Below are 56,367 nucleotides of genomic sequence, written 5' to 3'. Positions count from 1 at the left end.
CGCCCGCACTGATGAGGACGAGCTCGAGAGCATGCGCGTGCCTTCGGGCGAGGGTGTTATCATGAGGCCCGCCGTCGACGCGCGCTACGTTGCCAAGGTGCCCGCCAACGAGGTCAGCGAGGGTCTTCGCTACCTGCTCGATCATCTTGAGGACGAGGACGATGGCGAGGACGACGAGGAGTAAGTAGCCCCGTTCGTCGAAAGATTGTAAATACCTAAGTGAGCGCGGCCTTGCACATGCGGGGCCGCGCTCTTGCGTTAGCATGGGACTACTTGTTTGGCTGTCAGCGGAGGCGATTGGCAATGGATAACTATTTGGATTTGATGCGCGCTCGCCGCGAGCAGATTCTGGAACGTTTTTATGCGGCGCTCGATCGCGCGGGCCGCCCCCACGACGCCGCGCGCCTCATTGCCGTGTCCAAGACCGTTGGTGTCGATGAGACTGTTGCTGCCATCCAGGCGGGGTATCGCCATTTTGCCGAGAACCGCCCGCAGGAGCTGGTTCGCAAGCTCACGGGTCTGGCGGAGCATCCGGAGCTGCCCGAGGTGCGCTTCGATATGATCGGCAACCTGCAGACCAATAAGATCAATGCGGTGCTGGGCTCAGCCGAGCTGATTCACTCGGTGGGTTCGCTGCATCTGGCACAGGCGATCTCGAGCCGTGCTGTCCGCAAGATTGAGGCAGGCGAGCTCGCCGGCCCCCAGCGTGTGCTCATCGAGGTCAATGTGAGTGGTGAGGAGTCGAAGGGAGGCTTTTCGCCCGATGAGATTCGCGCCGCCGCGGGTGAGCTTGCGGAACTTGAGGGAATTTGCGTACAGGGGCTTATGACTATGGCGCCCCGGGGGAATAAGGATGTGGCACGCCGCACCTTTGCGGGGCTTCGTGAGCTGAGGGATGAGCTGGAGGCTGCGCATCCCGATTTGAACCTGCCTGAGCTTTCCTGCGGCATGAGCGAGGACTTTGAGCCTGCCCTTGAGGAGGGCTCTACGCTCGTTCGCCTGGGCAGGGTAGTATTTAGCCCGGAGTTTGCAGTAAAATAAGGCTCTGAAGTGCGCACTGATTATCGGGGCGCCTGCACTAAACCGCGAGAGGACACAACCATGGGCTTCCTTGACGAGATTAAAAATAAGATGCACCTGGGCGGCCAGCAGGGTTACGACCAGGGTTATGGCCAGGACGACGACTACGGCTACGATGACGGCTATGACGATAGTTATCAGGGCAACGGCTACGGCGGTGCTTCGGGCGAGGGCTTCTACACCCAAGACGAGCCGAGCAACGGCCTGCTTGGTCAGACGCGCCGCGGTGAAGCTGAGTCGGTTGCCGTGTATACGCGCTCCGGTCAGCTGGTCGGCGATGACTCCCGCCATGCCACGACGTATAACCCGCCTTCGCGCTCGCAGGACAGTGTTGCGAGCGGTTATCGTCCTGGTGCCTATGACACGCCGTCGAGCTACGCCGAGAACACCCGCGCCCGTGCCGCCGCTGCGCCCGCGCCTGCACCGAGTGATGCCTCGGCCTATGCGAGCAATATCATCAACGCCACGCCGCAGCTGCCGGCCTATGTCCTGCGCCCCGAGAGCTATGACGACGTGGAGACCGTGGTGCGCCGCGTTCGCACCAAGCAGCCTGTCGCACTGATTTTTGTGGGCGTACGCACCGAAGTTGCTAAGCGCGTCTTGGACTTCTCTTACGGCTTTGCCTGCGGTCTGGGTGCCACGGTCAAGGAGGTGGGCGACCGCGTGTTCATGGTGCTGCCCGCCGGCTGCGAGGTCAAAGATTCCGATCTCAAGAAGCTTCGTGCCGACGGCTACCTTAAGTAAAGACAAGACGAGGAGATTCCCATCAACATCTACACTATCGTCCAGCTGGTCAACACGCTGTTCAACTTCTATTCCACGCTCATTGTCGTCTACTGCTTTATGACGTGGATTCCCATGAAGCAGGGTGGTTTGCTTCAGGATATTGCTGCGGTGCTCGATAGCGTGTGCGGTCCGTGGCTCAACCTGTTCCGTCGTTTCATCCCGCCGATGGGCGGTATCGATTTTTCGCCGGTCGTTGCGATTATTGCGTTGCAGTTGGTGCAGAGGCTGGTTCTGCAGCTTCTTATAGGTATACTCGTATAGAACTGACTTAGTAACTTACGTCGGGCGTGTAGCGCCGAGGCGATGAAAAAGGAGACTTGTTATGGCTATTACCCCTGCAGACATCCAGGCTCAGACTTTCTCTGAGGCCAAGCGTGGCTACGATCCCGCCGAGGTCGACGTCTTCTTGGAGACGCTGTCCTCCGAGGTTGACGCTATGCTCGCTAAGATCGTCGACCTTAAGGGTCGCCTGACTGCTACCGAGCAGCAGCTTGCCGATGCGCAGGCTCAGCTTGCCCAGGCTCAGGATGCCACCGCCCAAGCCGTTCCTGCCGCCCCCGTGGCTGCTCCCGCCCCTGACTTCTCCGCTCAGGAGCGCCAGATTTCCGCTGCCCTGATCGCTGCCCAGCAGACCGCTGAGACCATCGTCAACGATGCCAACGAGAACGCTGAGCGTATCCGCAACGAGGCTGACGCTAAGGCACGCGAGGTTATCCGCCAGGCTCTGACCGAGAAGCAGGCCGAGCTCGAGGAAATCGATCGTCTCAAGGCTTCCCGCGAGGAGTTCAAGGCCGAGTACCTCAAGCTCATCCAGCACTTCATGGACGATGCCCAGAACTCCTTCCCGGCCGACCTCATGGCCTCCACGCCGGTCGGTTCTGCCGCTTCTCCTGCGGTGACTGTTCCCGCCGAGCCGCTGCCCGTCGCTGACCCGGTTGTCCCCGTGGCCGATCCCTTCGCCCCGATCGACAACTTTGCCGCCGACGACCTGGACTAGCATCAGAGCTACAATCTAGTGTCCTTAAGAGGAACTCGCACCTGCGGGCTCCTTTTTTGTGGCTGTATACGGGTTGGGAAACAAAACGCCGAGCTCTGCATGCGATAGGACAGAACTCGGCGAAGGGCGCGTGGTAAAAGGTAGTTTTTAAGGTATGTCTAAAAACTACTTGAGGAGGAAGTTGGAGAGGGGAATAGTGCGGGCCTCGCGATGCTCGGGATCGGCGATGTGGTCGGCGGGATAGCCACAGACGAGCATGTGATAGGGATAGACGCCCTTGGGCAGATTGAACTGCTCCTGTGCCACCTCAGGCTTAAAATGGCATACCCAGCACGTTCCCAGGCCCTGCTCGGTGGCCTCCATCATCATCTGGTCGCACACGATGGACGTATCGATTTCACTGGAATTCATCTGGTCATACGGGCGCACCCAAGCATCATCGGTAACGCTGCAAATAAGGAAGACAAGCGGAGCTCCAAAGATAGACCCATCACGAGCAAACCGAGGCTGACAAGCAGCAGCCTTCTCCAACAGCTCAGGCGTATCCAGCACCATCACACGGGCTGGATGATTATTACAAGCAGAAGGAGCAATCCGCCCCGCCTCAACAATGGCATCCACTACCGACTGCTCAACAGAACGATCCTCAAACTCGCGACAAGAATACCGACCCCGAGCCAGATCCAAATAAGACATACAAGCCCTCCTAAAATTAAAAATCAAACAAACCAAAAGTAACCCAAAGAGTACCCAAAGCAGCAATCAGCCAAACGCTCATCAAGGGCCAAAGTGTCCGAACGAGTACCAAAGGTCCCTTCAGCCAAACCACCATTGCACCATAACTATCAGTCAAGGTTCCCAATGGTGGTACCTAAGGCGAAGGCCCGACACCTATTTACTTTCGAACGACTCTGCCATGCAGCCGGAGTGAGAAAGCAAATAGGTGCCGGGCCTTCGCCGGTGGGACGGGTGCCCCCAATTAACTGTTCTTCATGACAATCGAATCCACGACATCGGCCACATTCTCGCAGCAGTCGGCGCAGTACTCCAGGAAGGCGTACACGTCACGCCAAGCGATGACCTCGAGCGGGTCCTTGCCGTTAACGTGCAGGTTACGCATGGCGTTGATATAGAGCTCGTCGGCCTCGGACTCGATGGTGTTGATCTGGATGACGAGCTCGCGCAGCGTTTTGGACTTGCGGTAGTTAGGCAGCTCGACCATCAGGTCTTTCATGGCGCGGCAGGCGTCGGTCACCTTGTGGGCGATCACGATGGCATCGGGATGGATGCTCTGGATGTTGGTGAAGTAGACGCGCTGCACGACGCCCTCGATGCGGTCGAGCACGGTGTCGAGCGAGCAGCTCATCAGGTCCAGATCCTCGCGCTCAAGCGGGGTGATAAAGGCGGTGAGCAGGGCGTCCTCAAGCTCATGGTGCTTCTTGTCGGCCGCATGCTCGATCGCATGCATCTTGTCGAGCATATCGTGAATCTTTGCGGGATCGAAGTTCTCGAAAATCTTGGTAAGCAGCTCGGCGGCCTGGACGGCGAGGTCGGCGCAGGCGACGTAGTTGTCAAAGTAGAACGAATCGGGTTTCTTTGCCATGAGTGGGTCCTTTCGAGGCGAAGACGGGTGGGCGAGGTGTTACGGTCCGGATGGACGTTCGGTTTGACTAGATGAACATCATGAACAGCTTGGCCATGACAAAGCTGATGAGTCCGCAGGCGGGGAAGGTGAAGAACCAGGTGAACATCATGTCCTTGACGACGCCGAAGTTGATGGCCGAGAGGCGTTTGACGGCACCGACGCCCATGATGGCGCAGGTCTTGATGTGCGTGGAGGACACGGGGATGCCGGTAAGGGTGGCAAGCAGCAGGTTCGCGGCGCCCGCCAGGTCGGCGGAGAAGCCCTGGTACTTTTCGAGCTTGACCATGCTCTGGCCAACGGACTTGATGATGCGCTCGCCGCCCACGCTGGTGCCGATGCCCATGGTGGCCGAGCATAGCAGCATAATCCAGATGGGGATGCCGGCATCGCCGACGCTCGTCTGGCCGCTGGCAAAGGCCACGCCTAAAAAGAGCACGCCGATGAACTTCTGTCCATCCTGCGCGCCGTGCATAAAGCTCATGGCCGCAGCGCTCGCGATCTGAGCGTATTTAAAGAAGACATTGGCACGTCGCCTGTTGGCGGCGGCGAAAAGAATCGAGACGAGCTTGCACAGGACCCAGCCCATGACAAAGCCCAGACCGATGGAGAGCGCCAGGCCGTAGATGACCTTCATCCACTCGTGGACGTTGACGCTGCTCGCACCGCCGAGGGCGATGGCGGCACCGGTCAGGCCGGCGATAAGGCTGTGGCTTTGCGAGGTGGGGATGCCAAAACGCGACGCTGTGGCGCCGTAGACGACGATGGAGAACAGCGCCGCGCACAGACAGGCGAGCGCCATGGTGCTGTTTCCGCCAAAGTCGACAATATGGGAGATGGTGTTGGCGACGCTCGCGTTAAAGTGCGTCATGATGAGCACGCCAAGGAAGTTGAATGCGGCACTCATGAGAATAGCGGCGCGGGCGGGCATGCAACGCGTAGTGACGCAGGTCGCGATGGCGTTGGGTGCGTCGGTCCATCCATTGACGAAGATGGCGCCGAGCGCGAGGATCACGGTGACGGCAAGGACTGGGTTCGACACAAGTTGGCCGAGGAAGGTTGAGAACGTTACGTCCATATATGGGCTTTCTCGAAGTTTGCAGGCACGTTACAGAAACATGATAAATCGTATCACCTCCTGCGGGTTTCTTTACCGAGTTCTGATGGGAGCAGTGAATTTTTTGGCACTAAAAATGAATATTAGCCCTGTTGACCGTGGGTGTTCTTTTTGCTAACACACCATGAGGACACGTGCGCGCGCCCCAACACCCCAAAACCACAGCCTGTTCGCTTTACAACATGCAAACATGCGTTCGATAATAGGAGGCATGGAATATCGACAGACAGATGGCAAAACTCGGCGCGTGCACAAGCAGTATGTGGACGTCGTGGCTCGCATCCTCGCGGGCGGACAGGTCGTGCCGGTCACCGTCTGCTGGGTCGACGGTCGTTGCTTTACGATTGACGAGATTGTCTCGACCACTGGGTTTGGCCTGACGGTTCACGGCATTCGTACGGCAACCTATAAGGTGCGTTTTGGCGGGCACGCGACCGAGTTGTATCTGGAGGACCAGACGCGCGAGCGGGCGGACGGCTCGCAGGCACACGTGATGCGTTGGTGGGTGTGGGCGTTCGACCGAACACTCGAGAGCGAGCGCCGCAGGTAAGAACGCGTGGCGTTCGGGTACAATGGCAGGAAACTTGTCAGCTACGGCGCCGTCGCGGTGCTTTTTGAAAGGACGAAATTATGAACGATATCCAGGGCTATCAGAATGGCCCCATCGAGACCGGCGCAAGCCGTGCCAAGGAGATGTCGCCGCGCGCGTACAACCTTGTCATGTCTGCTCTGATCTTTTTGGGCTTTTGCGCCATGGGCGCCGGTGTTTACTTTACGAGCACCATGTCGTTTGCGCGCATGATGATGAGCGGCGCCGCTTTGCCGCTGGTCTTTGGCTCATTTATTTTGACCATCGTCGGCATGGTCATGATGTCGGCTGCTGCCAGCAAACAGTCCGTGGGCCTGTCACTCGTGGGCTACGTGGTCTTTGCGAGCACCTTTGGCCTGACGGCGTCGTTTGGTCTTGCCAACTACGACCTGCCTACCATTAACACCGCCTTTATCGCCACGGCCGCCATCACCTTTGTCTTTGGTGCGCTGGGCGTGACCTTCCCCAAGTTCTTCCAGCGTGTGTATGGCATTGGTTTTGGCATCCTGCTTGCCACGATTCTGGTCGAGATCGTGCTGATGTTCATGGGCGTTTCGCAGTCCATCACCGACCTGATCGTGATCGTGGTGTTCGCCGGCTTCATCGGCTACGACACCTATGTGGCAACGACGGTGCCGCCCACGCTGCCCAACGCCGTGCTCATGGCGTCCAATCTGTTCGTGGACATTATCAACGTGTTCCTGCGCATCCTGAACATCCTCGGTCGTCGCGACTAGCGCGGGGGATTGCAGCGTTTCTTGTCGGACGCGGTAAAACGATGTGAAAGGCGATCCTTCGGGGCCGTCTTTTTTGTACGCGGCGGGGTATCATGGATGGGAAAAGCCGATAGCGGCAGCGACAGGAAAGGTGGCCACGTATGGCAGACGTCGACAACAGGAACCGTAACCGCAGGTCCAACCGAGCGGGTCAGCCCAATCCCAAGCGCGAGGCCCGTGCCAAGGCCGCCGAGCGTCACGTGGCAACTGTGTCCGAAGCGTGCGCCAAGGATATCGAGCGTTCGCTTGCCGGTGTTCGCGAGTTTGACGGTATGCCTGCCGGCTTTGTCGCGGCGATGAAGGCCAAGGTTCAGAGTGCTGTGGCCGCCGAAGAGCAGGTCGCCGAGGACGTCGAGAACGCGGAGACTGCCGAGGTCGAGGCGGCGCCCGAGACCGAGGCGGCGCCCGAGCCCGTCGAGGAGCCTGCCGAGGAAATCGCCGAAGCTGAGTCCGCGCCTGCTGAGGAGCCCGCTCCGGTCCTGCCCGAGGTCACTGTGCTTGATGCCTCCGCCACGCAGGCAATCCTCGATAACGGTCGCGGCTATGCGCAGTTCTGCGACATGGCCGTGCTCGCCTTTGCCTCGTTTACCAATCCGGGCGGTGGATATATTCAGGGTTATCTGGGCCAGGAGGCCACGCTGTGCGCCGATTCGTATCTGTACAACGTTCTCGATAAGCAGCGTAAGTGGTACGGCGAGAACCGTTGCCGCAACATCAACTGCGAGCTCTATCGTAACCGCGCCCTGGTGGTGCCTGCGGTGCGCTTCGACCGCAACCACGTGCATGCATACGCCGACGTGATCGTGGCCGCCGCGCCCAACGTTAGGCGCGCCCGCCAGGAGTATCGCGTGAGCGACGATGCTCTGCTGGATGCCCTGCGCGACCGCATTCGCTTTGTGCTCGCCATCTGCGATGAGCTTGGTCGCGAGAAGCTCGTGCTGGGTGCTTGGGGCTGCGACAACAACGGCTTTGATGCCGAGGCCGTGGCCGAGCTCTTCCGCAGGGAGCTCGCGTCGGGCGACTTCAAGGTCAAGCAGGTCTTCTTTGCCGTGCCCTCTACGCGCTGGGACGAGGACTTCGCCAAGTTCGAGCACGTGCTGGCAAACTTCCCCGAGCGCAACGAGGAGTCCTATGCTCAGGTTGCCGCCCGCACCGCAGCCGCCCGTGCCGCCGAGCAGGCTCAGGCCGCTGCCGAGGATGACGAGGATGACGACGACTGGCGCAAGTACCTGTAAACGGTGCGCGTGATGCGATATACCGAGCCGACGGGGGCTGCTCCCGTCGGCTTTTTATTGAGTGGGGAGCTTACGATGAAAAACGTTCTATGCTTTGGTGACAGCAACACCTATGGTTACGATCCGGCGGGCATGCGCGACGGCACCGCGGTGCGCTATGCGCAGGATGTGCGCTGGTGTGGCGTGGTCCAACGTGACTTAGGCGAGGGCTGGCATGTAATTGAAGAAGGCCTCAACGGCCGCACGACGGTACGCGACGACATGTGCCATCTGGACACTAACCTCAACGGCATTCGCGCGCTTCCGATGCTGCTCGAGGCTCATAAGCCGCTGGACGTCATTGTGATCATGCTGGGCACCAACGACTGTAAGACGGTCTTTAACGTGACAGCTTCCGATATCGCCCGTGGCGCCATGGCGCTGATTCGCGCCGTCCGCGCGTTTCCGTGGACCGACGCTGCGCCTTGCCCGCGCATCCTGCTGATGGCTCCTATCAAGATCAAGCCGCAGATCGCCGATGTATATATGACCGATTTTGACGAGCGTTCCGTCGAGGCATCTGAACATTTTGGCGAGTACTATGCGCACGTGGCCGAGCAGTTTGGCTGCGACTTTTTGAATGCCGCCGAGTTTGCCGAGCCGGGCGATATCGACTATCTGCATATGATGCCCGAAAGCCACGAGAGCTTGGGACATGCCGTGGCAGCCAAGCTCCAAGAGATGCTCGGTGAGTAGCGCGACCCCAAGCCACCGCAAAGGGGACAGGCACCTTTGCGGTGGTTTTGCCCGGGTAAACGAACGGATTGGCTGCCATATGGGCATGGACGAGCTCATCGACCTCTTTGCCGAGGGCGATGAGCTCGTCTCCAATACCGCTTTTGAGGATTTGGATCTTGCCTACGACGTGGCGAACGGCGCGACCTTCGATGGCGTTGTGTTCCGATCTTGCGAGTTCGATAGCGTTGACTGGAGCGGCTCGACGTTTCGCGACGTGGTGTTTCGCGGTTGCCGCTTTATCCGCTGCAACATGGAAGGCTGCTGGCTCAGCCGCTGCGACTTCGTTGACTGCTCGGCACCGGGACTCAACTTGCTCAAGGCGCGCCTGTCGAGCGTGTCGTTTGGATCGTGCGATTTGAGCTATGCGAACCTTTCGGAGGGACGCATTGGCCCTATGACAGCATGCGATACACGTCTGAGAGAGGCTGCGTTTCAGGGTGCCAAGCTGGGTCAGATACGCCTGGATGGCTGTGACCTGACGCGTGTTGATGTGTTCAAGACGTCGCTTTCCGGCGTTGATGTGTCGCGCTGTACATTTGCAGCGCCCGTTGTTTCGGGCGATTACCATGAGTTGCGTGGCTTGACGGTCAATGCCGAGCAGGCGCTGGCACTCTCGGGTTTGTTGGGAATTCAACTCGCCGACGAATAGGCGCTCTGGTCCTTTGCTCGACCGCTATCTAAAATCAAACCGTCGCAACATTTAATGATTTTTCGCGTTTGCACGATTTTCATCGAATGTTGCGACGGTTTTTGGTGCAAAGTAGCCTGTCTCTTTTTGGCAGGTTACTGGCTATTTAGTACTGCCACATGTGGTTGACAGGGCCGGAGCCTTTGCCCATGTTCAGGCCGGCGGCCAGAGCGCCTGTCAGGTATGCCTTGCCGGCGTTGACGGCATCGGCAAGATCCATGCCCTGGGCCAGCGCGCAGGCGATGGCGGACGAAAGCGTGCAGCCGGTGCCGTGTGTGTTGTCGGTCTCGATGCGCTTGTGGCGGAACCACGTGGTGAGCGGATCGCCCAGATGGTTGCCCTCGTCATCGAGTGGCGCGGGTTCGGCCAATACATCGTTGGCCTCGTTGACAAGATGCCCACCCTTAACGAGGGATGCGCAACCAAAGCGGCGGGTGAGGAGCATGGCAGCATTTTGCTGTGTGCGCTCGGAGTCGACCTCGTAGTCAAGCAGGGCCATGGCCTCGGGAATATTGGGCGTGATGACGGTTGCTAGTGGGAACAGGCGGCGGGTGAGCGCCTCGGCGGCATCTTCGGCAATCAGCCGTGCGCCCGAGGTGGCTACCATGACGGGGTCGACGACCACGTTTGTCGCGTTCCAGGCGCTCAGGCGGTCGGCGATAACCTCGATAATCTCGGCAGAGGAAACCATGCCGATCTTGACGGCGCTGGGGCGGATATCGTCAAATACGGCGTCGATCTGCGCAGCGACGATATCAGGGGAGATATTCTGCACGGCGGTGACACCGAGCGTGTTTTGTGCGGTGATGGCGGTGATGGCCGTCTCGGCATACAGGCGGTGCGCCGTGATGGTCTTGATGTCGGCCTGAATGCCGGCGCCACCGCTGGAATCGGATCCTGCGATGGACAGGACGGCAGGTACCTTACTGCGATCCATGTTTGCTCCCTTGTTCGGTCGGAATCAAATGGGTCTTTAAGCCAGCATTATAAAGATGCCCGGGCCGACTCTATGTCGAACCCGGGCGGGCGATGCAATCTTTACGCAAATGTAAGCAAATGTTCACACGTCAACAATTGACGAACACCATGTTACCGATTGTGGCTCCGGTGACGAGTTAGTCCTCCATGCCGAGATCGATCGTCGTACCCTCGAACACCTTGTTGACGGTGCGGACGGCGCACATCTTGCCACACATGGTGCAGGTGCCCTCGGTGGCGGCGGGGGACTCCTCGTAGCGCTTCTTGCCGGTGACCGGGTCGAGCGCGCACTTCCACATGGCATCCCAGTCGAGCTTGCGGCGTGCCTGGCCCATCTTGTCGTCCATGTCGCGGGCGTGCGGCACCTTCTTGGCGATATCGGCGGCGTGCGCGGCAATCTTAGTGGCCATGAGGCCATCGAGCACGTCCTGGGCGTTGGGCAGGCACAGGTGCTCGGCCGGCGTCACGTAGCACAGGAAGTCGGCACCGGAGCTGGCGGAGATGGCGCCGCCGATGGCAGCGGTGATGTGGTCGTAACCCACGCCGATATCGGTCACCAGCGGCCCGAGCACATAGAACGGGGCATTGTGGCACAGGCGCTTCTGCAGTTTCATGTTGGCGGCGATCTCGTCGAGCGCCATGTGACCCGGGCCCTCGACCATGACCTGGACGCCGGCGGCCCAAGCGCGCTTGCACAGCTTGCCCAGCTCGATCATCTCAGCGGTCTCGGTGGCATCGTTGGAGTCGTAGAGGCAGCCCGGACGGCAGGAGTCGCCGAGCGAAATCGTCACGTCGTACTCGTGGCAGATCTCGAGCAGCTCGTCAAAGTACTCGTAGAAGGGGTTTTCGTTGCCGGTGACCTCCATCCAGCCAAACAGCAGCGAGCCGCCGCGACTGACGATGTTCATCAGGCGGCCGGTCTCCTTAAAGGTCTTGGTGACCGACTTGTTGATGCCGCAGTGGATGGTCATAAAGTCCACACCGTCCTCGGCGTGCGCGCGCACGACCTCGAACAGGTCGTCCTTGGTCAGCTTGACCAGCGGCTTTTCCATGTAGCCGATGGCGTCGTACATGGGGACGGTGCCCACCATGAGCGGCGTCTCGTCGATGAGCTGCTGGCGGAACTGGCGCGTCTTGCCCGAGTTGGAAAGGTCCATGATGGCGTCGGCGCCAAAGTCCTCGGCGATCTTGACCTTCTTCCATTCCTCGGCGGCATCGGCTTTATCGCCCGAGATGCCCAGGTTGACGTTGACCTTAGTAGACAGGCCCTCGCCGACACCAAAGGCGCGCATGCCTTTTTTGATGTGCACGATGTTGGCGGGAATGGCGATGCGGCCGTCGGCCACGCGCTCGCGGATGTACTCGGGGTCGCGATGCTCGCGCTCGGCGACTTCCTTCATCTGCGGCGTGATCTGCCCGGCGCGGGCGAAGTCGATTTGCGTGACGAGCTTGGGCTCGGTCTGTGTGCTCATTGGCACGGCTCCCTTCGTTGGCATTACCCATATCAGGTTTGCGGGTCAGGGCGGGCGCGCCCAGTCTCAGCCTGCCGTCTTGTCCTGCAAGCTCCCCGTTTATGTAATGGGCTCAAGTATAGCTCGAATGGGTACGATTGGCCTAACGAGCGTGCCTGTGGGGAGGCGAACATGGAAGACAAGCATCTATATCGAGAGACGCAATGGGATGTATCGGCCGAGGAAAGCCGTGCGCACCATGGCCTTGTCGCGATTGGTTTTGCGGTGCTTGCCGTGCTGGTGATTGCCTTTTGTATCTGGACGTTTGGCGGTCACGGCGGCGCTGCATGGGAGTTCGAGGCCGACGATGCCCTGCCGATCATGACAGTGAAGGTTACGGGCGGCAATACCGTTGCCGCGCCGGGCGACTATTGGTATCCGCGCGACGAGTTTGTGCAGCTGCAGTTGAGCGGCGGGTCTATTCCGGGCGAAGAAATCGAACGCGTGACGTATGATGCGGCGCTCAAAACGCTGACGGTGAAGCTCAAGAATCAGGGCGACGTGCCTACGACTATGGATATCGCGCTGACGGAATGGCGCTTGGAGCCCCCATCGGGTGTTGCGGTGTCCGAGGTAGAGCACGTTAAGATTACCTACCAAGATGGCTCGACAAACGAAGTTGCCAAAGCCGACGGCTTGGCGGAATAGACGCCGTGCCTAGGCAGCACATTCAAAAGTAGCGGTGGTTCTACAAGGTCTGTTCGTTCAGGAAGACCAAAGTGTTCTTATTTGAAAGCTCGGGAAAGTGACGATAACCAACGTCAAACGCGGTGAGCCCGCTTACATCCTCGAGCTTGTTTTCTGCCATCCAGCGCACCATGGAACCACGTGCCTTTTTGCTGGCGGTCGAGCGCTGGATGGGCTTGCCGTTGCGGATGCCTTCGCCAAAGAGGCACGTGACGACCGTGGCGCCGCCCGCGAGATGGGGCAGAACGGCTTTGGCGTACTCTACGCTGGCGAGGTTGACGATCGTGGTGTTTGAGCCTGCCGGGGCGATAGCCCGCGCGAGCTTGTCGCTCCAAAACGCATAGAGGTCTCGGGCATCGTCAACGGCGAGCTTCGCGCCCATCTCCAGCCGATACGGTTCGACGGCATGAAAGGGGCGAACGCACCCGTAGAGGCCAGAGAGGATCCACAGGTGGCTTTGCAGCCATGCGAGCTGCGCGGAATCCATCACCTCGGGCGCCATGCTCTGGTATTGAATGCCGTGGTAGGACATGACGGCAGGGGAGAGGTGACAGGCGAGTGCGGGATTGTCGAGATCGCCGTTTTTCAGGATGGGCCCGAACTCATGCAGGGTGTTGAGGCAAGGCCCCAGCAGTTTGTCACTCACGTTCCATAGCGCCTGCAGGCTGTCGCTGCCTTCATTCCGCTCGATATCTAGCAGTGCGCGGTGGAGGCGAGCCGTCTCGCGCGCAAAGGGTGGAATGCCCAGGACTTCAAAAGCATCTTGGGCCGCGCGCATCTGCTTGGCGGGCGAAATGACGACCTGCAGCATGGACTCTCCTCTGCCAAAAAGGAAGTTGCGGTGGAATACGGTCTGTTTTGGCCGTTTATGGGCCAGTTTAGTCTGTATTTCACCGCAACTGATGAAGGGTTGGTTACGCGCGCTCGATGAAGGCCTTGTAGCCGCGATAGGCCTCGTAGATATCGGCCTTGTTAGCGACCTCCCACAGGGCGTGCATGGACAGGACGGCAACGCCAGAGTCGATGACGTTCATGCCGTACTTAGCCATGATGTATGCGATGGTGCCGCCGCCGCCCGCGTTGACGCGACCGAGCTCGCAGGTCTGGAAGTCCACGCCGGCCTCGTCCATGATGTCGCGGATGAGGGCCACATACTCGGCGTCGGCGTCGTTAGAGCCGCCCTTGCCGCGGCTGCCCGTGTACTTGTTAAAGCACAGGCCGCGACCCATAAAGGCTGCGTTCTTGGTTTCGAACTTGCCGGCGTAGCCCGGGTCGAAGCCGGCGGACACGTCGGAGGAGAGCATGCGGCTGCGGGCGAGCGCGCGGCGCAGGGCCAGCGGGCTATCCTCGCCGGCGAGTGTCATGATCTCGGCGACGGTGTTCTCGAAGAAGCGGCTCGTCATGCCGGTGGCACCTACGGAACCGATCTCCTCCTTGTCGACGATGAGTGTGATGCTCGTGCGCTCCACGTTGGCGACGTTGATCTGGGCGAGCATGGACGGATAGGCGCAGACACGGTCGTCTTGGCCATAGCCCAGAATCATGGAGCGGTCGAGGCCCATGTCACGGGCGGGGCCGGCGGGCACGACCTCGATCTCGGCGGAGAGGAAGTCCTCCTCCTCGACGTCGTACTGCTCCTTGAGGATATCCAGGAACATCTGCTTGACGGGCTCCTTGGGAGCGTCCTTGTCGTCCTCGTCAAACTTGACGGGGCGGCCGCCCACGATCACGTCGAGGATCTCGGCGTCGACGGCGTCCTTGGCGGGCTTGGCCATCTGCTCGCTCGAGAGGTGGATCAGCAGGTCGGAGATGGTAAAGACCGGGTCGTCGGCCTTGTCACCGATGTTGATGTCGACGGTGGTGCCGTCCTTTTTGCAGATGACGCCCACGAGTGCGAGCGGGGAAGCGACCCAGTGGTAGCTCTTGACGCCGCCATAGTAGTGCGTGTCGAGATAAGCCATGTCGCCGGCCTCGAAGGCGGGGTTCTGCTTGAGGTCCAGGCGCGGCGAGTCCACGTGGGCGCCCAGGATGTTAAAGCCCTGCTCGAGCGGGGCGGTGCCCAGGTTGACGAGCATGAGGTCCTTGCCGTGGTTGGCGGCGTACACCTTGTCGCCGGCCTTGAGCGCGCGGCCCTCGGCGATCACGGTCTCCAGATTGACGTAGCCCGCCTCCTCGGCCATCTTGATGCCGGTTTTGACGCATAAGCGTTCGGTCTTGTTCTCGCTCAAAAACTGCTTATAGCCGCGGCAAAGCTCCTCGAGCTCCTCGATCTGCTGTGGCGTGTACTTTTTCCATGCGCAGGGACGCTCCATGACGCAGGCTCCTTTCGGATCGATTGTGCTGGTTGATGTACCGTGAGCCATCGTATCACGCGCGGGCCCGCGGCGGCAGGGAAGCCTGATGTGCGGTGGCCGTGGGGCGGGGAGCGTGTAAACTGGTGTGAGCAAACTGTGCCCAGCCCAAAGCGAGGTATTCAATATGTCTGACAAGCGCCGCACCTTTGCCGTTATCGACGGCAACTCGCTCATGCATCGCGCCTTCCACGCCGTGCCGCCGACCATGAACGCGCCGGACGGTCGCCCCACCAACGCGATCTTTGGTTTTCTGAACATGTTCCTCAAGATGATCGACGCCTTTAACCCCGACGGTGTGGTCGTGGCGTTTGATAAAGGCAAGCCGCGCGTGCGCATGGAGATGTTGCCGCAGTATAAGGCGCAGCGCCCGCCCATGGACCCCGATTTGCACGCGCAGTTTCCGATGATCAAGGAGCTGCTCGGTGCGCTCAATGTGCCGATTCTGCAGTCTGAGGGCTGGGAAGGCGACGATATCCTGGGAACCATGGCGCGCTTGGGTGAGGAGGCCGGCTGCGACATGCTGCTGGTGACCGGCGACCGCGACATGTATCAGCTTGTGACCGAGCACGTCAACGTGGTCTCGACTCGTAAGGGCCTGTCCGACGTGGCGATCATGACGCCCGAGAGCGTGGACGACCTGTATCACGGCATCACGCCGGCGCTCGTGCCCGATTTTTACGGTCTGAAGGGCGATACGTCGGACAATATTCCCGGTGTACCGGGCATCGGCCCCAAAAAGGCGAGCGCGCTCATCGCGCAGTACGGCAGCCTGGACGAGGTCATCGCGCATGCTGACGAGGTCAAGGGCAAGATGGGCGAAAACCTGCGCGCACACATCGACGACGCGCTGCTGAGCCGTAAGGTCGCGACCATTCGCACCGATGCGCCTGTTGAGCTTGACTTTGACGAAACATCCTTCCCGGCGTTTTCTGCCGATGAGGTTTCCGCGGCGCTGGGTACGCTTGGTATCACCGCCATGCAGAACCGTTTCTTGGCACTGATCGGTGACGAGGGTGGCGCTGCTGCCGCTGCTAGCACGTTCGAGATGCCCACGATTGAGCGCACCGCTGCCGGCGATGCCGAGGCGCTTGCTGCCGTGGCGTCCGAGGTTGCCCGCGCGATTGATGCCGGCGAGTGGGTCGCCGCCGTGGTGGACGATGACAAGGAAGAGGGCGCGCTCTTTGGACTGACGCGCACGCTGTGGTTGGCGACGTCCAAGGGCCTGTTCGCGCTCGAGGAGGACGACAGCTGCGCGGCGGCTGAGGTTGAGGGCTTCAACTTCGTCCACGGCGTGATTGCTGGCGTGCTCGCGCGTCTGTTTATGGAGGGTCGCATGGCGAGCCCGGATATGAAGGCGCTTCTGCATGAGCTTTCGCCCATCGATTCTTCTGAGCTCGAGCTCATGGATCCGCTGGCAGTCGATTCCACGCGCATCTTCGATACCGTTGTTGCCGCCTACCTGTTGGATTCCGACCGCTCCGAGTTTGACGAGGTGTATCTGGCCGATACGTATCTGCAGATGGCGCTGCCTGCGGCGCGCGGCGCAGAGGGTGCTGGCGAGGACGCTCCTGCGCCCGCCGCTCGCACGGCGGCCTTGACGCTGGCGCTGGTTGCACCGCTGCGTGACCGCATGGCCCGCGAGAACGCCGCCAACGTGTTCGATGGGATCGAGATGCCGCTCGTGCCGGTGCTTGCCAAGATGGAGCGCGCGGGCATGCTCGTGGACCCCGACCGCCTGCACAGTCTGTCCGAGGGCCTGGCGACCCAGATTGCCGATGTCGAGCGCAGCATTCGCGACCTGGCCGGCGACGAGACCTTTAACATCGGCAGCCCCATGCAACTCTCGCACGTGCTGTTTGATGTTATGGGACTTCCGACCAAGGGCCTCAAAAAGACCAAGCGCGGCTACTATTCGACCAACGCCAAGGTGCTGAGCGACCTTGCCCGCGACCACGAGATCGTGCGCCTGATTTTGGACTGGCGTGAGAAGTCCAAGATTAAGTCGACCTATCTGGACACGCTGGGCCCGCTGCGCCGTGGTGACGGGCGTGTGCACACCACGTACAACCAGACCATCACCGCGACGGGGCGTTTGTCTTCGAGCGACCCCAATCTGCAAAACATTCCGACGCGCTCGGAGCTGGGGCGTACCGTCAAGACGGCGTTCTCGGCGGGCGAGGGCAGCGTCTTTTTGGCGGTGGACTACTCGCAGATCGAGCTGCGCCTGCTCGCGCATCTTTCGGGTGACGAGCACCTGGTGCGCGCCTTCAACGAGGGCGAGGACTTCCATGCCGAGACGGCCGCGCGCGTATTTGGCGTGCCGGTGTCCGAGGTGACACCCGACCTGCGTAGCCGCGCCAAGGCCGTGAACTTTGGCATCGTGTACGGTCAGCAGGCCTATGGTCTGTCGCAGTCGCTGCACATCTCGATGGCCGAGGCGCGCGATATGATCGATCGCTACTACGAGGCCTACCCGGGCGTGCGCACGTTCCTCGACAATGTGGTGGCGCGAGCCAAGCAGACGGGCTATGCCGAGACCATGTATGGCCGCAGACGCCATATTCCCGAGCTCAAGGCCAAAAACCCACAGCTCCGCGGCTTTGGTGAGCGCACGGCCATGAACCACCCCATGCAGGGCACCGCCGCCGACATCATCAAGATCGCCATGGCCCGCGTAAGCCGCCGCCTGGAAGAAGAGGGTTTTGCCGCCCACATGATCTTGCAGGTACACGACGAACTGGACTTTGAGTGCCCCGTCAACGAAGTCGAGCGCCTAACCACCATGGTCCGCGACGTCATGGAACACGTCGTAGACCTCCGCGTACCGTTGATCGCCGAAGCCAGCACCGGCATAACCTGGGCCGACGCGAAATAGGGAAGCACTCCGTAAGGCAAGCTCGCCCAAGACGCAAGCCCCCACATACTTAAGATTTGGGACAAACACTACTGATTAATTTGTCCCACAGTAACCAAAACAGAGGGGAGCCCCTCCCAACAAGGAGCTCCCCTCTGCTCAAATCATTTCAGCTAAGTATCTAGACACTCAAGACGCCATCTTGGCGCCCGGCCGGGTCCGACGAGCCCCGTTAACGAGCCGCCAAGATGGCGTCGATGAGCGTCAGTACGCCCCCGTCGTTGTTGCTCGGAATGCGCCATTTGGCATGCGCGTTCATGTGCTCCTCGGCATTGTCCACGATAAAGCTATGCCCGACGCGCTCCAGCATGGGGATGTCGTTGTACGTATCGCCCACGGCAGCGGCGTCGGCGATATCGATGCCCAGGCGCTCGCAGAGATGTGCTACGCCCGACCCCTTGTCGACGCCCAGGTTCATAAAGTCGATCCACTCGCGGCCAGCATTGGTGACATAGAGTCGGTCCGAGAATGCCGGGCTGTAGTCCTCGCGAAACGCTGGCTCGGCATCGTAGGCGGGGAAGAAGATCGAAATCTTGTTAGACTCGATGTCAATGCCCTCAAAGCTATCGACGTAGTTGATCGTGTTGTAGTAGACGCTGATCTCGTCGTGGTACTGATGGTCGCGGGCGAGCACATAGAACTCGTCGAAGCAGCACAGGACGGGGACAGCGCGCGAATCCTCCGAGGCGCGGCTCAAGACCTGCTGATACAGCGCCACGTCGATAGTGCTCTTATAGATATAGTTGCCGCGGTAGATAACGCACGCGCCGTTATCGGGGCAAAAAGCGATGCGGCTCTTGATGTCCTCAAACATCTCCTCGAGTTTGGGGGCGGGGCGTCCGCTGGCGGGGCAGAACACGATGCCAGCCTCGGCGAGCTTGTCCAGGCGCTCGTCGAGGCCCTGAGGCAGCACGCGCTCGTCGGTCAGTAACGTCTTGTCCATATCGACAGCGAGAATCTTAATGTTGCCGATGTTGGCGTCTGATTCGTAAGTCTGCATAAAACGCGCCTTTCGGTTTCCAGAATGTTTCGGGTGATTGACCCTCTACTTGATAGTCGGGCGTATTTTCGCAGGATTGGCGCATATTTGCATCATCATTCACAAAGTAATGAAAAAACTTTTCAGAAATTTGAATTTGTCGCTTGTACAGCAGGCACTTTAGCGTAATATAGCGACCATCGAAAACGGAGACGGAAGAACAACCGCTTACCGAGGAAAAGGTACCGTTTACGATATTAGAATTGCGCCCGGCGATAGGTGAAAGGAGAGGCAGATGCAGTTCGTAAAGATTATCACTACTGCAGACAATGCCATCCGACGCCAGCGCGCAATTTCCCGACGACGATAACAATCGTCTCTGTCCGCATGGGGCTAAATGCCCCAACAGAGTCATTTTGAGGTCGTTGGGTTTTAGCACGACATTGCTGCATGTTTCTAGGGCATGCTGTGCTGCTTTTTGCTATTTAACCTGATATTGCACGGTTTTTTGACCTCGAAATGACTTGCAACTGACCGATGTTCTAACTAGCTACCAAGGGCGAAAGGAAACAGCCATGAGCAAGGAAAAAGTCGTTCTCGCATATTCCGGTGGTCTTGATACATCCGTATGTGTCAAGTGGCTCCAGGACGAGAAGAATCTCGATGTCGTTTGCGTCTGCGGCAACGTGGGCCAGGAGGAGACCGGCTTGGATGCCAAGAAGCAGAAGGCGCTTGACCTGGGCGTTCTCGATTGCCAGGTGCTCGACCTGCGCGACGAGTTCTCCGATGAGTTCCTGACTAAGGCCATCGCCGCAAACTCCATGTACGAGAACAAGTACCCGCTGCTCTCCGCGCTGTCTCGCCCGCTGCTCGCCAAGAAGCTTGTCGAGGTCGCTCACGAGTTTGGCGCGACCTACGTCGCCCACGGCTGCACCGGCAAGGGTAACGACCAGGTTCGTTTTGAGGCTGCCGTCAAGGCCCTCGACCCCGAGCTTAAGGTTATCGCCCCGGTTCGCGAGTGGGATCTGAAGTGCCGTCCCGATGAGGTTGCCTATGCTCACGCCCACAACGTGCCGGTTCCCGAGGGCGCCAACGACAACCCCTATTCCATCGACGACAACCTGTGGGGTCGCGCCATCGAGTGCGGTCACCTGGAGGATCCCTGGAACGAGCCGCTCGACGACGCCTGGGTTATGACCAAGAACCCCGAGGACACGCCGGACACCCCGACCTACACCGAGATTGAGTTTGAGGCGGGCAAGCCCGTCGCCGTCGATGGCAAGAAGATGAAACTCTCCGAGATCGTCATCGCCCTCAACAAGATTTCGGGTGACAACGGCTTTGGCCGTCTCGACCTGGTCGAGGATCGTCTGGTGGGCCTCAAGAGTCGCGAGTGCTACGAGGTTCCTGGCGCCCTGACGCTCATCACCGCCCACAAGGCGCTCGAGGACATCTGCGTCGAGGGCGACCTGCTCAAGACCAAGATTAAGCTCGAGCAGGATTGGGCCACCGCCGTGTACAACGGCCAGTGGTACAGCCCGCTCAAAAACGCGCTCGATGCCTTTATGGCCGACACCCAGAAGTTCGTGACCGGCACCGTCCGTCTGAAGTTCTTTAAGGGCAACTGCCATGTCGTCGGCCGCAAGAGCCCGTTTAGCCTGTATGACTACGGTCTGGCTACCTACGACCGCGACACTACGTTTGACGAGAAGGCCAGCGCCGGCTTTATCGAGATCGATACGCTGTCGCTCAAGACGTGGGCTAAGGTCCAGGGCCCCAGCTCTGCTGCCGCCCAGGCCTAGCGCCTCCTTCCTTTGGTATCCGCGCGGCCCATCCGCGTGATACATAACGGGCGCATGGGGTCCCTACCTTTCGTTATGCTTGCTGACACTTCTTAACATCGGTGGCCCCTACGTTCCGCCCGCATATATGATGCCGCGTCTGCGGCTGAGTCCGAGCCCCGCCGGGGTTGTCCGGCGGGGCTCCTCCTATCAATTTGACGGCCCTGCGCCTATATATATGGGGAGTATCCATTATGTTCAATGCTATCGCGCATGCTTTACTTGCCCTCGCGCCCGGGTTCGATGCTGCAAAGGTCGAGGACGTTCCTATGAGCCTAAAGGCCTGGATCGATGGTTCGCAGGGCAACATTCGGAGGGAGACGTTGGGCGCCAAGTGCATGGCGCGTCACTTCTTTGCAAATTAGCTATATGGCCTCGCACATGGTGGGGAATATGCAAAACTAGCGGTTGAGAAATCGCTTTAGCGACAGGGCGCATTGCTTTGGGCGCTTGTTTTGGGATTTGATGAAAGGGGACGGTTCCATGGCTCTTTGGGGCGGTCGTTTTGAGGCAGGCGTGGCCGAGGTCACGCAGGAGTTTGGCGCATCGTTGCCTGTCGACAAACATCTCTATAAGCAGGATATCGCCGGATCTAAGGCACATGCCAAGATGCTGGCGGCCCAGGGCATTATCAGCGCCGAGGACGAGCAGGCGATTGCCGAGGGCCTGACCGGAATCGAACAGGATATCGATGCCGGCAACTTCACCTTTGATATCAACGACGAGGACATTCATATGTCCATCGAAAGCGAGCTGACGCGTCGTATCGGCGAGGCTGGCAAGCGCTTGCATACTGGGCGTTCGCGCAACGACCAGGTGGCGACCGATACGCGCCTGGGCGTCAAGGCGCTGGCCAAGGAGCTCATGGAGGCCAATCTTGAGCTGCGCCATGTGCTGGTGGATGCGGCCAAGAAGTACGACAAGGTGATTCTTCCGGGCTACACGCATATGCAGCACGCTCAGCCCGTGCTGCTCTCGCATCATCTGCTGGCGTATTCCTGGATGTTCGCGCGCGACTTTACGCGCCTGAAGGCCGCCTTTGATGCCGCCGACAACTGCCCGCTGGGTGCTGCCGCGCTTGCCGGTACGAGCTATCCGCTCGATCGCCAGATGACGGCTGCCGAACTTGGCTTTGCGGGCGTGATTCCCAACTCGCTCGATGCGGTTTCCGACCGTGATTTCTTGCTCGATCTGCATTACGCCGGATCCGTCATGGCGATGCACCTGTCGCGTCTTTCCGAGGAGATCGTGCTGTGGTCGAGCTCCGAATTTGGCTTTATCACGCTTTCAGACTCCTACTCCACCGGCTCGTCCATCATGCCGCAGAAGAAGAATCCCGACTTTGCCGAGCTTATCCGCGGTAAGAGCGGTCGCGTGTACGGCAACCTGGTGCAGCTGCTGGTAACCATGAAGGGCCTGCCGCTCGCTTATAACAAGGACTTGCAGGAGGACAAGGAGGGCGCGCTCGATACCGCTCACACGCTCATGCAGTGCCTGTCCGTTATGGCGGGCATGATCTCGACCTGGACTGTCAACGAGGTCGCCATGGCGCGCGAGTGTGGCGTGGGCCACTTGGCAGCCACTGATGTTGCCGATTACCTGGCAAAGCGCGGCCTGCCGTTCCGTGAGGCGCATGCCGTGGTGGGCCATCTGGTCCTGATGTGTGAGAAGCGCGGCTGCAATCTTGAGGACCTGCCGTTTGAGGTGTTTCAGGAGGCAAGCCCGCTCTTTGAGCGCGATATTACCGAGGCGCTCGACATCCCGTCGATCGTTGCCGCGCGCACGACCGAGGGCGGCACCGCTCCTGCCGCCGTTGCCGTGCAGTTGGGGCGCGCCGAGACGCAGCTTGCGGCCGATGAGGGCGTGTTTGGCTCGTTGACCAAGGTCGTCGAGATGGGCCACGGAGCTAATTAGCTTATTGGATGCGTCTGTCTGGTGCGTTCATCATATCTTGCCTTTACGGGTGCCTGCTACGGTGGGCGCCCGTTTTGTTATAGAGAAGGAAGGAGCTTGTCGAAAACTTTTGTAGGACATTTGCGCAGGTTGTGAAGGGGGTACGTTCGCGGGTGGCAACCGACCGCCCGCTCTGTTCGATGTGGTTGATGAGCGGTCGGATGGTACTCTAATCGGGCTTCGAAACAGAAGTGACACATATGGAGCGCTTTAATAAATTGCAGCGTTTCAATAAACAGCTTTTTGTTTAACTGCAGCTAAAACTCTGTTACGATGCAGTCCAGGCGGGTGCCGGAATGGGACTTGGGCACGCGCGAACCTACTTGAAAGGCTACCTTATGGCTATCGAGAAGACCTTCATCATGATTAAGCCCGACGCCGTGCGCGACCGCAAGATCGGCGAGATCGTTGCTCGTATTGAGCGCAGCGGCCTTGTCATCGAGCGCATGGAGATGACCACGCTCGAGCGCGCTACCGTCGAGGAGCACTACGCCCATCTGGCCGACAAGCCCTTCTTTGGCGGTCTCTGCGACTTTATGACGACCGGTCCGGTCGTCAAGATGGTCGTTTCCGGCCTCTCCGCTGTCTCCAAGATGCGCACCCTTATGGGCGCCACCAACCCGCTTGATGCTGCCCCCGGCACCATTCGCGGCGACTTTGCTGTCGATGTCAACGCCAACGTGATCCACGGCTCCGACTGCCTGGAGAACGCCGAGATCGAGATCAAGCGCTTTTTTGGCTAAACCAGCTTTGACTCCTTAAAGCTGTTAGCGTGTGGCTTGGGCGCCGCGGAACTTCATCCGCGGCGCCCTTTTTATTCCAGTAGACTTTTGGTAAACCCCCACAAATCTACTAAAGAGCCCCCGTCCGGATGTTTCTTCCGGGCGGGGGCTGGCGGTAGCGTCGTATGGCTTTGTGAATCTTTAGGCCTCGTCGACGATCTTAAGGCCGCGCGTGTGGTCGATCTCGTTGAGGAGGTTAACGCGACGCTCGTGACGGCCGCCCTCAAACTCGGCGTCGAGCCACTCGTCGACGATCATCTTGGCGAGCTCGGAGCCAACGACGCGGGCGCCAAAGGCGAGCACGTTGGTGTTGTTGTGCATGCGCGAGAGCTTGGCGCTGAAGGGCTCGGAGCACACGACGGCGCGTACGCCCTCGACCTTGTTGGCAGCCAGGCTGATCCCGACGCCGGTGCCGCAGATCAGGATACCCAGGTCAACGTCGCCGTTGGCAACGGCCTTGCCCACTTTGTAACCGGCGATGGGGTAGTCGAAGCTCTCGGAGGTGTCGGTGCCAAAGTTCACGACCTCGCAGCCGCGCTCCTTCAGGTGCTCGGAAATGATGTTCTTGAGCTCGACGGCGGCGTGGTCGTTACCGATACCGATCTTCATGGATGGTTCCTCTCTGGTCTGTGCGGCGCAAATGCTAAAGGTGTTTACCGCGTTCGACTGCATGATAGCGCGACTTTTGCGTAAACGCTCGGGCGTTTTTTGGTCAAACGCTTTAGCAGGCAACAAGACCGGCCTCTCATGAATAATGCCGCCAATTTGTGCTTGAGCGCCGTCCGCCGGAACCGTGGTTGCGGTTTTTGATGCATTGTTATCAAATAAAGGAGCCAACTTTTTTGAGAGTCCAGCCCGTTATGCAAGCAGGAGATACCTATGCCTACCGATTCCATCCGTGATGCCGCGTTTTGCGATGTTTTGAACCGCGAGCTTGTCTGTGCACTCGGCTGCACCGAGCCCATTGCCGTTGCCTATGCAGCGGCGCTGGCGAGCCAGACGCTTGGTTGCGAACCCGATCATATGGATGTTGCCTGCTCGGGCAACATTATCAAGAACGTTAAGAGCGTGACCGTGCCCAACTCGGGCGGTATGCACGGTATTGAAGCCGCGGCCGTGCTGGGTGCCGTGGGCGGCGACGCTAAGAGCGCGCTCGAGGTGCTCGAGAGCGTTAACGATGAAGACCGCGCTCGCGTGGCCGAGCTCCTCGCCGACGCTGGCTACTGCGATGTGTCGCTTGTCGAGGGTGTGCCCAACCTCTACATCAAGGTGACTGCGACGGCCGGGGGCCATACCGCGGTCGTCGAGATTACCGATCACCACACTAATGTCACGTGCCATACGCTCGATGGTATTCCGGTATGCGGCAAGTCGGCGGGGGAGTGCGCCGCCTGCGCCGAGCGCGTGGTGGCCGAGCGTGCGGCAGATAACGCCGATACGCCCATGTCCATTGATTCCATCATCGACTTTATCGAGGACGGTGACATTGAGGGCGCCCGCGCTGCCGTTGAGCGTCAGATTGAGCTGAATGGCGCAATCAGTGCCGAGGGCCTTGCGCACGCTTGGGGCGCCGAGGTGGGTCGTACGCTGCTGGGTGCTCGTGCCGATGACGTCGCCTGCCGTGCCCGTGCCCGTGCGGCCGCCGGGTCCGACGCCCGCATGAACGGTTGCGCGCTGCCGGTCGCCATTGTGTGCGGCTCGGGCAATCAAGGCATTACCTGCGCATTGCCCGTCATGGAGTATGCCGAGTACCTGCGTTGCGACCACGAGCGTCTGGTGCGCGCCGTGATGCTGTCCGATCTTATCGCCGTGCATATCAAGAGCTATATTGGTGCGCTTTCGGCGTTTTGCGGTGCTATTTGCGCCGCGTGCGGCGCCGGCGCTGCGATTACCTGGCTGTGCGGTGGCACGCGCGAGCAGATTGGCGCGACGGTCTCGAATACGCTCGGTAACGTGGGCGGCATCGTGTGCGACGGCGCCAAGGCGAGTTGTGCCGCCAAGATTTCGGCTGCCGTCGATGCGGCGATTCTGGGACATGACATGGCCATGCAGGGGCGTGGCTTCCGTGCCGGCGAGGGTTTGATCCAGGATACCGTCGAGCAGACGATTGCCAGCATGGGCTACGTGGGCCGTGTGGGTATGAAGGACACCGACGTCGAGATCCTCAACATCATGATCGGCAAAACCCAAGTGTGCTAGGACAGTTCGTCGGCTACTTGGTGTTCGTAGAAGGCTTCTACTACGGCGTTAAAGTCGCGGGCGAAGCCTTCCATGGTTCCGCGCCAGGTGACTCGGTTGGGCTTGCCCTGGCCTACATAGGCAGTCTGAATGCCGCAGGCGGGTTTAGGGAAGTCGCGTTTGGGATCGTTGCCCACCATAAGGACCTCGTGCGGTTCGAGCCCCATCACCTGAAGCTGCTCTAGATAGTAGGTGGCATCAGGCTTGCAGCGGGTGGCGTTTCCCATGTGCGTGACGAGCTCAAAGGGGGCGTCGGCCAGGTCGCCCCAACCCATGCGGCACTCGATGGCCCCCTGCGGAAAGCTGGGGTTGGTAAAGAGCGCGCAGCGCAGCCCTGCGTCCTGTACGGCCTGAAGCGCGGCGTGTGCGCCCGGCATGGCATGGGCGTTGATGAGTTCGTCATTCTTGTACGGAAGAACTTCGCGGTCGTAGTAGGTAAACGCCTCGTAGATAAGTGGGTCCGAGAGGCAAATGCCGCATCGGCGCTCGACCTCTTCTTGGTAAAACTCAAGATTGGTGCGATTGTCCGTGCTGCTGCGGCGATTGGCGTTGAGGTCGACCAGGATGGTGCCGAGGCGTGCCATCGTGCCACCGCGGCTGCGGCGCCCGATATCCGCGAGCATCGAAGAGACATCCTTAAAATAGCGAAGGATGAACGCGTTGAGGTTGATGCTAAGAAGCGTTTCGTCCATATCGAAAACGACTGCTTTGAGCACGCGGGCACCTTTCTCGAAAAATCGATCTAGAATCGTTGGCTCCGGATACTTTACCCCAAAGCCGAATGCCTGGCTGGTTATCGTCAAGTTGCGGAGACGTGTGTTCATAAGATTACGAAAAAGTCTCCACACGAGTAAAAAATCGCAGTTCACGCTTGAAATCGAACTCATTTCCCCGTAACCTATACGAACGTGATTGCATAAGCGTCACATTAGTATCTGTCGGCTCCCGAGTGTTCCTAAACGTTGTGTGCTTGTCGCACCCTTCTGTAGGTCCTAGCAATCGGGGCCCCGTAGTTCGAAAGGGGTCCACCTTTGAGTGAGATTCAGAACTCGTCCATTTTCTCTCTTGACGATGTCAACGAGGAGGAGATGAACAACCTCATCGACGGTACGATTACCGACTTTGATGAGGGCGATCTCGTTAACGGCACTGTCGTTAAGATCGAGCATGACGAGGTGCTCGTTGACATCGGATTCAAGTCCGAGGGCGTTATCCCGGTCCGCGAGCTGTCCATCCGCAAGGACGCTAACCCTGCAGACATCGTTGCACTCGGTGATCCCATCGAGGCTCTGGTTCTCCAGAAGGAGGACAAGGACGGTCGTCTGGTCCTGTCCAAGAAGCGTGCCGAGTACGAGCGTGCTTGGAACCGCATCGAGGAGAAGTTCAACTCCGGCGAGAACGTCGAGGGCGAGGTTATCGAGGTTGTCAAGGGCGGCCTGATCCTCGACATCGGCCTGCGTGGCTTCCTGCCCGCTTCCCTCGTCGACCTCCGTCGCGTCAAGGACCTCACCTCCTACATGGGCACCCGCATCGAGGCTCGCGTCATCGAGATGGACCGCAACCGCAACAACGTCGTCCTCTCCCGTCGCGTCGTGCTCGAGGAGTCCCGTAAGGCCGAGCGTTCCGAGATCCTGTCCAAGCTCAAGTCTGGCATGCGTCTCCAGGGCACCGTTTCCTCCATCGTCGACTTCGGCGCCTTCGTCGACCTCGGCGGTATCGACGGCCTCATCCACATCTCCGAGCTCTCTTGGAACCACGTCAACCATCCTTCCGAGGTTGTCAAGGTCGGCCAGGAGGTCGAGGTCGAGGTTCTCGACGTCGATCTCAACCGCGAGCGCATCTCCCTGGGTCTCAAGCAGACCACCGAGGATCCGTGGCGCGCACTGGTCAAGAAGTACCCCGTCGGCGCTATCGTCGAGGGCACTGTGACCAAGCTTGTCCCGTTCGGCGCTTTCGTCGATCTGGGCGAGGGCATCGAGGGCCTGGTGCACATCTCCGAGATGGCCAACAAGCACGTCGATCAGCCTTCTCAGGTCACCCATGTGGGCGACAAGGTTCAGGTCAAGGTCATGGAAATCGACCTCGACCGTCGTCGTATCTCCCTGTCCATGAAGTCTGCTGCTGAGACTCTGGGCGTCGAGATCGAGGTTACCCCGCTGCCTTCCGAGAAGAAGGACGAGGAGACCGACGCCGAGTAAATCGGTTTGACGATCACTTGTTTTAAGGGGTCCGTCCGTAATGGACGGGTCCCTTTTTGCATTTGGCACCGAGATGCGCAATGCTGCCGGGCTGTCCACAGGCTATTGGATTGTCGGTGCATGAAAAAAGCCGACATCCCGCCTCGGGGAGGAGGCGGGAACGCACCGAGTAGACGGAGGGGTGCGGAGCGCGGTCGCGTCTCGACTGACGACGTTGCCCATCGACGGAACTATTGTAGCGCATGGGTGGTTCTTGGTTTATCGTGCAAGCGCTTGGGTTGTGCCATTGCGTGTGCTGGCGGTGTGCTACACTCTTTCACTGCTGAGTGGGCCAGACGGTCGCGCGATGTGCTGCTTGCGGCACGCGTGAGGAAAGTCCGGGCTCCAGAGGGCGGGATGCCGGCTAACGGCCGGGCGGAGTGATCCGACGGAAAGCGCCGCAGAAAAGAAGACTCCCACCTGCGCCGCAAGGCGTAAAGGGAAAAGCTGAAACGGTGGTGTAAGAGACCACCAGCGTCGTGGCAACACGGCGGCTTGGCAAGCCCCATCCGGAGCAAGCGCGAATAGGAACGCTATGGGCCGGCCCGGTCCGCGTTCGGGTAGCGTGCGTGGAGCTGCACGGTAACGTGCAGACAAGATAAATGACCGTTCACGACAGAACCCGGCTTATCGGCCCACTCGGCACTTTGTTGACGCTGCGAACCCGTCAGCGCGGCAATCTGCCTTTCAAACCTTCGGGCATGACCATAAGGTCAATGCCCTCGGCTTTCAAGGCACCTTGCTCGCGCTGACGGGTTCTCGCTTTCGTTGACGGAATCATCGGCGTTGCCATTCTTTTTACTAGGGTTATCGTATTATTGAGGCTGTTTGTTGCTGCGCTTTATTTTGTTGAGGGGCTTTGTTGGACAGCTATTTTACTCTGCAATCGAATATTGAGGTTTCGGGCGAGTTTGTGGACCGCAAGAGCCGGTTTATTGCCCAGCTGGTCCATATTGAGTCCGAGGACGAGGCGAATGCCTTTATCGAGATGGTTCGCAAGCGTCATTATGACGCTCGACACAATGTTCCCGCGTGGATTTTGGTCGATGGACGCGAGCGCCAGAGCGATGATGGTGAACCGAGCCGCACGAGTGGTATGCCGACGCTCGAGGTGCTGCGCGGTGCGGGGCTCAAAAATGTTTGCTGCGTAGTAACGCGCTATTTTGGTGGCACGCTGTTGGGGCCTGGTGGTTTGGTGCGCGCCTATACCGCGGCGACGCAGGCGGCGGTGGCCGCGGCTCAGGAGGCCGGGCAGATCGTCGAGATGACGAGCGTCGTGCCGGTTGATGTGCATGTGGCCTATCCACAGTATGAGCAGGTGCTTCGCTTGGCGCAGGATTCGGGTGCCAAGGTTTCGGATACCGATTACGCGGATGCTGTGACACTTCACTTGGTGTTTAAAGCGGGGGAGCAAGAGCCGTTTTGCGCTAAGATGCGCGAGCTTATGGCGGGGCGCGAGGAGATTGAGGTCAGCGCTCCCGAGTTTGCTGAGTTCTAACGACGACGGCCGGCGTGCATTTGGATGAATCCCAAGCGCGCCGGCTGTCGTTTTATGTCGCTGCCGTTTACTCGGCGAGCTGCTTTAGCACATCACAGGCGATTTCGACGGCATCGTCGATGCAGCCGGGGCAGCTGCGGAGCGGACCCTTATCCGATCCGATGCCCTTGAGCGTGCCGCAGACGGTTGTTGTGTTCTTCTCGCCAAAACGCTTGGCGATTTCGCGCGACAGCTTGTAGGTCTGGCCCTTGGTCTTGGGGTTTTCCATGCCGTCGCTCATTACAAAGCCCATGATGGCCACGGCGCCCGAGATGGCGCCGCAGGTTTCGGTCATGCCGCCCATGCCGGCGCCAAAGCCCTCGGTGAGGGTAAAGGCGACCTGGGGGTCGAGCCCGACGACGGGCGCGAGCGTGCAGGCGACGGCCTGGGCGCAGTTAAAGCCACGGGCGTGATATTCGGCAGCTTGAGCCTGACAGGTGGCAGTGTTGAGCTGAGTGGTATCAATCTGCTTCATCGGTGTCTCCTTGATTGCGGTGTACCCGCCTATGGTACCCTTGCTGGCGCATTCGCTTATCGAGACCGCAGTGCATATCTCATTGTTTTTCGCCATCGAACACTTTCTTAAGATTTGGGACAAATAAACCTGATTAATTTGTCCCATAACCTATCGGCGGGATGGGTTGAGAGGGGTGCGGGGTAGCGGTATTGTGAACCGAATAAAACAAAACCCAGGCAAGGGAGCTAGATATGAGCGAGCAGACCATCGGAACTACATGTGTTCAGGGCGGCTATCACCCGGGAGATGCCGAGCCGCGCCAGGTGCCCATCTACCAGTCCACCACATGGAAGTACGACACGTCCGAGCACATGGGCAAGCTGTTTGACCTAGAGGAGTCGGGCTACTTCTACAGCCGTTTGCAGAACCCCACGTGCGATCTCGTTGCCGCCAAGATCTGCGAGATGGAGGGCGGCACCGCTGCGATGCTCACGAGCTCGGGCATGGCTGCGAATTTCCTCGCGATCTTTAACGTGGTCGGTGCCGGCGATCATGTGGTCGCGAGCTCTGCCATTTACGGCGGTACGTATAACCTGCTCGCCCACACCATGGGCCGCATGGGCGTGACCTGCACGTTCGTCGCCCCCGACTGCACCGATGAGGAGCTGGAGGCAGCCTTCCGGCCCAACACCAAGCTCGTCTTTGGCGAGACGATCGCAAACCCCGCCCTTGCCGTGCTCGATATTGAGCGCTTTGCCAAGGCCGCACATGACCACGGCGTGCCGCTGATGGTCGACAACACCTTCCCGACGCCCGTGATGTGCCGTCCCTTTGAGTGGGGCGCCGACATCGTTACGCACTCCACCACCAAGTACATGGATGGACATGCTGCCTACCTGGGCGGCGTGATCGTCGACCACGGCCAGTTCGACTGGATGGCCCATGCAGACAAGTTCCCGGGTCTCACCACGCCCGACGAGAGCTACCACGGCGTGACGTATGCCGAGAAGTTCGGTCGCGAGGGTGCCTTCATTACCAAGGCAACCGCTCAGCTCATGCGCGACCTCGGCCCCATGCAGAACCCGCAGGCGGCGTTCTTCTTGAACAGCTCGCTCGAGAGCCTGCATGTGCGCATGCCGCGTCATTGCGAGAACGGCCTGGCCGTTGCCAAGTTCTTGCAGAGCCATCCCAAGGTGCGCTTCGTGAGCTATCCAGGCCTGGAGGGCGATAAGTACTATGACCTGGCTCAGAAGTACATGCCTAACGGTACCTGCGGCGTCGTGAGCTTTGGCTTTAACGGTGGTCGCGCGGCGGCCGAGACCTTTATGAAGAGCCTTAAACTTGCCCAGATCGCCACGCATGTGGCTGACGCCCGCACCTGCTGCCTGCATCCTGCTAACGCTACGCATCGCCAGATGAACGATGAGGAGCTCATCGCCTGTGGCATCTCTGCCGACATGGTGCGCCTGTCGTGCGGCCTCGAGGACACGGCCGATCTGATTGCCGACCTTGAGCAGGCGCTCGAGCAGTGCTAGGCTAGCGTTCGCACAAGGCGCCGATGCTGGCAGAAAGCTTCGGCGACCTTTCGTTCCGATTCCGTAGGCGGGGCCCCAATCGCGGCTGTTTGCAGGCGATTGGGGCCCCGTTTTTTGCGTTGGGCCACTCGAAAGGATGGATATGGAGAAAACTGCAGAGCAGCTGCGCCGCGAGCACATTGCCCTTGAGGGCGACACCCATGGCAAGAACAAATGGGTGATTCTGTTTACCGTGCTCATCATGACGTTTATGTCGTGTCTGGATTCGACCGTCGTGACCGTGGCGTTGCCCGTGATGCAAAAGGAGCTGGGCGTGGGCCTCGATCGCATTCAACTGGTGAGCTCGGTGTATCTGCTTGCGACATGCGTGGCTATGTTGCCGTTTGGCCGTCTGGGCGACGTGCGCGGCAAGGTGGGCGTATTCCAGCTGGGCGTAATCGTTTTTACGGCTGGCTCGCTGCTTTGCGGCCTTTCGAGTTCGCTCGAAGTTCTTATCCTGGCACGCATTGTTCAGGGCGTCGGTTGCGCGGCGGCCATGGCTAACAACATGGGTATCATCACCGAGTCGTTTCCGGCGCGCGAGCGCGGTCGTGCCATGGGTATTCTCGCGACCTTCGTGGCCCTCGGCATGATGTGCGGCCCCGTGCTCGGCGGCATGCTGGTGGCAAGCTTTCCCTGGGAGAGCATCTTCCTCATCAACCTGCCCATTGGCGTCATCTCGTTTATCGTGGGACTCTATACACTACCGCATGTTAAGCCGGAGGCCGGCGAGCGCCCCATGTCCCTGATCGAGGCCGCTCGTCGCTGCTTTGCAAATTCGGCCTTCACCATCAACCTTGCTTGCATGCTCATCGTGTTCGTTGGTATTGGCGCATCCGAGTTTATCCTGCCGTTCTATTTTCAGGACGCCCACGGCTTTGGTTCCGACATCTCTGGGCTACTCTTTTTGGCGCTGCCGATGGTGAATGCCTTTATCGGCCCGCTTTCGGGCACGGTTTCGGACCGTGTTGGCTGCGAGGGCCCCACGGCAGTCGGCCTGGGTGTGTACGTGTGCGGTCTCTTTGCGGTGAGCACGCTCAACGAGCATTCCTCCATCCTTGTGATCGTGTGCTGCGTCGCATTTATGTCGCTCGGTACGTCGATTTTCCAAAGCCCTAACAACTCCCTGTATATGGGTTCGGCCCCGCGCGAGGCGCTCGGTTTTGCGGGCAGCTTGGGCAGTTTGGCGCGCTACGCTGGCATGGCATTCGGCATTACGGTGGCGTCGCATATCCTGTATGGGCAGATGAGCGTGGCGATGGGCGAGGCCGTGACCAGTTTCGTTGCAGGCCGTCCGGATGTATTCCTATTCGGTTTTCGCTCGGTGTTCTACGTGCTTATGGCTGTGGCCGCTGTGGGTTTTGCGCTCGCCATGGTGCGTTTGGTGAGGATGCGCGCCCGCCATTAGCGTGTTGGGAGGCTGCCTGCCACGTATTCGCGCCGTCCCAAAAAGACTGGTTTGTGGTGCGATGCGGCTTGTGGGACAGGCGGGGGTCGGTCCGTGGTAGACTATCGAACAACGTTTATTAATCGCGCGGTATCGTTGCCGCGAGAAGGGGTTGCGCCATGCAGGAGCTTGAGGATCGTATTCGCCATGACGGCATCGTAAAGGCCGGTAACGTCCTTAAGGTTGATGCCTTCCTCAACCACCAGTGCGACGTTGAGCTGTTCGACCACATGGGCGCCGAGTGGGCCCGTCTGTTCAAGAATGTCGAGATCAACAAGATCCTGACGATTGAGGCTTCGGGCATTGGTATGGCTTGCATTGCAGCCCAGCACTTTGGCGGCGTGCCGGTGGTCTTTGCCAAGAAGGCCCAGTCCATCAACCTCGACGGCGAGCAGTATGCCACGACCATCTACTCCTTTACCAAGCAGAAGGAGTACCCGGTCATCGTTGGCAAGCGTTTCCTGTCCGAGGGCGACAAGGTCCTGATCATCGACGACTTCTTGGCCAACGGCTGCGCGCTCGAGGGTCTTATCAAGATCTGCGAGGCTGCGGGTGCCGAGGTGTCCGGTATTGGCATTGCGGTGGAGAAGGGCTTCCAGGGCGGCGGTGATAAGCTCCGCGAGCGCGGCTTCCGCGTTGAGAGCCTGGCCCGTATCGCCGATATGGACTGCGAGACCGGCGAGATCACCTTCGCCTAAGCGCGCAACACAAGCGATTGGTATGCGATGTGACAAAGGGAACGTCCCTTTGTCACATTTTTTGTATGAGGGGAGGTGTTGATATGGATGAGAACAAGATGGGATGGCGCGAATATGCGCGCTATGCCGAGATGTCGGTCGAGGAGTTGGCGCGCGATTGCGAGGTGCAGGTGTTTCGCGCGACGGGTCCGGGCGGGCAGGGCGTGAACACGACGGACTCGGCGGTGCGCATGAAGCATGGGCCCACGGGGATTGTCGTGACGGCGCGCGAGAGCCGTAGTCAGTTTCAGAATCGCGCGAGCTGTCTGCGTAAGCTGCGCGCTGAGCTGGAGCGTCGCGGGCGTCCACCGCGCCGACGCGTAAAGACTAAGGTGCCTCTGCGCTCTCGCCAGCGCAGGCTCAATGACAAGCACTTCAACGCGATTAAAAAGGCCAACCGTCGCAAGCCGGGCGGGGAGGAATGATCTTCTCAATAAGTTGCGGTGAAATAGGGACTGTTTCGCGGCTTTAACTGCATAAACAGTCCCTATTTCACCGCAACTTAGGTGGGGTTAGCGGGTTGGGTGCCAGACTTGGAGGGCGCCGGGTAGGATGTCGACTTCGATGCGCGAGGCGACGATGGGCTCGCCGTCGGCCTGGATGGGGTAGTCGGGCTCCTCAAAAGTTAGCTCGGCATGGCGGCAGCGGCGCATGCGAACCGGTGGCAACTTGGTATGGTGGCCGTCCTTGGCCGAAAGGAACATAGGCAGGGCTACCGCGCGAGGGACGGGGCCGCAGGCGTAGCAGACGTCGAGCATGCCGTCGCAGGGGTCGGCATCGGGGCAGATGCGATAGCCCGAGCCATAGGTAGGACCAAGCTGAATCGCCATGATGATCGCCCTCACGCGCTCGGCGGGCGCGCCGTCAAAGCTGACTGTCATGGGGTAGCTGCGATAGCGCAGGCCAAACTGCTCAAGTCCCGAAAGGGTGTAGAGCGGAGCACCCGTCAAGCCGGTCTTTTTGCGCAGCTCGGTGGTGCCAAGGCCGATGGCGGCATCGATGCCGACCGAGAGCGTCTGGTCGTAGTACTCAACGGTAGCCTCGCCGCTGCCGCTCGCAGGGCTCCACGAGCGAATCCGCCCGATGTCCTGACGCTGCAGCTCACAGGTGAGTAGCGCGCCAAAATCCTTGCCGGAGAAATCTTCGATATCGAGCGTCTGGGCAAAATCGTTGCCGGAGCCCACGGGCAGGACGGCAAGAGCGGGGCGGGCGTCCTCCTTTTGCGTCATAAGCCCGTTGACGACTTCGTGGATCACGCCGTCGCCGCCGAGTGCGATAACGGTGCGATAGCCCTGAGCCTGTGCGGCAAGCTCCTTGGCGTGTCCCATGTGCTCGGTTAGCACCAGGTCAAACTGGGATGCGCGCGCGGTCATATCCAAAAAGCGCTGCAGGCGCTCGGCAACCTCGCGCGCGGCGCCCGACTGGGCGGCGGGGTTGGCGATGATGAGCGTGCGGCCAAAATCAGTTGCGTGCATGGGGCGACTCCCGGCGTGTGGCATGACGGTGCGGTCGCGCTCAGGTCGAATTGCCCCCGATTGTGGCTGCACGGCGATTATTACATCTACTCTATCAGGTCGTTGTGGCGCTCGATAGCATCCGCTACCGTACCGCCCTCATCCACAATAAGCGAACGGCGCTTGGGTGAGATGATGCGCTGGGCAGGGTACACGCCGCGGTGTCCGCCGGTTAGGTAGCTGATAAAGGCCACGATGACAAAGAACCCGGCGGCCGTGCCGTGGAACAGGTCGATGGCCATCATGCAGGTGGTGATGGGCACGTTGAGGCCGGCGCAGAACACGCCGAGCATGCCGAGAGCCGCCAGAAAACTGGGTTCAAGCCCGGTAAGGCAACCGATCCAGCCACCGAGTGCCGCACCGATGCCAAACAGGGGCGTGACCTCGCCGCCTTGGAAGCCCGCGCCCAGGGTAAGCGCTGTGACGACCAACTTGATGGCTGCGTCCGCCAGGGTGGTGTTACCTGCAAATCCTGCGCCGGAAAGCCACGTGGAAAGGCCGGCGTAGTCCCAGGCGTCGAGGAGGGCATAGGCGGTCAAAACCACGAGTGCGCCTATGAGTGCGCGGACGAGGTAATTGGTGATAAAGCGACCGTACAGGCTTTTGACGGTTCGAACCGACCAGGCAAAGAGGCGTGCCGTCAGGCCGAAGATAATGGCGCTGATAACAACGATGACAACCGTCCGTGGTGTCATGTTGGGAACGCTGGCGATGACATTCGCCTCGTACTCGGTTCCCAAGGCAAGCGACGTAAAGTAGCCGGTAAACGAGGCGACCAGGCAGTAGATGCCCGCGGTGTAGTCGATCTTGCCGATAAAGCACATCTCCATGCCAAAGAAAGCTCCAGCAAGGGGCGAGCCGAATACGGCGCCAAAGGCCGACGAGATGCCGGCGAGCATGAGGTCGTGGTGGTCATGTTTTTTGAGGTGGGCGAGGTTCGAGATGTTGCTGGCGATGGTGCCGCCAATCTGCACCGCGGCCCCCTCGCGACCGGCAGATCCGCCCGTTAGGTGCGTGAGCGTGGAGCAGACGAAGGTAAGGACGGCCATGCGCATATGGATGAGACGTGTGCTCAGAGCGGAGTCGATGACCAGGTTGTTACCGCGTTTGGCGGCAAGGCCGTGGTTTTTGTACACCCATGCGGTGGCAACGCCCACAACAGGAAGCAAGGCGTAGACCCACGCGTGGTGCTCGCGATAGTCGGTCGCGATATTCAGCGAGGCCAAAAACGCCCAAGCGGCAACGCCCATGGCGAGCGAGACGATGACGACGAGCGCGAGCAACTTGGCGCTCGCGAGTAGGTTGCGGGCGTTGCGGCGCGTGTCGGCAGCCAAGAGATGCTCGGAGCGGGTGAGCTGTTGCCTGCCTGCCATGATGACGTCATTAAGGGAGAAAAAGCCGCCGTCGTCGAGCGACTGGGAATGATCCTGCGCCTCGTTTGCGCTTTCGGGTTTGTCGGTATAAGCCATACGTTCCTCTTTTGGGTTGCAACACGAGCATTATAGAACGTGCCATACGTGACAAACCGGCAGGTTGGTTTTGGTTTTGTTTCGCGGCTTGCGGCCGACAGATGTATTCGCGGCCGCGGGCCAGGTCTTGAGCAGGCGGCGAGGGATTATACTGAGATAAACATAAAGAATCGGCGCTTTTGTTGCGCGCCGCAGCATGCTAGAGGTGCATATGGCTGAGAAACTCATTCCGTTGGAGGACGCACAGGCGATCGTCTTGTCGCACGTGAATCGCACCGAAGTTGTCGAGATTCCCGTGTGGCAGGCCGTCGGTCTTCCCTTGGCAGAGGACGCGGTGGCCGATATCGACATCTCGCCGTTTGCCAACAGCGCTATGGACGGATATGCCGTGCGCTCGGCGGACTTGGCGCAGGCATCTGGCGAGGCGCCGGTGACGCTCGACGTTATCGGACACGAGGCTGCGGGCCATGTGTTTGAGGGCACAATCGGCGCGGGCGAGACGGTCCGCATCATGACAGGCGCGCCGGTGCCCGAGGGTGCGGATGCTGTGGTGAAATACGAGATCGTCGAGGTGCTTGACGGCGACGGCAACGAGGGCTCGCACGTGAGCTTTTCGGCGCCTGCTAAAGTGGGGGAGAACGTTCGCTCTGCCGCCGAGGAGGCCCATGCCGGCGATGTTGTGATGCACGCCGGCGAGGTCGTGGCTCCGGCGGGCGCCGGCTTGTTGGCGAGCGCCGGGTATGCGAGCGTGAAGGTGCATGCCGCGCCGCGTGTGGGCATTATCTCGCTGGGCACGGAGCTGGTCGCGCCGGGTGAGCTGCCGGCGCGCGGGCAGATTCGCGACTCCAACTCGTCGGCGTTGATGGCCGAAGCGCTCGATGCAGGAGCCGAGCCCGTGTTCTACGGCATTGCGCCCGATGATGAGCAGGCGATTGCCGAGCTGGTGCATCGCGCCGTGCTGGAGTGCGATTTCGTCATTACGAGCGGTGGCGCCTCGGCAGGCGACTACGACTACGTGACGGCGCTCGTTCGGCGCGAGGGCGATGTGCTGTTTGACCGCATCTCGATGCGTCCGGGCAAGGCCATCACGTTTGGCTTGCTTGGGGGTAAGCCCTACCTGGGACTTTCAGGCAATCCGGCCGCGGCGTATGTAGGCTTTGAGATGCTTGCGCGTCCGGCGATCCGCAAGATGCGCGGCTTTGCCGAGGGTACGCGTCCCGTGCAGCAGGCGACGCTCACGCACGGCGTGAAAAAGCGACAGCATCGCCGCTTCTTCGATCGCGCCACGGTTTTGCGCGACCCCGAGACCGGTGAGCTGTTGGTGACCGAGGCCAAGACGCAGAATTCGGCGCTGCTCGGCACGATGCAGCGGGCTAACTGCCTGTTGCGTGTTGACGAAGGACCGTGCGACCTCAAGGTGGGCGATGTCGTGGACGTTGTTCGCGTCGACCTGCCCGAGGGCGCCGTGTTGTAGGAGGAATGCTATGGAGCTGAAGATATCGATCGTGACGTGCTCGGATACGCGCGATCTTGCCCAGGACGAGGCTGGAGCCGCACTCGAGGAACTTATCGAGGCGCAGGGCTGGACGGTCGCCTCGCATGTGGTCGTGCGCGACGACGTCAGCGAGATCGGTGATGCCATTGTGGAAGCCGCCGATGAGTGCCACGCCAATGTCGTGCTCACCTGCGGCGGCACGGGGCTTTCGATGCGCGATGTGACGCCCGAGGCGACGCGTGCCGTCTGCGAGCGCGATGTGCCGGGTATTGCAGAGGCAATCCGTGCGTACTCCATGACCAAGACGCGCCGCGCTATGCTCTCGCGCGCTATTTGCATGCAACGAGGTCATACACTTGTCGTAAACTTTCCCGGTTCTACGAAGGCCGCCCGCGAAAGCTGGGAGGCCATAGCGGACCAGCTGGAGCATGCGGCTCAGATGACAGCGGGCGGCGGACATACCAACTAAGCGGTTTACCTGCGGCGGAGCGACCTGAACGGCTGCTCCGCCTTTTATTTGCGCCCAAGGGGACGGCATTCTGTAGGCATGCTTGAAACTATATTCTCAGACGAGAATAATTTCTCATAATCATTATTCGCATCGAAGTATAATCAAATTACAGAATAAAGCCCGCGGTGGGGTACCCGGGCACAAGGTACGAAAGGGTTGAACATGTTCGATATGGTTTCTCGCCGCGGATTCGTCTCACTCTCCGCTGTCGCCGCTGCCGGCCTTGGGCTTGCCGGCTGCTCCGGCAACAAGGAGCCTGAGGCGACCGGCTCCGATGCCGGCTCCGCCAAGGCCTCTTCCAAGAAGGAAACCGTCGAGCTGCAGGTCTTTGCCGCCAACTCGCTCGAGAAGGCTTTGCCCGAGGTTCAGAAGCTCTACACCGAGCAGACCGGTACCACCTTTGCCGACACGCAGTTTAAGGCGTCCGGCGACCTCGTTGAGCAGATGCGTGCCGGTGCCACGGTCGACGTGCTCATCACCGCTTCCAAGGGCACCATGGATGACGCTGAGACCGTCGAGCTCGTCGATGCCGACACCCGTGAGGATATGTTCGTCAACGATCTTGTGATCATTCGCGCCGAGGGCTCCGACACCAAGGTCGAGGCCATCGCCGACGTCGCGAATCTGGGCGGCAAGATCGCCATTGGCGACGCCAAGACCGTTCCCGCCGGCAAGTACGCCAACCAGGCGCTGGCTTCTGTGGGCCTCTATACCGGCACCGAGGGCGACGACGGCGAGTATGCGCCCGAGATCGCCGACAAGGTCGCACTGGCAGACAAAGTTGGTACCGCCGCCGCCTATGTGTCCACAGGCGACTGCGTTGCCGGTTTTGTCTACAGCTCTGACATCTACCGCTACAACGGCATCGAGGACGCCTTCGTGTGCCCCGAGGACTCGCACAAGCCCATCGTGTATCCCGGTGCTGTCGCCGATAGCTCCGAGCATGCCGACGAGGCTAAGGCGTTCATCGACTTTTGCCTGTCCAACAAGAAGGCTCAGAAGATTTGGGCTAAGTACGGCTTTGAGCTTTCCGCGTAGTGCGGCTTGGCGCGATAATTCCATCGTTTTGTGTTTCACTCCGTCCTTGTATTCGCTTGGAGCTTTTCGTGCTTAATAGATTCCGCATGCTTGTCGCCTGTGCTTTGACCTTCGCGCTTTGCTGGGTGCCGGGATTTGCGTTTGCTGGGGACGCTGAGGACGGGGCCCAGGTTGCTGCGACCGCTCATGGGTTTTCCTATGGGATCGAGGGTTTTGAGCGGTTGGCCAAGGGGACCGCTCGTGCTATGGAGGGCCAGCCTGAGGGCTACCGGTTTCCCGTTGACGAGGACGTGGACCTTGTAGTGGCGGCTGCTGCCGATCGCGTTGTGGTGTGGATATCGCCCAAGGCGGCCGAGAAGTATGGATTGGATCCGCAGGACAACGAGTGCGTATCGGGTCTCAAGGCCCTCGTCTGTGAGCTCGACAGCGCAAACTCCATGGGAGGTGCGCAGCTAGGGGACGTTGATCTTCCTTGGTATGTTACGGCGGAAACAACGTTTGATGCCGGCGGGTATACCTATGGCTTTGATGTGCGTGGTGCGGATGGGGACCGCTATGTGGTGATTGCATCGGCCTCGGGTGATGCCAAGGGCGGCGCGCGTTGGCTTGATAGCGCTCAAATGGTAGAAGCATCGTCTGTCGTATTGCGGGATGAGCAGGGGCCCTTGACCTCTCTGGCCTCCTTTTTAGGCGGCATCGACTACCGCCCGTTTTGGGTGTCCATTAAAACGAGTGGCCTTGCCCTGGTGATTGCCTTTGCACTGGGCCTGTTTGCCGCGTGGAAGACTATGGGTACCTCGAGTCGCATCAAGGGCCTGCTCGATTCGGTCTTTACGATTCCTATGGTGCTGCCGCCCACGGTCTGCGGCTTTCTGCTCCTCATGCTGTTTGGCCGCTCGACCGGTGTCGGCCAGTGGCTGATCGCGCACGGCATCTCGATCGTTTTTACCTGGCCCGCAGCGGTCATTTCGGCCGTCGTTGTGTCGTTTCCGCTGGTCTACCGCACGGCGCTCGGAGCCTTCGAGAGCCTCGACACGCAGATGCTCGACGCCGCACGAACCCTGGGATGGTCCGAGCGTCGCATCTTTACCAAGCTTATGATGCCGCTTGGCTGGCCTTCGATTGCCGCCGGCGCGGTGCTTGCCTTCGCGCGTGCCATGGGCGAGTTTGGCTGCACCCTGTTCTTTGCGGGCAACTACGCCGGCATTACCCAGACCATCCCCATCGCCATCTACTTTGAGTGGATGGGCGGCAACACGTCGGTGGCCCTCTTTTGGGTCGCCGTCGTGATCGTGTTCAGTTTCCTGGTCATCCTGTTCATCAATATGTACACGGCGCATTCGCAAAAGTACCGCGGGCGCGGCCTGTCCCGCGCGGAGCGCAAGCAGGCCAAGCAGCTGGGCAGCCAGGCCGATTCGCTCGACCCAGTGGGCGGCGATGCGCTGCGTATCGATCGCGAGGCGCTGGCCGAGCTTATGCGCGATGGCGCGGTCGCAAAGGGAGGTCGATAAGCCATGTCGCTCGTTCTGGATATCAAAAAGCGCTATCCGGGCTTTACCCTCGACATTCAGCTCGATGCCGGCGAGGAGCGTGTGGCGCTGCTGGGCGCCTCGGGTTGCGGCAAGAGCTGCACGTTGCGCTGCATTGCCGGCGTGGAGACACCCGACGAGGGCGAGATCGTCGTCAACGGCGTGACCTTTTTTGACTCGGCGGCGGGTATCAACCTGTCGCCCCAGGAGCGAAAATGCGCCCTGCTGTTCCAAAACTATCAGCTGTTTCCCAACATGACGGTGGCCGATAACGTTTGCGCCGGTGTTAAGGATGCGGGTGACGCCGCCGCGCGCAAAAAGCTCGCCGAGCGCTATCTGGGCATTTTCGGTCTGGCCGATTTTGCTGACCGCTACCCCGCGCGCCTCTCGGGCGGTCAGCAGCAACGCGTGGCGCTTGCGCGCATGGTGGCGGCGCATCCGGGCATTTTTATGTTCGACGAGCCCATGAGCGCGCTCGATTCCTATCTTAAGAGCGCGCTCGAACAGAACATGCTCGACCTGTTCGATGTGTGCAACCGTACCGTGCTCTACGTGAGCCACGACATCGACGAAGCGTGCCGTCTGTGCGAGCGCATTTGTGTGATGCACGACGGGCATATGGAGGAGATCGGCTCCGTCGAGGACGTGGTCCGCCGGCCGCAAACCTTGGCTGCGCTGCGCCTGACGGGCTGCAAGAATACGAGCCGCGCGCGCAAGATCGGCGACGAAGAAGTTGAGGCCCTCGACTGGGGCATGACCTTCAACGTGGGCCGTGAGGTTCCCGATAACGTGGCGTACCTGGGTATTCGTGCGAGCTACTTCCATGTGGACAACCGTGCTGAGCGGGGTCGCAACAGCTACGACCTGCATGTGGCCCGCGTGAGCGATTCACGTTTTGAGCGCCTGGTGCTGCTGGACGTGCCGCGCGCCGACGCGCCGACGCGCCTGCAGTGGAAGGTCAACAAAGTGCGCATGCCTGTCGACGAGCTGCCGCAAGCAGGCGAGACGCTGCGCATGCATTTTGATGCCAGCAGGATCCATTTGGTTTGTCGATAGCGCCGGGTAATGCCGTCGGGGAATATAAGCCTCGGCGGCTTTGTTTTTGCCGTTCGCCGAATGAGGAATGACAAACTCTTATCAATCAAGATAATTATTTATTAAACGACGGCACACGACGCTGTCGTACGAATGTCAACGGTGTTCGCATGGTCGATGACCGTTGGTATAGTTGACCTCAACTTGTAAAGGAGGGTGCGCACATGCCGCAGACGACATACATTCGCCGCGTTGCCGCGCGTGCCCTATATATGGCTCGGAGCCGCATATGAGCAGGTATGTTCACGGCTCCGGGAGAGACGACGCACAACTAAATAATCGACCGCAAAGCAGGTTCCCTAAAATTCCGGGTTTGAGCACGGTCGGGCAATCGCCGTCCGTCGTGCATCGATACCGCTGTTATCCGTTTTTGGTTCGAGAGGGGAACCGTTATGGCTGAAGAATTTGATTTCCATCCGATGTGGGAGAGCCTCGGCATGAATCTTGCCGACCACGACATGCTGCTGGGCGCCGTGGGCCAGATGTACGGCGATATGTTCCTGACGCAGAACAATCGCCCCAAGTCCACGTCCTACCTGGATTTTGTCGCCACCAACATCCACAGCGGTCGTATTAAGGAGATGCTCGACAAGAAGGAGGCCGGCGAGGCCACCAAGATCGTGGGCAGCTTCTGCGTCTACGTGCCCGAGGAGATTGTGCTCGCCTGCGACGGCATCCCCGTGGGTCTGTGCTCGGGTGCCGATTGGGCGACCGACAAGGTCGAGGAGCACTTGCCGCGCAACACTTGTCCGCTCATCAAGAGCTTTGCCGGCTTTAAGCTGGGCGAGGTCTGCCCCTACATTGAGTCGAGTGACTTGGTGGTAGGCGAGAACACCTGCGACGGCAAGAAGAAAGCCTACGAGTTCTTTGCCACGCAAAAGAACATGTACGTCATGGATATTCCCAACGTGCACGACGAGTCGACGCTCGTGACCTGGAAGGCCGAGGTCAAGAAGCTCGCCGCCAAGATCGAGGAAGAGTGCGGCGTCAAGATTACGCCCGAGCGTCTGAAGGCTGCCATCCACGCCGTCAATGAGAAGCGCCGCGCCCTGCAGCGCCTCGCTGCCACGCGCGCTGCCGACCCTGCGCCCATCAGCGGTCTCGACAGCCTGCTGACCGTTCAGGCCGCCTTTATGGACGACACACCGCGTCTGACCGGAGCCATCAACGATATGGCGGCTGAGTGCGAGCAGCGTGTCGAGGCCGGCGAGGGCGTGGCACCCAAGGGGACCAAGCGCATCCTGTACACCGGTACGCCCATGGCCGTGCCCAACTGGAAGCTGTTCAACCTTATCGAGAAGGCCGGCGGCGTTGTGGTAGGCGAGGAGTCCTGCACGGGCTCGCGCTACTACAAGGACCTGGTCGACGAGTCCGGCGAGACGGTTGACGAGATGCTCGACGCCATCGCCGAGCGCTACTTTAAGATCAACTGCGCCGTCTTTACGCCCAACGACCAGCGTATGAAGGATATTGTCCAGATGGCCAAGGACCTGCATGCCGACGGCATCGTGGACGTGGCTCTGCAGTTCTGCACGCTCTACGAGATGGAGTCGTTTGCCGTGGAGAAGGCCGCCGAGGAGGCAGGCATTCCGTTTATGCACATCACGACCGACTACGCCGGCGAGGATGCAGGCCAACTGCAAACCAGGATTGAGGCTTTCTTGGAAACCATTTAGGACTATTCGTCCCGGCGGCTTCCCCAGGCACCCGATCTTGCTGTTCAAACCGTCGCTTGCGTACCAAAGTACGCGACGCTCCTCTTTCACGGCAACCTCGGGCACCTGGGAAAGCCGTTTCCTTGGTTGGTTAAAAGGTTTGTTAAGGAGTTATATGTCGGAAAATATTGAGCAGCCGTTGCCGTCCACGTTTGAGGAGTTCAACGAGCAGCGCAAGGCCGCGTTTATTCGCGTTAAGGATTACAAGCAGGCGGGCAATCGTCTTGTCGGGTATCTGTGCAGCTATACGCCGCTCGAGATTATCGATGCCGCGGGCGCCTCGAGCGTGGCTCTGTGTGGTACGTCCGACGAGGTGATTCCCGAGGCCGAGAAGGTGCTGCCGGCAAACCTGTGCCCGCTCATCAAGTCTACGTATGGTTTTGCCTATTCGCAAAAGTGTCCGTTTACGTACTTTAGCGACATGATCATCGGCGAGACCACCTGCGACGGCAAGAAGAAGATGTACGAACTGCTCAACGAGCTCAAGCGCACGCACATTCTGCATCTTCCGCAGGGTCGCGATCGCGCCTACGAGCGTAAAGGCTGGTACGAGGAGTGCCGCCTGCTCAAGGAGGAGCTCGAGGGCTTCTACGGCATCACGATTGCCGACGATGACCTGCGCGCTACCGTCCGTCGTCGCAACCGTCTGCGTGCGGCCCAGCTCGAGATGTTTGCGCTGCAGGCCAACCAGCCGGCTGCCATGAGCGGCGTTGACCTGATGAGCACCATGTTCGCCGGTACGTTCAACTTCGATATCAAGGCCTATACGCAGCAGCTGGAGCAAAAGGTTGCCAAGCTGCGCGAGGCCTACGACGCGGGCGAGCGCCCGGTTGCGGCGGATGCCAAGCGCATTCTGATTACCGGCTGCCCGGTGGGCGGCGTGATCAACAAGATCGGCCGTACTATCGAGTCCAACGGCGGTGTGGTCGTGTGCATGGACGACTGCTCGGGCGAGCGCACGGCGGCCATGATGATCGACCCGGAGGCTCCCGATATCCTGCGCGCCATCGCCGACCGCTACCTGGACATCAACTGCTCGGTCATGACGCCCAACGACGGTCGTATGGAAAACACGCTGGCCATGTGCGAGAAGTATCACGTCGATGGCGTAGTGGAGAGCGTACTCCAGGCGTGCCACACCTTTAACGTGGAGAGTGCGCGCATGCAGGAGGCTGTCGAGGGTGCGGGTATTCCGTATATGAAGATTGAGACCGACTACAGCAACGGAGACATGGGCCAGATCGAGACGCGCATTGCTGCCTTTATCGAGACCCTGTAGGACAAATGCGGCAAAGGGATAGCTGCTTTGCCGCATAGAAGGAGGATGCCGTGGTTGGCATTGGTATCGACATAGGCTCGACGGCCGCGAAGGCTGCGGTGGTGGAGACGGACAACGCCATTGCGTGGACCTGCGTCATGCCGACGGGGTATTCGTCGGTCGATGCGGCCGAGCGCCTACGCGGTGAACTCGCCGCAGCCGGCTATGACGTGACGGGCGACGATGTTCGCGTGGTCGCGACTGGCTACGGCCGTGTCGCGGTGCCCTATGCCAACAAGGTAGTGACCGAGATCACCTGCCATGGTGCCGGTGCGGTCCGCCTGTTTGGCGAGCAGGGCACGGTGATCGACGTGGGCGGCCAAGATACCAAGGTCATCCAACTCAAGGGCGGCCGCGTGGCAAAGTTCGCCATGAACGACAAGTGCGCCGCCGGCACGGGGCGCTTTTTGGAGATCATGGCCGACCGCCTAGGCATTTCCCAGCAGCAGATGGCCGACCTGGCACGTTCCGGCGAGCCCACCAAGATCAGCAGCATGTGCACGGTGTTTGCCGAAAGCGAGGTCATCAGCCTGATCGGTCGCGGTGAGCCGCGCGAGAACATTGCGCGTGGCGTGATCGACAGCGTGGTCTCGCGCGTGGCGACCATGGCTGGGCAGGCCGCGGGCGCCCCGTACTACCTGACCGGTGGCCTGTGCGAGAACGCTTTCGTGGTGGAGCGGTTGGGCGAGCTACTGGGGTCGCCGGTGACCACCTCGCCCCAGGCTCGCTTTGCCGGAGCGATCGGCGCGGCTGTCCGCGCCGCCGCCTTGGCCTAGGGGTGTACCGCGACATGCGCATCCTCAATATCTCGGCACAAAAACCAGATAGCACTGGCAGCGGCACCTACCTTGCCGCGCTCGTGCGCGAGCAGATCGAGACGGGGCATCGCGCCGCCGTGCTTTGCGGCGCGGCACCGGGTGATACCCAAGGCGAGCTGGACCGGCGTGCTGCCGTGTTTGCCGTACCGTTCGAGTCGCCCGAGCTGCCGTTTCCCATCTGCGGTATGTCCGATGTCATGCCCTATCCCTCCACACGCTACCGTGACCTGACGCCTTCGATGCTCAAGGCATTTGAGCGGGCATTTGCTGCTGCAATCGATCGGGCGGTGGCTGAGTTTCGGCCCGATCTGGTGCTCTGCCATCACCTGTATCTGGTGACCGCATTGGCGCGCGAGCGCGTCCGGGGCGTGCCGGTTGTTGCCGTATGCCATTCGACCGACCTGCGCCAGCTGCGTTCGCATGCGCTCGAGCGCGATCGCATCGTAAGCGCGGTTCGTCGGCTCGATGCCGTCTTTGCGCTCCATGCTGAGCAGGCTGAGCAGATTGGCCTGGTGTGCGGCGTCGATGTCGATCGCATCCACGTGATTGGGACGGGCTACGACCATCGCGTCTTCTGCCGTGATGCAAGCGTGGCGAGGCAGCCGGGATCGCTTGTGTACGTGGGTAAGATTTGCTTTAAAAAGGGCGTCGAGTCGCTGGTTCGAGCCGTGTCATTGCCGATTGACGATGACGTCTGCCCATCTGGCTTGGTACTTGTGGGCGGCCGCGGGGACGATGCCGAGTACGCGCGTATTGAGCGCTTGACCGCGGCCTCGGATGTGCCGGTGACGCTGGCGGGGCGCCTGGATAGCGATGGGCTCGTGCGTGCTTACCGCAGTTCCGACGTCTTTGTGCTGCCTTCGTTTTACGAGGGTCTGCCGCTCGTGACGATCGAGGCCCTCGCGTGCGGCTGCAAAGTTGTGGCGACCGATTTGCCCGGCGTTCGTCCCTGGATGGAGGCGATGCTTCCCGGTGCTCCCGTGACGTGGGTGGCGTCGCCGCGTATGACGGATGTCGACACGCCCGTGGCGGCCGACCTTCCGTTGTTTGAGCGCGCACTGGCAGATGCTATCGCGCAGGCGCTTGCGGCTCCGCCTTCGACGTTCGAGCCGTCGGCGGTCTCTTGGGAAGCGTGCCTGGCGCGTATACTTAAAGTCGTTGATTTGTTGGAAGGGGGTTCGTATGGCTAAGGACACCATGAGGCTCACGTCCATGACGGCCGCGAGCGGTTGAGCCGCTAAGTTGGCTCCCGGAGCCCTCGCCCAGGTCCTGGGCGACTTACCCAATGTGCATAACGACAACTTGCTCGTGGGGTTCGATACCTCCGACGATGCGAGCGTCTTCCGCGTAGGGGAGAACCTGGGGCTCGTGCAGTCCATCGACTTCTTCCCACCGATGGTCGATGACCCGTTCCTGTTTGGCCAGATCGCTGCGGCCAACTCGCTGTCGGACATCTACGCCATGGGCGGGCGGCCGAGCCATGCCATGAACCTGCTTTGCATACCCAGTTGCCTGGGCGTTGAGGTTGCCGGTCAGATTCTGGCGGGCGGTGCCGATAAGTGCGTCGAGGCGGGTTGCTCCATCGCGGGCGGCCACACCATCAACGACGACGAGCCCAAGTACGGTCTGTCCGTGAGCGGTTTTGTGCCACTCGACCACATGCTCGCCAACAGCGGCGCACGCGTGGGCGATGTTCTGCTGCTGACCAAGGCGATCGGCTCGGGCATCATCACCACGGCCATTAAGGGCGAGCTCATCGAGCAGGACGAGGCCGCAGCCATGTTTGACTCGATGTGTACCCTCAACGAGGCCCCGATTCGCCTGGCCGAGGGACTCGAGCTTCACGGCTGCACCGACATCACGGGCTTTGGCCTGATCGGGCATGCGTGCGAGATGGCCGAGGGCTCGGGCGTGCAGATTGAACTTGCGTCGGGGGCGGTGCCGCTCTTTGACCAGGTGCTCGATATGGCGCGTCTGGGCATTATTCCTGCCGGTGCCTACCGCAACCAGGACTTCTTTGGCCCGCGCGTGGCTGCCGACGAGGACCTGGAGCCGGGCAGGTTGGATGCGCTGTACGATCCGCAGACCTCGGGCGGTTTGCTCATCGCGGCGCCTGCTGCCGATGTGGATGGGCTTGCGCGTCGCCTGCATGCCGAGGGGCGCATCGCGGCCGTTGTCGGGCGCGTGTGTGAGGCGGAGCCGGGCGGTCCTGCCGTCCGCGTTGTTCGCTAGCCCGCACGTTTATGTAACTGTTTGCCGTTCTCTAGAACGGCTCTTTCGAAAGGAATTTGCTATGTCTACCAAGATTGAAGTCAATGCCATGGGCGATGCCTGCCCGCTGCCCGTCGTCAAGACGCTCAAAGCTCTGAAGCAGCTCGATGGCGAGGGCGCCGTCGTGACCTCGGTCGACAACGAGACCGCCGTCAAGAACATCTCCAAGATGGCGCAGGAGAAAGGCTGCACGGCCTCGGTCGAGAAGGTTTCTGACGCCGAGTGGCACGTGACCGTGGCGACCTCTGGCGCCGTTGCCATGGCCGATCCCGAGCAGGATGGCGCTGCCTTCTGTGGTGCCAGCGCCGGCAAGGGCAGGCTCGTCATTTCCGTCTACACCGACTGCATGGGCCGTGGCGACGACGAGCTGGGCCACAAGCTCATGAAGGCGTTTATCTTTGCCGTGACGCAGCAGGAGGAGCTGCCCGCGACCATGCTGTTCTACAACGGCGGCGCCAAGCTCACCGTTGAGGGCTCGCCGGTGCTCGACGACCTGAAGGGCCTGGCCGAGCAGGGCGTCGAGATTCTCACCTGTGGTACCTGCCTCGACCACTATGGCATTAAAGACCAGCTTGCGGTGGGCGAGGTCACCAACATGTACGTGATCGTGGAGAAGATGGAGCAGGCCGTGCGCGTCGTGCGCCCGTAGCGTATTGGTTGGAGTTGCCATGAGGGAGAAGCGCCCGGCGCTTGTCATCACGTTTCCCACCACGGCGGCCGCCATGGGCTGCGAGTCCCTGTGCATCGAGCGCGGCCTTCCCGGGCGAACGGTTCCCGTGCCCGGGGAGGTCGCTGCCGGCTGTGGTCTGGCGTGGAAAGCGTTGCCTGCCGATGAGGAGCTGCTGCGCGGCGAACTCGCCGCGGCGGGCGTTCCCACCGAGGGCTATACCGTGATTGATATGTGGGAGGTCGTGCGATGATCTACCTGGATAACGCGGCGACGACCATGCACAAGCCGCAGACGGTCATCGATGCCGTGACGCAGGCGATGTGCTCGCTCGGCAATGCCGGGCGCGGCGCCACGTCGGGTGCCCTCGATGCCGCTCGTACGATTCACGGTTGCCGTGCCAAGCTCGCGCGCCTTTTAGGTTGCCCGAGGGCGGACCATGTGTGCTTTACGCCCAACTCTACGGCGGCGCTCAACACCGCCATCTGTGGCGTGGTGCGCCCCGGCGACCGCGTGGTCACGACGGTGCTCGAGCACAACTCCGTGCTACGTCCGCTCAATCGCTTGGCGGCAGAGCAGGGTGTGACGGTTGAGCATGCGGGTTGCGACGCGAACGGCGCGCTCGACTACGACGAGCTCGAGCGGCTAGTCACGCCCGGTACGCGTGCCGTGGTGGTGACGCACGCCTCAAATGTGACCGGCAACGCGGTCGACATTGCGCGCGTGGCGGCCATGGCCCATGCGGCCGGTGCGCTGGTGATCGTCGATGCCTCTCAGTCTGCCGGCACGGCGCGTATCGATATGCATGCCATGGGGCTCGACATTGTGTGCTTTACCGGCCACAAGGGGCTCATGGGACCCCAAGGCACCGGCGGCCTGGCCGTGGCGGAGGGCATTGACGTGTCTCCGTGGGCCATGGGCGGCACGGGCGTGCACAGCTTTGACCCACTGCAGCCACTTGAGTGGCCCACGCGTCTTGAGGCGGGCACGCTCAACGGCCACGGCATCGCGGGACTTTCTGCCGGTCTCGACTTTATCGAGGCGCAAGGCGGGGTCGAGGCGATTACGGCGCATGAGCGCTCGCTTGCAGAGCGCTTCCTCGCCGGTGCTCGCGAAATCCCCGGCATTGCGCTCTACGGTGCGTTTGACCAGCCCGTGCGCTCGGCGATCGTCTCACTCAACGTGGGTGATATCGACTCGGCCGAGATCTCGGACGCGCTCATGCAAGGGTGGGGGATTGCGACGCGCCCCGGTGCCCATTGCGCTCCGCTCATGCACCGTGCGTTAGATACCGAGCGCCAGGGTGTCGTCCGCTTCTCGTTTGGGTATTTCAACACGACCGAAGAAGTCGACACGGCTATCGATGCTCTGCGCAATTTAGCCTGCTAAAGCTGCTGGACCGTTTATACTTGCGGGACGGGTATTTTGCCCGTCCCGTTTTTGTTTCGACCCGAAAGGTGTGCCTATGGCTTCATCCGCCCCGCGCGGTCTGCGTTCCGACCATGTCGTTACCGTCGGCATTGCGCTGTTCTCGATGCTCTTTGGCGCCGGTAACCTCATTATTCCGCCGCTGCTGGCGCTGCAGGCAGGTTCTGCCACGCCGGTTGCCATGATCGGCTTTTTGATTGCCGCTATCGGTCTGCCCGTTATGGGATTTATCGCCGTCGCGCTCGCTGGCACGGCCCGAGAGCTGGCCGGGCGTGTGCATCCTAAGTTTGGCGAATTCTTCGTTGCGGCGGTCTACCTGGCCATCGGTCCGTGCCTGGCCATTCCGCGCACAAGCTCTACGGCGTTCGAAATGCTGGTGCCGCTGCTACCCGAGGGCGTTTCGCTCGGCACGGCACGTCTGGTGTTTGCCATCGGGTTCTTCGTCGTCGCGTTTGCGCTCACGCTACGTCCAGGCGTCATCACGCGCGTGCTCGGCCGCATTACGGGCCCTGCGCTCATTGCGCTCATCGTGCTGGTCGTGGGTGCTGCCGTGATCTCGCCGCTGGGACCGGCTGCCGCGCCGCAGGCCCCTTACGATGCAGGCGCCGCTGTGCAGGGCTTTCTGACTGGCTATCAGACCATGGACCTGCTCGCGTCACTTGCCTTCGGCATCATCATCGCCGAGACCATCCACGAGCTGGGTGTTACCGATGACAAGCGCGTGGCCTTCGAGATCTCGCGTTCCGGTGTTATCGCCGGCGTGCTCATGGCCATCATCTACTGCGGCTTGGGCCTTGCCGGTATGCAGCTCGGCACCGTGATGCCCGACGCTACCAACGGCGCCGCCATCCTCGCCCGTTCGGCCTCCATGCATTTTGGGCTTGCCGGCACGGTCGTGGTCTTTGCGATCTTTTTCCTCGCCTGCATGAACGTGTGCATCGGCCTCATCAGCTGCTGCTCGCGTTACTTCTGCGAGACGTATGTGGTCGAAGGGGGAGCGGAGGCCTCTGAGGAGGCCATGCGCCGTCCCTTTGCGGTTCTCGCCTTTGTGTTCGCAGCGTTTTCGTGCGTGCTCTCCAACGTGGGCCTCGACGTGATCCTTATGTTCTCGGTGCCCATGCTCAACGCTTTGTACCCCGTTGCCATTGTGCTGGTGCTTATGGGCCTGGTGCACGGCTTTTGTGACGCTCATCCGCAGGTGTGGGTCTGGGTCGGCGGCGTAGTCGCTGTGCAGAGCGTGATCACCTCGGTCCGCGATGCGTTCTTTGCTGGAGCGTGGCTACCGTTTGATGTGCTGCCGCTGGCAGACATCGGTGCCGCGTGGGCGCCGGTCGCCGTAGTTGCCTTTGTGATCGGTCTGCTCCACAGCAAGTTTGTCGCACATTCGAGGAGCTAGGGTTTCTGCGCTTGCACGGGCGGGGAGTCTCCCCTATAATTTCCTTCGCTTTGGGACACGCAAGGTTTAGACCTTAGCTGCTCAACACCTTCGGGACGTGGCGCAGTTTGGTAGCGCGCCTGCTTTGGGAGCAGGATGTCGCAGGTTCAAATCCTGTCGTCCCGACCATATCTTGCGGGCGTAGTTCAATGGTAGAACCTCAGCCTTCCAAGCTGATGACGCGGGTTCGATTCCCGTCGCCCGCTCCACAAGATAGATGAATGGCTCTGCTTCCTTTTGGGAACAGAGCCATTTTCATAAGTGTGCCGGGTGACGGAAATCGATCCCGCACCGCAACTTAGGAGGGGATGGGGTTAGCTGCGGGGGCGGTGGCGGAGCTTGTCGATGGTGGAGTCGATGCTGCGGCTGCGGGCTTCGGCTGCGGTTTGGCGCTTGCGGCGGTAATCGATCATGCCTTGGATGATGGGCTTGCCAAAGCTCACGACATCATCGTTGTAGATGGCGGTTCGGGTTGCGAGGAGGCAGTCGGTAAAGTCCATATGGGTCTTGCCAAAGAGTTTGATGGCAAGGGCGACAACGGTGGGCTCGTCGACCATGACGTCATCGAGCAGCCTTTTCATGGCCGCAGCAATCTCAACGCGGGGAACCTTATAGACGTCGCGCAGCGTGACCACGACGCGCGTGATGATTTCGGGGTAGACACGAGCGGTGCGGGTGGCGATGACCTTGGCGGCGCGCGGTGACAGAACTTCGTCGTCGTCAAGCAGGTAGCGTAGGATGACGGTCTCGTTGATGATGGTGCTACTCATGGATATCTACTTCCTCGGGACCCAAAATCGAATCGTCGCTTTCTGTAGCAAGGTATTCAATCCAGACATTGCGCTCCTTGGAGCGGCGATTGGGGTCCCCATATGCTTTGAGCGATCCATAGGCGGCGGTGCCGTCCTTTGAGCGCACGGCGACCGGCTGAAAGGGGAGCTTGCGCATCAAAATGCTCTGCGCGACAAATAGACGTACGGCCTCGGCGAGCGATGTGCCCATGGCGTCGTAGAGACGTTCGGCATGCTGCTTGTCTTCCTCGCGAATGCGCACCTGCAGGATGGCTCGTTTTTGAGTCGATGACATCACTGGCCCCCTTAATGAGCGTGCAATACAGTCGGTCAAATGCGGCATGTGCCGATACTTGAGCATCTTATTATAACGATTACTTTATTTCACTCAAGTTGATAACCATTAACACGAATACAAGCGTAGTACATCCAAAACGAGAGCGCGTAAAAATCTCTGCAGCGTACGCGTGTAATACACTCGCCTTTATATCCTATTGAGAATAATCCTAACCAGCCCAAACTCCTGCAATACACCCGTATTGCAGGGCCTATGCTCAAGCTTACCCCCTGCAACTGCGTATATTCAACTTGTATACCGTTGGAGAAATTCTACCGAGTGCCTGTTTCGCCGCATGCATTCGATACGCCGATGCCAGGCCACGGGCTGCTTGGGGCAACGTCGACAGGATCTCTCCAGCATGGGATTCAGGAGGGAGTGAACAACATGGGCAATAAACGAGTCGTAGCCGATTCCTCGCGCTGCATTGGGTGTCAAACCTGCATGGCAGCGTGCATCGAGGCACACGACATCCCCGGCAACATCGCCGCGCCGCGCCTGCGCGTGACGCGTACGTACGAGATCTCCGCACCGGTGGCGTGCCATCACTGCGAGGATGCTCCGTGCGCCAAGGCCTGCCCCACGGGCGCCTTGTTCTTTGATCCAAAGAACCATCGTATCGGCGTCAACGAGGACAACTGCATCGGCTGCAAGAGCTGCGTCATGGCCTGCCCCTTTGGTGCCGTGAGCGTGGCGACCACGCAGGTCCCCGTCTTGATGGGCGACGTGCGCGTGGGTTCGCAGACTAAGAGCTTCGTGCTCAAGTGCGACCTGTGCGTGGACCGTCCCGGCGGTCCGGCGTGTGCCGAGGCGTGCCCGACCAAGGGCCTCACCCTGGTAGACGAGGAGCGCCTGGCAGAACTGACTGCCGAGCGTGCCCGCGCCACCATCGAAAACGAGGCGTAGGCGGGCGGCCATACAGGCCCAAAGATTGTCAAATACGTACCGATTAATCGGTAGCAGAGAAAGGAAGGAGGGTGTTATGGAGAAGCATAAAGTGATCTGCCCGTACTGCGGCGCCGGTTGCCAGTTTAACCTCCTGGTCCAAAACGGCCAGGTCGTGGGTACCGAACCGCTCAACGGCATCACCAATCAGGGCGAGCTGTGCCTTAAGGGCATGAGCGGCTACGACTTCATCAACGACACCAAGATCTTGACTCCTCGCGTACTGCACCCGATGATCCGCCGCACCAAGGGCGCGGATCTTGAGCGCGTAAGCTGGGACGAGGCACTGGATTTCACCGCATCTAAGATGCAGGCCATAATTGACGAATATGGTCCTAACGCTGTCATGACCACCGGCTCTTCGCGAGGCGGCGGCAATGAGGCGAACTACGTCATGCAGAAGTTTACGCGTGCGTGCATCGGCACCCACAGCGTGGACAACTGCGCCCGTACTTGACACGGCCCTACTGTCCTCGGTCTGATGGACACGGTTGGTTCAGGTTGCATGTCATGCTCCATCCCCGGTATGGAGGATGCGGGCTGCATTTTCCTCTTCGGCTATAACCCTGCCGATTCGCACCCCATCGTCGCAAGGCGTATCGTGCGAGCCAAAGAAAAGGGTTGCAAGATCATCGTCGCCGACCCGCGCCATATCGAAACCGCGCGTATCGCCGATCTCTACCTTCCGATCAAGAACGGTTGCAACGTTGCGTTCCTCAACGCCTTTGCCAACTGTCTGGTCAACGATGGCCTCTACGACAAGGAATTCGTCGCCGAGCACACGAACGGCTTTGACGAGTGGTGGGAGACCATCAAGAACTACACTCCCGAATCCGTACAGGACATCACGGGTGTCGAGCCCGCGTTGATCCACCAAGCTGCCGAGATGTACGCCACGGCGAAGCCCTCTGCCATCATTGGCTGGGGCATGGGCGTATGCCAGCAGAAGCAGAACCTGAAGACGGTGCACACCATCGCCTCCATCGCCTGCGTTGCCGGCCAGATCGGCAAACCCAACTCCGGCCTCGCGCCCGTGCGTGGCCAGAATAACGTCCAGGGCTCCTGCGATATGGGCATGCTGCCCAACCTGTACCCTGGCTACCAGAAAGTCACCGACTCCGCAGTGCGTGCCAAGTTTGCCAAGGCTTGGGGCGTGCCCGAGGAAAAGCTCCCGCTCGAGGAGGGCTACAAGCTCACCGACCTGGGCCACCTGGTCGACGAGGGCAAGGTGCACTGCTTCTACAACTACGGCGAGGACCCGGTGCAGACCGAGCCCGATTCGGCCGGTATGCGCAAGACGCTCTCCGAGCTGGATCTGTTCATTTGCCAGGACATCTTTATGACGCAGACGACCATGCTCGCCGACGTCATCCTGCCCGCCACCTCTTGGGGCGAGCACGAGGGTGTCTTTACCGCATCCGACCGTAGCTTCCAGCACTTTGACGCAGCCGTTCCGCCCAAGGGCGAGTGCCGTCACGACTGGGAGATCTTCGCGGACCTGTCCACGCGTATGGGCTATCCCATGCACTACGACAACACCGAGCAGATCTGGAACGAGTGCATTAGCCTGTGCCCCAACTTTGTGGGCGCGACCTACGAGAAGATGGCTCCCGAGGGCGGCTACGCCCAGTGGCCCGTCAAGAGCACTGATGTCAACGACCACGGTACGCCCGACATGTTCGCTGGTGGCAAGTTCACCACCAAGGACGGCCGCGCCAACCTGATGGCGCACGACTGGGAGGCGCCCTCCGAGCTTCCCGACGATGAGTACCCGCTCATCCTGTGCACCGTCCGCGAGGTCGGCCACTACAGCTGCCGCTCGATGACCGGCAACTGCAAGACGCTGGCGCTGCTTGCCGACGAGCCCGGCTTTGTCCGCATGAATCCCGCGGACGCCCAGGCGCGCGGCATCAAGAACGGCGACATCGTCTCGATTCACAGCCGCCGCGGCCAGGTATACAGCCGCGCCGACGTGAGCGACCGTATCAACAAGGGCACGGTCTATATGACCTACCAGTGGTGGATCGGCAAGTGCAACGAGCTGACCATGCACAAGGTCGACCCGGTCTCGCACACGC

General features: G+C 60.3%; 53 protein-coding genes, 2 tRNA genes, 1 other RNA gene and 1 pseudogene (2 of these 57 running past the window's edge). 42 read left to right on the top strand and 15 right to left on the bottom strand.

The genetic code is table 11. The features are described 5' to 3' along the window. The 5 genes from I2E13_RS01400 to I2E13_RS01380 form a co-directional block, all read left to right on the top strand. Positions 1–184, top strand: the 3' end of a protein-coding gene (locus I2E13_RS01400; RefSeq protein WP_195403974.1) for a phosphate signaling complex PhoU family protein. The gene continues 674 nt to the left of window position 1, outside the view; 184 of the gene's 858 nt are visible here — the last part of the coding sequence; its start codon lies beyond the left edge, outside the window; the stop codon is at positions 182–184. A gap of 119 nt (positions 185–303) precedes the next feature. Next, positions 304–1,041: a YggS family pyridoxal phosphate-dependent enzyme gene (locus I2E13_RS01395; protein WP_089571590.1), complete on the top strand. Its 738-nt coding sequence runs from the start codon at positions 304–306 to the stop codon at positions 1,039–1,041. A gap of 60 nt (positions 1,042–1,101) precedes the next feature. Further along, entirely contained in the window at positions 1,102–1,824 is a 723-nt protein-coding gene (locus I2E13_RS01390; protein ID WP_089571591.1) for a cell division protein SepF, read from the top strand. A gap of 15 nt (positions 1,825–1,839) precedes the next feature. After that, positions 1,840–2,127 carry a YggT family protein gene (locus I2E13_RS01385; protein WP_040358293.1) on the top strand — a complete coding sequence of 96 codons (288 nt, stop codon included), beginning with the start codon at positions 1,840–1,842 and terminating at the stop codon, positions 2,125–2,127. A 61-nt stretch (positions 2,128–2,188) separates the two neighbouring features. Further along, positions 2,189–2,863: a DivIVA domain-containing protein gene (locus tag I2E13_RS01380; protein WP_006234242.1), complete on the top strand. Its 675-nt coding sequence runs from the start codon at positions 2,189–2,191 to the stop codon at positions 2,861–2,863. A 165-nt stretch (positions 2,864–3,028) separates the two neighbouring features. On the opposite strand, the gene I2E13_RS01375 is transcribed toward I2E13_RS01380, so the two are convergent. The 3 genes from I2E13_RS01375 to I2E13_RS01365 form a co-directional block, all read right to left on the bottom strand. Next, positions 3,029–3,559 (bottom strand): nitroreductase family protein, encoded by a 531-nt coding sequence (locus I2E13_RS01375; RefSeq protein WP_195403973.1) that lies wholly within the window; start codon positions 3,557–3,559, stop codon positions 3,029–3,031. Between the two features lie 283 nt (positions 3,560–3,842). Further along, positions 3,843–4,466: a DUF47 domain-containing protein gene (locus I2E13_RS01370; RefSeq protein WP_055251695.1), complete on the bottom strand. Its 624-nt coding sequence runs from the start codon at positions 4,464–4,466 to the stop codon at positions 3,843–3,845. A gap of 67 nt (positions 4,467–4,533) precedes the next feature. Next, a complete protein-coding gene (locus tag I2E13_RS01365) occupies positions 4,534–5,583 on the bottom strand; it encodes an inorganic phosphate transporter (protein WP_055251696.1) in 1,050 nt (349 codons plus the stop codon). Positions 5,584–5,833: 250 nt separating this feature from the next. On the opposite strand from I2E13_RS01365, the gene I2E13_RS01360 reads away from it, so the two are divergent. The 5 genes from I2E13_RS01360 to I2E13_RS01340 all read left to right on the top strand — a co-directional run bounded on the left by I2E13_RS01360 (position 5,834) and on the right by I2E13_RS01340 (position 9,648). Continuing rightward, complete coding sequence (locus I2E13_RS01360) at positions 5,834–6,172, top strand: hypothetical protein (protein WP_147327487.1); 339 nt, start codon at positions 5,834–5,836, stop codon at positions 6,170–6,172. An 80-nt stretch (positions 6,173–6,252) separates the two neighbouring features. Then, positions 6,253–6,948, top strand: a complete 696-nt coding sequence (locus tag I2E13_RS01355; protein ID WP_117647240.1) for a Bax inhibitor-1 family protein — start codon at positions 6,253–6,255, stop codon at positions 6,946–6,948. Between the two features lie 140 nt (positions 6,949–7,088). Further along, positions 7,089–8,222, top strand: coding sequence for a TIGR02452 family protein (locus I2E13_RS01350; protein ID WP_195403972.1), 1,134 nt, complete (start codon positions 7,089–7,091; stop codon positions 8,220–8,222). A 75-nt stretch (positions 8,223–8,297) separates the two neighbouring features. Continuing rightward, a complete protein-coding gene (locus I2E13_RS01345) occupies positions 8,298–8,957 on the top strand; it encodes an SGNH/GDSL hydrolase family protein (protein WP_195403971.1) in 660 nt (219 codons plus the stop codon). A 79-nt stretch (positions 8,958–9,036) separates the two neighbouring features. After that, the gene (locus I2E13_RS01340; protein WP_082435543.1) at positions 9,037–9,648 is read left to right on the top strand and encodes a pentapeptide repeat-containing protein; all 612 of its coding nucleotides are present in this window, start codon (positions 9,037–9,039) and stop codon (positions 9,646–9,648) included. A 145-nt stretch (positions 9,649–9,793) separates the two neighbouring features. Here the strand turns inward: I2E13_RS01340 and thiD are convergent, their stop codons facing one another. Both thiD and thiC read right to left on the bottom strand, forming a co-directional pair. Continuing rightward, on the bottom strand, positions 9,794–10,624 hold the full coding sequence (gene thiD / locus I2E13_RS01335) for a bifunctional hydroxymethylpyrimidine kinase/phosphomethylpyrimidine kinase (protein WP_117800350.1): 831 nt from the start codon (positions 10,622–10,624) through the stop codon (positions 9,794–9,796). 178 nt (positions 10,625–10,802) lie between these two features. Then, positions 10,803–12,137 carry a phosphomethylpyrimidine synthase ThiC gene (gene thiC / locus I2E13_RS01330; protein ID WP_099431544.1) on the bottom strand — a complete coding sequence of 445 codons (1,335 nt, stop codon included), beginning with the start codon at positions 12,135–12,137 and terminating at the stop codon, positions 10,803–10,805. Positions 12,138–12,308: 171 nt separating this feature from the next. Here thiC and I2E13_RS01325 point away from each other — a divergent pair, with 171 nt between their 5' ends. Then, entirely contained in the window at positions 12,309–12,824 is a 516-nt protein-coding gene (locus I2E13_RS01325; protein ID WP_195403970.1) for a hypothetical protein, read from the top strand. 40 nt (positions 12,825–12,864) lie between these two features. Here the strand turns inward: I2E13_RS01325 and I2E13_RS01320 are convergent, their stop codons facing one another. Continuing rightward, positions 12,865–13,674, bottom strand: a complete 810-nt coding sequence (locus tag I2E13_RS01320; protein ID WP_195403969.1) for a YaaA family protein — start codon at positions 13,672–13,674, stop codon at positions 12,865–12,867. 103 nt (positions 13,675–13,777) lie between these two features. Continuing rightward, positions 13,778–15,175, bottom strand: coding sequence for an aminopeptidase (locus tag I2E13_RS01315; protein ID WP_195403968.1), 1,398 nt, complete (start codon positions 15,173–15,175; stop codon positions 13,778–13,780). 166 nt (positions 15,176–15,341) lie between these two features. Here I2E13_RS01315 and polA point away from each other — a divergent pair, with 166 nt between their 5' ends. Beyond that, positions 15,342–18,092, top strand: a complete 2,751-nt coding sequence (gene polA / locus I2E13_RS01310; RefSeq protein WP_195403967.1) for a DNA polymerase I — start codon at positions 15,342–15,344, stop codon at positions 18,090–18,092. A 211-nt stretch (positions 18,093–18,303) separates the two neighbouring features. Here the strand turns inward: polA and I2E13_RS01305 are convergent, their stop codons facing one another. After that, positions 18,304–19,131, bottom strand: coding sequence for a Cof-type HAD-IIB family hydrolase (locus I2E13_RS01305; protein ID WP_117629407.1), 828 nt, complete (start codon positions 19,129–19,131; stop codon positions 18,304–18,306). Positions 19,132–19,685: 554 nt separating this feature from the next. On the opposite strand from I2E13_RS01305, the gene I2E13_RS01300 reads away from it, so the two are divergent. From I2E13_RS01300 to ndk, 4 genes are all read left to right on the top strand, one after another. After that, positions 19,686–20,912, top strand: a complete 1,227-nt coding sequence (locus I2E13_RS01300; protein ID WP_035138001.1) for an argininosuccinate synthase — start codon at positions 19,686–19,688, stop codon at positions 20,910–20,912. A gap of 233 nt (positions 20,913–21,145) precedes the next feature. After that, positions 21,146–21,316, top strand: a complete 171-nt coding sequence (locus tag I2E13_RS01295; protein ID WP_195403966.1) for a hypothetical protein — start codon at positions 21,146–21,148, stop codon at positions 21,314–21,316. Positions 21,317–21,434: 118 nt separating this feature from the next. Then, positions 21,435–22,865 carry an argininosuccinate lyase gene (gene argH, locus I2E13_RS01290; protein WP_195403965.1) on the top strand — a complete coding sequence of 477 codons (1,431 nt, stop codon included), beginning with the start codon at positions 21,435–21,437 and terminating at the stop codon, positions 22,863–22,865. Between the two features lie 377 nt (positions 22,866–23,242). Beyond that, a complete protein-coding gene (gene ndk / locus I2E13_RS01285; protein ID WP_195403964.1) occupies positions 23,243–23,647 on the top strand; it encodes a nucleoside-diphosphate kinase in 405 nt (134 codons plus the stop codon). A gap of 180 nt (positions 23,648–23,827) precedes the next feature. Here ndk and rpiB read toward each other — a convergent pair whose 3' ends face one another. Further along, the gene (gene rpiB, locus I2E13_RS01280; protein ID WP_035138007.1) at positions 23,828–24,295 is read right to left on the bottom strand and encodes a ribose 5-phosphate isomerase B; all 468 of its coding nucleotides are present in this window, start codon (positions 24,293–24,295) and stop codon (positions 23,828–23,830) included. A 270-nt stretch (positions 24,296–24,565) separates the two neighbouring features. Between rpiB and I2E13_RS01275 the strand changes: the two genes are divergently transcribed. After that, positions 24,566–25,885: an L-cysteine desulfidase family protein gene (locus I2E13_RS01275; protein ID WP_117629410.1), complete on the top strand. Its 1,320-nt coding sequence runs from the start codon at positions 24,566–24,568 to the stop codon at positions 25,883–25,885. Here the strand turns inward: I2E13_RS01275 and I2E13_RS01270 are convergent. After that, the gene (locus tag I2E13_RS01270; RefSeq protein WP_271817561.1) at positions 25,882–26,640 is read right to left on the bottom strand and encodes an HAD family hydrolase; all 759 of its coding nucleotides are present in this window, start codon (positions 26,638–26,640) and stop codon (positions 25,882–25,884) included. The genes I2E13_RS01275 and I2E13_RS01270 overlap by 4 nt on opposite strands. 315 nt (positions 26,641–26,955) lie before the next feature. Between I2E13_RS01270 and rpsA the strand changes: the two genes are divergently transcribed. From rpsA to I2E13_RS01255, 3 genes are all read left to right on the top strand, one after another. Continuing rightward, positions 26,956–28,122 (top strand): 30S ribosomal protein S1, encoded by a 1,167-nt coding sequence (gene rpsA / locus I2E13_RS01265; protein ID WP_022095232.1) that lies wholly within the window; start codon positions 26,956–26,958, stop codon positions 28,120–28,122. A gap of 323 nt (positions 28,123–28,445) precedes the next feature. Then, an RNA gene (gene rnpB, locus I2E13_RS01260) (RNase P RNA component class A) lies at positions 28,446–28,807 on the top strand. Between the two features lie 213 nt (positions 28,808–29,020). Next, a complete protein-coding gene (locus I2E13_RS01255; RefSeq protein ID WP_195403962.1) occupies positions 29,021–29,659 on the top strand; it encodes a YigZ family protein in 639 nt (212 codons plus the stop codon). Between the two features lie 67 nt (positions 29,660–29,726). Here the strand turns inward: I2E13_RS01255 and I2E13_RS01250 are convergent, their stop codons facing one another. Next, positions 29,727–30,173, bottom strand: coding sequence for a C-GCAxxG-C-C family protein (locus tag I2E13_RS01250; protein WP_195403961.1), 447 nt, complete (start codon positions 30,171–30,173; stop codon positions 29,727–29,729). A 233-nt stretch (positions 30,174–30,406) separates the two neighbouring features. Here I2E13_RS01250 and I2E13_RS01245 point away from each other — a divergent pair, with 233 nt between their 5' ends. The 4 genes and pseudogenes from I2E13_RS01245 to I2E13_RS01230 all read left to right on the top strand — a co-directional run. Next, entirely contained in the window at positions 30,407–31,690 is a 1,284-nt protein-coding gene (locus tag I2E13_RS01245; RefSeq protein WP_117757027.1) for an O-acetylhomoserine aminocarboxypropyltransferase/cysteine synthase family protein, read from the top strand. Positions 31,691–31,832: 142 nt separating this feature from the next. Continuing rightward, positions 31,833–33,137, top strand: coding sequence for an MFS transporter (locus I2E13_RS01240; protein WP_195403960.1), 1,305 nt, complete (start codon positions 31,833–31,835; stop codon positions 33,135–33,137). A 158-nt stretch (positions 33,138–33,295) separates the two neighbouring features. Beyond that, a complete protein-coding gene (locus I2E13_RS01235; RefSeq protein WP_117639195.1) occupies positions 33,296–33,874 on the top strand; it encodes a xanthine phosphoribosyltransferase in 579 nt (192 codons plus the stop codon). Between the two features lie 152 nt (positions 33,875–34,026). Continuing rightward, positions 34,027–34,338, top strand: a pseudogene (locus I2E13_RS01230) (peptide chain release factor-like protein); the annotation flags it as partial. 87 nt (positions 34,339–34,425) lie between these two features. On the opposite strand, the gene I2E13_RS01225 reads toward I2E13_RS01230, so the two are convergent. Then, positions 34,426–35,388, bottom strand: coding sequence for a diacylglycerol/lipid kinase family protein (locus tag I2E13_RS01225; RefSeq protein WP_195403959.1), 963 nt, complete (start codon positions 35,386–35,388; stop codon positions 34,426–34,428). Positions 35,389–35,474: 86 nt separating this feature from the next. Further along, the gene (locus I2E13_RS01220) at positions 35,475–36,896 is read right to left on the bottom strand and encodes a chloride channel protein (protein WP_195403958.1); all 1,422 of its coding nucleotides are present in this window, start codon (positions 36,894–36,896) and stop codon (positions 35,475–35,477) included. 211 nt (positions 36,897–37,107) lie between these two features. Here I2E13_RS01220 and I2E13_RS01215 point away from each other — a divergent pair, with 211 nt between their 5' ends. The 16 genes from I2E13_RS01215 (at position 37,108) to I2E13_RS01140 (ending at position 52,425) form a co-directional block, all read left to right on the top strand. Next, positions 37,108–38,370, top strand: coding sequence for a molybdopterin molybdotransferase MoeA (locus I2E13_RS01215; RefSeq protein ID WP_195403957.1), 1,263 nt, complete (start codon positions 37,108–37,110; stop codon positions 38,368–38,370). A 10-nt stretch (positions 38,371–38,380) separates the two neighbouring features. Beyond that, the gene (locus tag I2E13_RS01210) at positions 38,381–38,860 is read left to right on the top strand and encodes a MogA/MoaB family molybdenum cofactor biosynthesis protein (RefSeq protein ID WP_117584062.1); all 480 of its coding nucleotides are present in this window, start codon (positions 38,381–38,383) and stop codon (positions 38,858–38,860) included. Between the two features lie 204 nt (positions 38,861–39,064). Further along, positions 39,065–39,940 carry a molybdate ABC transporter substrate-binding protein gene (gene modA / locus I2E13_RS01205; RefSeq protein ID WP_117646490.1) on the top strand — a complete coding sequence of 292 codons (876 nt, stop codon included), beginning with the start codon at positions 39,065–39,067 and terminating at the stop codon, positions 39,938–39,940. A gap of 245 nt (positions 39,941–40,185) precedes the next feature. Beyond that, positions 40,186–41,451: a molybdate ABC transporter permease subunit gene (modB, locus tag I2E13_RS01200; protein ID WP_229057767.1), complete on the top strand. Its 1,266-nt coding sequence runs from the start codon at positions 40,186–40,188 to the stop codon at positions 41,449–41,451. A 3-nt stretch (positions 41,452–41,454) separates the two neighbouring features. Next, on the top strand, positions 41,455–42,525 hold the full coding sequence (locus I2E13_RS01195) for a sulfate/molybdate ABC transporter ATP-binding protein (protein WP_161155033.1): 1,071 nt from the start codon (positions 41,455–41,457) through the stop codon (positions 42,523–42,525). 431 nt (positions 42,526–42,956) lie between these two features. Next, positions 42,957–44,240 carry a double-cubane-cluster-containing anaerobic reductase gene (locus tag I2E13_RS01190; RefSeq protein ID WP_117637556.1) on the top strand — a complete coding sequence of 428 codons (1,284 nt, stop codon included), beginning with the start codon at positions 42,957–42,959 and terminating at the stop codon, positions 44,238–44,240. Positions 44,241–44,394: 154 nt separating this feature from the next. Further along, complete coding sequence (locus I2E13_RS01185; RefSeq protein ID WP_195403956.1) at positions 44,395–45,558, top strand: double-cubane-cluster-containing anaerobic reductase; 1,164 nt, start codon at positions 44,395–44,397, stop codon at positions 45,556–45,558. Positions 45,559–45,608: 50 nt separating this feature from the next. Further along, entirely contained in the window at positions 45,609–46,373 is a 765-nt protein-coding gene (locus tag I2E13_RS01180) for an acyl-CoA dehydratase activase (RefSeq protein ID WP_089571620.1), read from the top strand. Between the two features lie 14 nt (positions 46,374–46,387). Further along, on the top strand, positions 46,388–47,605 hold the full coding sequence (locus tag I2E13_RS01175) for a glycosyltransferase family 4 protein (RefSeq protein ID WP_089571621.1): 1,218 nt from the start codon (positions 46,388–46,390) through the stop codon (positions 47,603–47,605). Then, entirely contained in the window at positions 47,598–48,647 is a 1,050-nt protein-coding gene (selD, locus tag I2E13_RS01170; RefSeq protein WP_089571622.1) for a selenide, water dikinase SelD, read from the top strand. Before I2E13_RS01175 ends, selD begins: the two co-directional genes overlap by 8 nt. 61 nt (positions 48,648–48,708) lie before the next feature. Then, positions 48,709–49,335 carry a sulfurtransferase-like selenium metabolism protein YedF gene (yedF, locus tag I2E13_RS01165; protein WP_195403955.1) on the top strand — a complete coding sequence of 209 codons (627 nt, stop codon included), beginning with the start codon at positions 48,709–48,711 and terminating at the stop codon, positions 49,333–49,335. A gap of 19 nt (positions 49,336–49,354) precedes the next feature. After that, the gene (locus I2E13_RS01160) at positions 49,355–49,606 is read left to right on the top strand and encodes a DUF3343 domain-containing protein (protein WP_195403954.1); all 252 of its coding nucleotides are present in this window, start codon (positions 49,355–49,357) and stop codon (positions 49,604–49,606) included. Further along, entirely contained in the window at positions 49,603–50,742 is a 1,140-nt protein-coding gene (locus tag I2E13_RS01155; RefSeq protein ID WP_195403953.1) for an aminotransferase class V-fold PLP-dependent enzyme, read from the top strand. The genes I2E13_RS01160 and I2E13_RS01155 overlap by 4 nt, the downstream gene beginning before the upstream one ends. Before the next feature lie 76 nt (positions 50,743–50,818). After that, on the top strand, positions 50,819–52,177 hold the full coding sequence (brnQ, locus tag I2E13_RS01150; RefSeq protein ID WP_118449531.1) for a branched-chain amino acid transport system II carrier protein: 1,359 nt from the start codon (positions 50,819–50,821) through the stop codon (positions 52,175–52,177). 91 nt (positions 52,178–52,268) lie between these two features. Then, positions 52,269–52,345 (top strand) — tRNA-Pro (locus I2E13_RS01145). Between the two features lie 6 nt (positions 52,346–52,351). Beyond that, positions 52,352–52,425 (top strand) — tRNA-Gly (locus I2E13_RS01140). A gap of 105 nt (positions 52,426–52,530) precedes the next feature. Here I2E13_RS01140 and I2E13_RS01135 read toward each other — a convergent pair. Both I2E13_RS01135 and I2E13_RS01130 read right to left on the bottom strand, forming a co-directional pair. After that, positions 52,531–52,986 (bottom strand): PIN domain-containing protein, encoded by a 456-nt coding sequence (locus I2E13_RS01135; protein ID WP_195403952.1) that lies wholly within the window; start codon positions 52,984–52,986, stop codon positions 52,531–52,533. Then, on the bottom strand, positions 52,979–53,302 hold the full coding sequence (locus tag I2E13_RS01130) for a type II toxin-antitoxin system RelB/DinJ family antitoxin (protein ID WP_158572492.1): 324 nt from the start codon (positions 53,300–53,302) through the stop codon (positions 52,979–52,981). The genes I2E13_RS01135 and I2E13_RS01130 overlap by 8 nt, the downstream gene beginning before the upstream one ends. A gap of 429 nt (positions 53,303–53,731) precedes the next feature. Between I2E13_RS01130 and I2E13_RS01125 the strand changes: the two genes are divergently transcribed. Beyond that, positions 53,732–54,250, top strand: coding sequence for a 4Fe-4S dicluster domain-containing protein (locus tag I2E13_RS01125; protein WP_022095206.1), 519 nt, complete (start codon positions 53,732–53,734; stop codon positions 54,248–54,250). Positions 54,251–54,326: 76 nt separating this feature from the next. Next, a protein-coding gene (fdhF, locus tag I2E13_RS01120) for a formate dehydrogenase subunit alpha (RefSeq protein WP_118449535.1) crosses the window boundary here: on the top strand, positions 54,327–56,367 show its 5' portion. It continues 182 nt past the right edge of the window; 2,041 of the gene's 2,223 nt are visible here — the first part of the coding sequence; it begins with the start codon at positions 54,327–54,329; the stop codon falls past the right edge of the window.

Source organism: Collinsella aerofaciens (genome assembly GCF_015554145.1).
GTDB classification, from domain to species: Bacteria; Actinomycetota; Coriobacteriia; order Coriobacteriales; family Coriobacteriaceae; genus Collinsella; species Collinsella aerofaciens_AA.
The sequence above is the reverse complement of the archived record's forward strand: the minus strand, read 5'-3'. Positions and strand labels throughout refer to the sequence as shown.

What these genes read in the sequence shown, in the direction of transcription:
- I2E13_RS01135 (WP_195403952.1), bottom strand. Translation starts at nt 52,986, where the DNA reads ATGAGTAGCACCATCATCAACGAGACCGTCATCCTACGCTACCTGCTT.
- thiD (WP_117800350.1), bottom strand. Translation starts at nt 10,624, where the DNA reads ATGGATCGCAGTAAGGTACCTGCCGTCCTGTCCATCGCAGGATCCGAT.
- I2E13_RS01390 (WP_089571591.1), top strand. Translation starts at nt 1,102, where the DNA reads ATGGGCTTCCTTGACGAGATTAAAAATAAGATGCACCTGGGCGGCCAG.
- I2E13_RS01250 (WP_195403961.1), bottom strand. Translation starts at nt 30,173, where the DNA reads ATGAAGCAGATTGATACCACTCAGCTCAACACTGCCACCTGTCAGGCT.
- I2E13_RS01320 (WP_195403969.1), bottom strand. Translation starts at nt 13,674, where the DNA reads ATGCTGCAGGTCGTCATTTCGCCCGCCAAGCAGATGCGCGCGGCCCAA.
- I2E13_RS01360 (WP_147327487.1), top strand. Translation starts at nt 5,834, where the DNA reads ATGGAATATCGACAGACAGATGGCAAAACTCGGCGCGTGCACAAGCAG.
- I2E13_RS01370 (WP_055251695.1), bottom strand. Translation starts at nt 4,466, where the DNA reads ATGGCAAAGAAACCCGATTCGTTCTACTTTGACAACTACGTCGCCTGC.
- I2E13_RS01350 (WP_195403972.1), top strand. Translation starts at nt 7,089, where the DNA reads ATGGCAGACGTCGACAACAGGAACCGTAACCGCAGGTCCAACCGAGCG.
- I2E13_RS01225 (WP_195403959.1), bottom strand. Translation starts at nt 35,388, where the DNA reads ATGCACGCAACTGATTTTGGCCGCACGCTCATCATCGCCAACCCCGCC.
- I2E13_RS01155 (WP_195403953.1), top strand. Translation starts at nt 49,603, where the DNA reads ATGATCTACCTGGATAACGCGGCGACGACCATGCACAAGCCGCAGACG.
- I2E13_RS01305 (WP_117629407.1), bottom strand. Translation starts at nt 19,131, where the DNA reads ATGCAGACTTACGAATCAGACGCCAACATCGGCAACATTAAGATTCTC.
- I2E13_RS01175 (WP_089571621.1), top strand. Translation starts at nt 46,388, where the DNA reads ATGCGCATCCTCAATATCTCGGCACAAAAACCAGATAGCACTGGCAGC.
- I2E13_RS01325 (WP_195403970.1), top strand. Translation starts at nt 12,309, where the DNA reads ATGGAAGACAAGCATCTATATCGAGAGACGCAATGGGATGTATCGGCC.
- I2E13_RS01235 (WP_117639195.1), top strand. Translation starts at nt 33,296, where the DNA reads ATGCAGGAGCTTGAGGATCGTATTCGCCATGACGGCATCGTAAAGGCC.
- thiC (WP_099431544.1), bottom strand. Translation starts at nt 12,137, where the DNA reads ATGAGCACACAGACCGAGCCCAAGCTCGTCACGCAAATCGACTTCGCC.
- I2E13_RS01380 (WP_006234242.1), top strand. Translation starts at nt 2,189, where the DNA reads ATGGCTATTACCCCTGCAGACATCCAGGCTCAGACTTTCTCTGAGGCC.
- I2E13_RS01130 (WP_158572492.1), bottom strand. Translation starts at nt 53,302, where the DNA reads ATGTCATCGACTCAAAAACGAGCCATCCTGCAGGTGCGCATTCGCGAG.
- I2E13_RS01345 (WP_195403971.1), top strand. Translation starts at nt 8,298, where the DNA reads ATGAAAAACGTTCTATGCTTTGGTGACAGCAACACCTATGGTTACGAT.
- I2E13_RS01395 (WP_089571590.1), top strand. Translation starts at nt 304, where the DNA reads ATGGATAACTATTTGGATTTGATGCGCGCTCGCCGCGAGCAGATTCTG.
- I2E13_RS01190 (WP_117637556.1), top strand. Translation starts at nt 42,957, where the DNA reads ATGGCTGAAGAATTTGATTTCCATCCGATGTGGGAGAGCCTCGGCATG.
- I2E13_RS01355 (WP_117647240.1), top strand. Translation starts at nt 6,253, where the DNA reads ATGAACGATATCCAGGGCTATCAGAATGGCCCCATCGAGACCGGCGCA.
- I2E13_RS01240 (WP_195403960.1), top strand. Translation starts at nt 31,833, where the DNA reads ATGGAGAAAACTGCAGAGCAGCTGCGCCGCGAGCACATTGCCCTTGAG.
- I2E13_RS01300 (WP_035138001.1), top strand. Translation starts at nt 19,686, where the DNA reads ATGAGCAAGGAAAAAGTCGTTCTCGCATATTCCGGTGGTCTTGATACA.
- modA (WP_117646490.1), top strand. Translation starts at nt 39,065, where the DNA reads ATGTTCGATATGGTTTCTCGCCGCGGATTCGTCTCACTCTCCGCTGTC.
- I2E13_RS01375 (WP_195403973.1), bottom strand. Translation starts at nt 3,559, where the DNA reads ATGTCTTATTTGGATCTGGCTCGGGGTCGGTATTCTTGTCGCGAGTTT.
- I2E13_RS01185 (WP_195403956.1), top strand. Translation starts at nt 44,395, where the DNA reads ATGTCGGAAAATATTGAGCAGCCGTTGCCGTCCACGTTTGAGGAGTTC.
- I2E13_RS01295 (WP_195403966.1), top strand. Translation starts at nt 21,146, where the DNA reads ATGTTCAATGCTATCGCGCATGCTTTACTTGCCCTCGCGCCCGGGTTC.
- modB (WP_229057767.1), top strand. Translation starts at nt 40,186, where the DNA reads ATGGAGGGCCAGCCTGAGGGCTACCGGTTTCCCGTTGACGAGGACGTG.
- I2E13_RS01315 (WP_195403968.1), bottom strand. Translation starts at nt 15,175, where the DNA reads ATGGAGCGTCCCTGCGCATGGAAAAAGTACACGCCACAGCAGATCGAG.
- I2E13_RS01195 (WP_161155033.1), top strand. Translation starts at nt 41,455, where the DNA reads ATGTCGCTCGTTCTGGATATCAAAAAGCGCTATCCGGGCTTTACCCTC.
- I2E13_RS01245 (WP_117757027.1), top strand. Translation starts at nt 30,407, where the DNA reads ATGAGCGAGCAGACCATCGGAACTACATGTGTTCAGGGCGGCTATCAC.
- yedF (WP_195403955.1), top strand. Translation starts at nt 48,709, where the DNA reads ATGTCTACCAAGATTGAAGTCAATGCCATGGGCGATGCCTGCCCGCTG.
- I2E13_RS01210 (WP_117584062.1), top strand. Translation starts at nt 38,381, where the DNA reads ATGGAGCTGAAGATATCGATCGTGACGTGCTCGGATACGCGCGATCTT.
- brnQ (WP_118449531.1), top strand. Translation starts at nt 50,819, where the DNA reads ATGGCTTCATCCGCCCCGCGCGGTCTGCGTTCCGACCATGTCGTTACC.
- I2E13_RS01215 (WP_195403957.1), top strand. Translation starts at nt 37,108, where the DNA reads ATGGCTGAGAAACTCATTCCGTTGGAGGACGCACAGGCGATCGTCTTG.
- I2E13_RS01125 (WP_022095206.1), top strand. Translation starts at nt 53,732, where the DNA reads ATGGGCAATAAACGAGTCGTAGCCGATTCCTCGCGCTGCATTGGGTGT.
- I2E13_RS01220 (WP_195403958.1), bottom strand. Translation starts at nt 36,896, where the DNA reads ATGGCTTATACCGACAAACCCGAAAGCGCAAACGAGGCGCAGGATCAT.
- I2E13_RS01365 (WP_055251696.1), bottom strand. Translation starts at nt 5,583, where the DNA reads ATGGACGTAACGTTCTCAACCTTCCTCGGCCAACTTGTGTCGAACCCA.
- argH (WP_195403965.1), top strand. Translation starts at nt 21,435, where the DNA reads ATGGCTCTTTGGGGCGGTCGTTTTGAGGCAGGCGTGGCCGAGGTCACG.
- rpiB (WP_035138007.1), bottom strand. Translation starts at nt 24,295, where the DNA reads ATGAAGATCGGTATCGGTAACGACCACGCCGCCGTCGAGCTCAAGAAC.
- I2E13_RS01340 (WP_082435543.1), top strand. Translation starts at nt 9,037, where the DNA reads ATGGGCATGGACGAGCTCATCGACCTCTTTGCCGAGGGCGATGAGCTC.
- ndk (WP_195403964.1), top strand. Translation starts at nt 23,243, where the DNA reads ATGGCTATCGAGAAGACCTTCATCATGATTAAGCCCGACGCCGTGCGC.
- I2E13_RS01160 (WP_195403954.1), top strand. Translation starts at nt 49,355, where the DNA reads ATGAGGGAGAAGCGCCCGGCGCTTGTCATCACGTTTCCCACCACGGCG.
- I2E13_RS01275 (WP_117629410.1), top strand. Translation starts at nt 24,566, where the DNA reads ATGCCTACCGATTCCATCCGTGATGCCGCGTTTTGCGATGTTTTGAAC.
- polA (WP_195403967.1), top strand. Translation starts at nt 15,342, where the DNA reads ATGTCTGACAAGCGCCGCACCTTTGCCGTTATCGACGGCAACTCGCTC.